The 57671-nt window shown below is 32.7% G+C and carries 44 protein-coding genes, 2 tRNA genes and 7 pseudogenes (2 of these 53 only partly in view); 25 read left to right on the top strand and 28 right to left on the bottom strand.

Annotation, left to right across the window (positions count from 1 at the left end; genetic code table 11):
- The 5 genes from AACL09_RS04450 to AACL09_RS04430 all read right to left on the bottom strand — a co-directional run.
- A protein-coding gene (locus AACL09_RS04450; RefSeq protein ID WP_339047281.1) for a glycine--tRNA ligase subunit alpha crosses the window boundary here: on the bottom strand, positions 1-531 show its 5' portion. The gene continues 321 nt to the left of window position 1, outside the view; 531 of the gene's 852 nt are visible here — the first part of the coding sequence; it begins with the start codon at positions 529-531; its stop codon lies beyond the left edge, outside the window.
- 46 nt (positions 532-577) lie between these two features.
- The gene (locus tag AACL09_RS04445; RefSeq protein ID WP_339047280.1) at positions 578-1315 is read right to left on the bottom strand and encodes a phosphatidylglycerophosphatase; all 738 of its coding nucleotides are present in this window, start codon (positions 1313-1315) and stop codon (positions 578-580) included.
- 111 nt (positions 1316-1426) lie between these two features.
- Entirely contained in the window at positions 1427-3169 is a 1743-nt protein-coding gene (locus tag AACL09_RS04440; RefSeq protein WP_339047278.1) for an ABC transporter ATP-binding protein, read from the bottom strand.
- A gap of 16 nt (positions 3170-3185) precedes the next feature.
- The gene (locus AACL09_RS04435) at positions 3186-4649 is read right to left on the bottom strand and encodes an amino acid carrier protein (RefSeq protein WP_339047276.1); all 1464 of its coding nucleotides are present in this window, start codon (positions 4647-4649) and stop codon (positions 3186-3188) included.
- Entirely contained in the window at positions 4646-6004 is a 1359-nt protein-coding gene (locus AACL09_RS04430; RefSeq protein ID WP_339049023.1) for an amino acid carrier protein, read from the bottom strand. Before AACL09_RS04430 ends, AACL09_RS04435 begins: the two co-directional genes overlap by 4 nt.
- A 214-nt stretch (positions 6005-6218) precedes the next feature.
- Between AACL09_RS04430 and AACL09_RS04425 the strand changes: the two genes are divergently transcribed.
- From AACL09_RS04425 to AACL09_RS04410, 4 genes are all read left to right on the top strand, one after another.
- A tRNA-Asp gene (locus AACL09_RS04425) sits at positions 6219-6292 on the top strand.
- Positions 6293-6518: 226 nt separating this feature from the next.
- Positions 6519-8213 carry a hypothetical protein gene (locus AACL09_RS04420; RefSeq protein ID WP_339047273.1) on the top strand — a complete coding sequence of 565 codons (1695 nt, stop codon included), beginning with the start codon at positions 6519-6521 and terminating at the stop codon, positions 8211-8213.
- Positions 8214-8344: 131 nt separating this feature from the next.
- Positions 8345-9619 (top strand): proline--tRNA ligase, encoded by a 1275-nt coding sequence (gene proS, locus AACL09_RS04415; RefSeq protein ID WP_339047271.1) that lies wholly within the window; start codon positions 8345-8347, stop codon positions 9617-9619.
- The gene (locus AACL09_RS04410) at positions 9619-10014 is read left to right on the top strand and encodes a holo-[acyl-carrier-protein] synthase (protein ID WP_339047269.1); all 396 of its coding nucleotides are present in this window, start codon (positions 9619-9621) and stop codon (positions 10012-10014) included. The genes proS and AACL09_RS04410 overlap by 1 nt, the downstream gene beginning before the upstream one ends.
- Positions 10015-10090: 76 nt before the next feature.
- On the opposite strand, the gene AACL09_RS04405 is transcribed toward AACL09_RS04410, so the two are convergent.
- Entirely contained in the window at positions 10091-11092 is a 1002-nt protein-coding gene (locus AACL09_RS04405; RefSeq protein ID WP_339047267.1) for a nitronate monooxygenase, read from the bottom strand.
- A 2-nt stretch (positions 11093-11094) separates the two neighbouring features.
- Positions 11095-11622 (bottom strand): cytochrome b, encoded by a 528-nt coding sequence (locus tag AACL09_RS04400; protein ID WP_339047265.1) that lies wholly within the window; start codon positions 11620-11622, stop codon positions 11095-11097.
- A 169-nt stretch (positions 11623-11791) separates the two neighbouring features.
- Here AACL09_RS04400 and AACL09_RS04395 point away from each other — a divergent pair.
- Positions 11792-11868: transfer RNA gene (locus AACL09_RS04395), tRNA-Val, on the top strand.
- Between the two features lie 10 nt (positions 11869-11878).
- Here AACL09_RS04395 and metK read toward each other — a convergent pair.
- Positions 11879-13030, bottom strand: a pseudogene (gene metK / locus AACL09_RS04390) (methionine adenosyltransferase); the annotation flags it as partial.
- Between the two features lie 74 nt (positions 13031-13104).
- Here metK and AACL09_RS04385 point away from each other — a divergent pair.
- The gene (locus AACL09_RS04385; RefSeq protein WP_339047263.1) at positions 13105-13857 is read left to right on the top strand and encodes a hypothetical protein; all 753 of its coding nucleotides are present in this window, start codon (positions 13105-13107) and stop codon (positions 13855-13857) included.
- On the opposite strand, the gene AACL09_RS04380 is transcribed toward AACL09_RS04385, so the two are convergent.
- The 5 genes from AACL09_RS04380 to AACL09_RS04360 all read right to left on the bottom strand — a co-directional run bounded on the left by AACL09_RS04380 (position 13838) and on the right by AACL09_RS04360 (position 19255).
- Positions 13838-14617 carry a phosphoribosylformylglycinamidine synthase subunit PurQ gene (locus AACL09_RS04380; RefSeq protein WP_339047261.1) on the bottom strand — a complete coding sequence of 260 codons (780 nt, stop codon included), beginning with the start codon at positions 14615-14617 and terminating at the stop codon, positions 13838-13840. The genes AACL09_RS04385 and AACL09_RS04380 overlap by 20 nt on opposite strands.
- Before the next feature lie 5 nt (positions 14618-14622).
- Positions 14623-15858 (bottom strand): PstA family ABC transporter permease, encoded by a 1236-nt coding sequence (locus AACL09_RS04375; protein WP_339047259.1) that lies wholly within the window; start codon positions 15856-15858, stop codon positions 14623-14625.
- 140 nt (positions 15859-15998) lie between these two features.
- Positions 15999-16940, bottom strand: a complete 942-nt coding sequence (gene ispH / locus AACL09_RS04370; protein WP_339047257.1) for a 4-hydroxy-3-methylbut-2-enyl diphosphate reductase — start codon at positions 16938-16940, stop codon at positions 15999-16001.
- A gap of 94 nt (positions 16941-17034) precedes the next feature.
- A complete protein-coding gene (locus AACL09_RS04365) occupies positions 17035-17676 on the bottom strand; it encodes an SCO family protein (protein WP_339047255.1) in 642 nt (213 codons plus the stop codon).
- 160 nt (positions 17677-17836) lie between these two features.
- A complete protein-coding gene (locus AACL09_RS04360) occupies positions 17837-19255 on the bottom strand; it encodes a secretion system protein (RefSeq protein WP_339047253.1) in 1419 nt (472 codons plus the stop codon).
- A gap of 266 nt (positions 19256-19521) precedes the next feature.
- On the opposite strand from AACL09_RS04360, the gene AACL09_RS04355 reads away from it, so the two are divergent.
- Positions 19522-20439 (top strand): hypothetical protein, encoded by a 918-nt coding sequence (locus AACL09_RS04355; RefSeq protein WP_339047251.1) that lies wholly within the window; start codon positions 19522-19524, stop codon positions 20437-20439.
- Between the two features lie 45 nt (positions 20440-20484).
- Here AACL09_RS04355 and recJ read toward each other — a convergent pair whose 3' ends face one another.
- The gene (gene recJ / locus AACL09_RS04350) at positions 20485-22230 is read right to left on the bottom strand and encodes a single-stranded-DNA-specific exonuclease RecJ (RefSeq protein WP_339049021.1); all 1746 of its coding nucleotides are present in this window, start codon (positions 22228-22230) and stop codon (positions 20485-20487) included.
- 163 nt (positions 22231-22393) lie between these two features.
- Between recJ and gatB the strand changes: the two genes are divergently transcribed.
- On the top strand, positions 22394-23830 hold the full coding sequence (gene gatB, locus AACL09_RS04345; protein ID WP_339047249.1) for an Asp-tRNA(Asn)/Glu-tRNA(Gln) amidotransferase subunit GatB: 1437 nt from the start codon (positions 22394-22396) through the stop codon (positions 23828-23830).
- 395 nt (positions 23831-24225) lie between these two features.
- Here the strand turns inward: gatB and AACL09_RS04340 are convergent, their stop codons facing one another.
- Positions 24226-24384 (bottom strand): hypothetical protein, encoded by a 159-nt coding sequence (locus AACL09_RS04340; protein ID WP_339047247.1) that lies wholly within the window; start codon positions 24382-24384, stop codon positions 24226-24228.
- A 1428-nt stretch (positions 24385-25812) separates the two neighbouring features.
- On the opposite strand from AACL09_RS04340, the gene AACL09_RS06460 reads away from it, so the two are divergent.
- The gene (locus AACL09_RS06460) at positions 25813-25890 is read left to right on the top strand and encodes a hypothetical protein (RefSeq protein ID WP_410519830.1); all 78 of its coding nucleotides are present in this window, start codon (positions 25813-25815) and stop codon (positions 25888-25890) included.
- A 63-nt stretch (positions 25891-25953) separates the two neighbouring features.
- On the top strand, positions 25954-26136 hold the full coding sequence (locus AACL09_RS04335) for a hypothetical protein (protein ID WP_339047245.1): 183 nt from the start codon (positions 25954-25956) through the stop codon (positions 26134-26136).
- A gap of 95 nt (positions 26137-26231) precedes the next feature.
- On the opposite strand, the gene AACL09_RS04330 is transcribed toward AACL09_RS04335, so the two are convergent.
- The gene (locus AACL09_RS04330) at positions 26232-28658 is read right to left on the bottom strand and encodes a valine--tRNA ligase (RefSeq protein WP_339047243.1); all 2427 of its coding nucleotides are present in this window, start codon (positions 28656-28658) and stop codon (positions 26232-26234) included.
- A gap of 130 nt (positions 28659-28788) precedes the next feature.
- On the opposite strand from AACL09_RS04330, the gene AACL09_RS04325 reads away from it, so the two are divergent.
- The 3 genes from AACL09_RS04325 (at position 28789) to AACL09_RS04315 (ending at position 36845) form a co-directional block, all read left to right on the top strand.
- Positions 28789-31053 carry an ankyrin repeat domain-containing protein gene (locus AACL09_RS04325; RefSeq protein ID WP_339047241.1) on the top strand — a complete coding sequence of 755 codons (2265 nt, stop codon included), beginning with the start codon at positions 28789-28791 and terminating at the stop codon, positions 31051-31053.
- 567 nt (positions 31054-31620) lie between these two features.
- Positions 31621-35361: a hypothetical protein gene (locus AACL09_RS04320; RefSeq protein ID WP_339047239.1), complete on the top strand. Its 3741-nt coding sequence runs from the start codon at positions 31621-31623 to the stop codon at positions 35359-35361.
- A gap of 23 nt (positions 35362-35384) precedes the next feature.
- The gene (locus tag AACL09_RS04315) at positions 35385-36845 is read left to right on the top strand and encodes a hypothetical protein (protein WP_339047237.1); all 1461 of its coding nucleotides are present in this window, start codon (positions 35385-35387) and stop codon (positions 36843-36845) included.
- 606 nt (positions 36846-37451) lie between these two features.
- Here the strand turns inward: AACL09_RS04315 and AACL09_RS04310 are convergent.
- The 4 genes from AACL09_RS04310 to era are packed head-to-tail and all read right to left on the bottom strand — an operon-like array spanning position 37452 to position 39872.
- Complete coding sequence (locus AACL09_RS04310) at positions 37452-37895, bottom strand: hypothetical protein (RefSeq protein WP_339047235.1); 444 nt, start codon at positions 37893-37895, stop codon at positions 37452-37454.
- A complete protein-coding gene (locus AACL09_RS04305; RefSeq protein ID WP_339047233.1) occupies positions 37859-38125 on the bottom strand; it encodes an ankyrin repeat domain-containing protein in 267 nt (88 codons plus the stop codon). Before AACL09_RS04305 ends, AACL09_RS04310 begins: the two co-directional genes overlap by 37 nt.
- Before the next feature lie 45 nt (positions 38126-38170).
- Entirely contained in the window at positions 38171-38986 is an 816-nt protein-coding gene (locus tag AACL09_RS04300; protein WP_339047231.1) for a 3'-5' exonuclease, read from the bottom strand.
- The gene (era, locus tag AACL09_RS04295) at positions 38979-39872 is read right to left on the bottom strand and encodes a GTPase Era (RefSeq protein WP_339047229.1); all 894 of its coding nucleotides are present in this window, start codon (positions 39870-39872) and stop codon (positions 38979-38981) included. Before era ends, AACL09_RS04300 begins: the two co-directional genes overlap by 8 nt.
- A gap of 58 nt (positions 39873-39930) precedes the next feature.
- Between era and recR the strand changes: the two genes are divergently transcribed.
- The 8 genes and pseudogenes from recR to AACL09_RS04255 all read left to right on the top strand — a co-directional run bounded on the left by recR (position 39931) and on the right by AACL09_RS04255 (position 48010).
- Positions 39931-40530 carry a recombination mediator RecR gene (gene recR / locus AACL09_RS04290; RefSeq protein ID WP_339049019.1) on the top strand — a complete coding sequence of 200 codons (600 nt, stop codon included), beginning with the start codon at positions 39931-39933 and terminating at the stop codon, positions 40528-40530.
- Between the two features lie 170 nt (positions 40531-40700).
- Positions 40701-41385, top strand: a pseudogene (locus tag AACL09_RS04285) (IS5/IS1182 family transposase).
- A 71-nt stretch (positions 41386-41456) separates the two neighbouring features.
- Positions 41457-42002: a nitroreductase family protein gene (locus AACL09_RS04280; protein WP_339047227.1), complete on the top strand. Its 546-nt coding sequence runs from the start codon at positions 41457-41459 to the stop codon at positions 42000-42002.
- Between the two features lie 5 nt (positions 42003-42007).
- Positions 42008-42829 carry a diaminopimelate epimerase gene (gene dapF, locus AACL09_RS04275; protein WP_339047225.1) on the top strand — a complete coding sequence of 274 codons (822 nt, stop codon included), beginning with the start codon at positions 42008-42010 and terminating at the stop codon, positions 42827-42829.
- A gap of 32 nt (positions 42830-42861) precedes the next feature.
- The gene (locus AACL09_RS04270) at positions 42862-43452 is read left to right on the top strand and encodes a COQ9 family protein (RefSeq protein WP_410519833.1); all 591 of its coding nucleotides are present in this window, start codon (positions 42862-42864) and stop codon (positions 43450-43452) included.
- A gap of 208 nt (positions 43453-43660) precedes the next feature.
- The gene (locus AACL09_RS04265; RefSeq protein WP_339047221.1) at positions 43661-45538 is read left to right on the top strand and encodes a hypothetical protein; all 1878 of its coding nucleotides are present in this window, start codon (positions 43661-43663) and stop codon (positions 45536-45538) included.
- 58 nt (positions 45539-45596) lie between these two features.
- A complete protein-coding gene (holA, locus tag AACL09_RS04260) occupies positions 45597-46592 on the top strand; it encodes a DNA polymerase III subunit delta (RefSeq protein ID WP_339047220.1) in 996 nt (331 codons plus the stop codon).
- A gap of 44 nt (positions 46593-46636) precedes the next feature.
- A complete protein-coding gene (locus AACL09_RS04255) occupies positions 46637-48010 on the top strand; it encodes a malonyl-CoA decarboxylase (RefSeq protein ID WP_339047218.1) in 1374 nt (457 codons plus the stop codon).
- Between the two features lie 113 nt (positions 48011-48123).
- Here AACL09_RS04255 and AACL09_RS06455 read toward each other — a convergent pair whose 3' ends face one another.
- Positions 48124-48246, bottom strand: a complete 123-nt coding sequence (locus AACL09_RS06455) for a hypothetical protein (protein WP_410519795.1) — start codon at positions 48244-48246, stop codon at positions 48124-48126.
- Between the two features lie 217 nt (positions 48247-48463).
- On the opposite strand from AACL09_RS06455, the pseudogene AACL09_RS04245 reads away from it, so the two are divergent.
- Positions 48464-48816: pseudogene (locus AACL09_RS04245) on the top strand (IS481 family transposase); the annotation flags it as partial.
- A 104-nt stretch (positions 48817-48920) separates the two neighbouring features.
- Here the strand turns inward: AACL09_RS04245 and AACL09_RS04240 are convergent.
- From AACL09_RS04240 to AACL09_RS06450, 3 pseudogenes are all read right to left on the bottom strand, one after another.
- A pseudogene (locus tag AACL09_RS04240) lies at positions 48921-50034 on the bottom strand (IS256 family transposase).
- 553 nt (positions 50035-50587) lie between these two features.
- A pseudogene (locus AACL09_RS04235) lies at positions 50588-51029 on the bottom strand (transposase family protein); the annotation flags it as partial.
- 517 nt (positions 51030-51546) lie between these two features.
- Positions 51547-51681: pseudogene (locus AACL09_RS06450) on the bottom strand (transposase family protein); the annotation flags it as partial.
- A 786-nt stretch (positions 51682-52467) separates the two neighbouring features.
- Between AACL09_RS06450 and AACL09_RS04225 the strand changes: the two are divergent.
- From AACL09_RS04225 to AACL09_RS04215, 3 genes are all read left to right on the top strand, one after another.
- Positions 52468-53931 (top strand): proton-conducting transporter membrane subunit, encoded by a 1464-nt coding sequence (locus AACL09_RS04225; RefSeq protein WP_339047216.1) that lies wholly within the window; start codon positions 52468-52470, stop codon positions 53929-53931.
- A 140-nt stretch (positions 53932-54071) separates the two neighbouring features.
- Positions 54072-55088 (top strand): ankyrin repeat domain-containing protein, encoded by a 1017-nt coding sequence (locus tag AACL09_RS04220; RefSeq protein ID WP_339047214.1) that lies wholly within the window; start codon positions 54072-54074, stop codon positions 55086-55088.
- Positions 55089-55438: 350 nt separating this feature from the next.
- A complete protein-coding gene (locus AACL09_RS04215) occupies positions 55439-55606 on the top strand; it encodes a hypothetical protein (RefSeq protein WP_339047212.1) in 168 nt (55 codons plus the stop codon).
- Positions 55607-56057: 451 nt separating this feature from the next.
- Here AACL09_RS04215 and AACL09_RS06445 read toward each other — a convergent pair whose 3' ends face one another.
- The 4 genes and pseudogenes from AACL09_RS06445 to AACL09_RS04200 form a co-directional block, all read right to left on the bottom strand.
- Positions 56058-56261, bottom strand: coding sequence for a transposase (locus AACL09_RS06445; RefSeq protein WP_410519794.1), 204 nt, complete (start codon positions 56259-56261; stop codon positions 56058-56060).
- A gap of 330 nt (positions 56262-56591) precedes the next feature.
- The gene (locus tag AACL09_RS06440; RefSeq protein ID WP_410519793.1) at positions 56592-56768 is read right to left on the bottom strand and encodes a hypothetical protein; all 177 of its coding nucleotides are present in this window, start codon (positions 56766-56768) and stop codon (positions 56592-56594) included.
- Positions 56769-57062: 294 nt separating this feature from the next.
- A pseudogene (locus AACL09_RS04205) lies at positions 57063-57196 on the bottom strand (helix-turn-helix domain-containing protein); the annotation flags it as partial.
- A 399-nt stretch (positions 57197-57595) separates the two neighbouring features.
- Positions 57596-57671, bottom strand: the 3' portion of a protein-coding gene (locus AACL09_RS04200; protein WP_339047210.1) for a hypothetical protein. Its footprint extends 68 nt past the window's final position; only the last 76 of its 144 coding nucleotides appear in the window; its start codon lies beyond the right edge, outside the window; the stop codon is at positions 57596-57598.

Genomic DNA, 57671 nt, shown 5'->3' with positions numbered 1-57671 from the left:
AATATCATAAACGTTATCTACTTTTTGTATGTGCATTGCTAAGCGTTCTAAGCCATAAGCAATTTCTCCAGCAATAGAACTGCTGTCTATTCCTCCAATTTGCTGGATGTATGTAAATTGTGTTATTTCCATTCCATTACACGTTACTTCCCAACCAAGGCCACATGCACCAATGCTTGGATTTTCCCAATCATCTTCGATAAATTTAATATCGTAACTTTTAGTTGATATTCCAAGTTCTAACAAACTCTTTAAGTACAGATCTTGTAGATCATTCACTGAAGGTTTTATTATTACTTGGTATTGATGGTGTTGATATAGACGATTTGGATTTTGTCCATAACGACCATCGGCAGGTCTAATAACTGGTTGTACATACGCTATCTTTGCTGATTTATCACCAATTACAGACATAACTGTTGCAGGATGTAAAGTTCCAGCACCTATTTCTGTAGTATAAGGACAAATGATTAGACAACCATACTTTTGCCAATAACCCCCCAAGGCGTTAATAATATTTTGAAAATCCACTATTATATGTCTTTAAAACATGTATTTTATACATACACAATTAATATCAAACAAGCTTTTTTGATATATCATAAAGATCAACACTTAAAGCTTTAATATTATTGAAAATATAGCGATTAAAAATATTAGCGTCATGTATAGTCAAGTCAAAAAATATACATGCTACTAAGTATATGAGTACTATTGTATAAAGCATGTAAATGGCTCCTTCTGCTGTAATTGATAATACATTATTATAGTGAAGTTGTATTGTAATAATTGGCCATGGTTTCATCATGACGATAATATTGAAAAATAGGTAAGGAATCATAAAAAATATGAGAAAATAAGTAAAAGAATTTATCCATTTGGGGCATATGAACATTTTTTTACACATTTGATCATAAAGACCAGCCATACTATGAAATATTGCCAGCGTTGCTGGCATTGTAAGAGCTACCACAAGCAGTTGTGCTAATACTATATGGATAATGATGTTTTCATTACTGTTTGCACCTGGCTCATTTACTTGGAAAACAAAGATTGCAATAGTTTGAATGATAAAGAAGGCAATTGAAAGTTTTAAAAAGAATACTGCAGCTACAAGCGCAATACCGGTAATATCATATGATAGAAGAAAAGACCCATATGAGAGATAAAGTAATATATAAGACACAATTAACGCTAAAAAAGAGGCCCAATGTTCTTGCCAAATTGGCAGATACCCCATGCCAAAAAAAGTACTTATTATCTTAGCAGGAAAGACCTTTCCTACTACTTTACCGATGAATCTTAAACTCTTCATTTACTTAGCATAATATAACTTTCTACATTGTATTTAACATAAAGTAATACACTTGACTATTATTCATTTTCAATATTTTTTTACAACTTGTAATGAAAGTAAAAACGAAAATTAACTATAACGAAACTGCAATTTTGCTAACTTAGAATACAATCCATCTTGCTCCATAAGTAACTTATGCGTTCCTACTTCTTCTATTTTACCATCATTGATTACAATAATTCTATCAGCTCTAAGTATTGTGGAAAGACGATGAGCTATAACTAAAGTAGTTCTATTAGTCATCAGCTTGTCTAATGCTTTTTGAATTAAATGCTCGCTTTCTGAATCAAGCGCAGAGGTTGCTTCATCTAGTATAAGCACCTGTGGATTTTTCAGTATTGCTCTAGCTATTACTATACGCTGCTTTTGTCCTTCAGATAATCTCAATCCCTTATTGCCAACAAATGACTCAAACTTCTTAGGTAGTTTATCAATAAATTCTAATGCATAGGCACTTACTGCCGCTTGTCTTACCTCTTCGTAAGTAGCGTCTGGATTACCGTAAAGTATATTCTCCATGATTGAGCACGAAAATATTGTATGATCCTGTGGCACTAGGCCAAATAAGGAACGCAAACTCTCCATTGTAAGTGATCTTATATCAGTACCATCAATTGTGATATTACCTTCATTTGGATCATAAAAACGCAACAGAAGTTTCAAAATGGTGCTTTTCCCACTGCCAGATGGTCCCACAAGTGCAACAGTTTCTCCTTTATTGATAGTAAATGATATATTACTCAAAGCAGGTTGTTGTTTAGATGAATAACAAAAGGTAACGTTACTGAAAGCTATACATTTTGAAACTGCTGTTACCTTAGTAGCAAGAGCAGAAGAAATAATACTACTTTTTGTAGACATAAGTTCAAAAATACGCTCAGCAACACCAAATGCTCTATGTATGTCATTGATATTATCACCTATACTATTTACTGAACTTGTGGCAAGTACTGAATAGAATATAAAAGATGATAAAGCTCCAGAAGTCATGTTGTTTTGCAACACTTCATGAATTCCAAGCCAAAATACTAATCCTACTGAACCTATAACAAAAGTGATGATCAAAGCAACCAGCAATGCACGAAAGCATGTAAGTTTTATAGATAAATTAAATATTTCATTCACATATTTGAAAAAATTTCTTTTTTGATTTTCCTCACTAACGAACGACTTTATTGTTACTATGCCCAAGTAAGTTTCCTCACTGAAGGAGGCCATATTACTGATATTATCACGTACCAGACGTGATAGCGTACGTGTTTTTCTACCAAGAAGTGTAAGAATAAGTAGAATAAATGGTATTATAAGTATAGTATATACAGTAAGTTTAAAACTAGTGTAGAATAACATTACAGCACTGCCAAATAGCGTAATAAAATTTCGTACTATTGTTAGCATACTACCAGAAAGTATAGGCTGAAGTGCAACTGTGTCAGTTGTTAAAGCAGAAGTTATATCTGAAGTACTGATATCTTCAAAAAAACTCGGTGGCAGATTTATAATGTGACTATAAAGGTCATATCTAATCTTTGCTAGAACCTTTTCACTTCCGTATCCTGCTAAGTATAATCTAAAAAAAGAGGAAAGCCCTATAACTAATACTATAATACATAAAAAAAACACAGTATTATTAATCAGCATCAAACCAGTACGTGTAGAGTATAAATCGATAAGATTTTGTATACCGTGCCCAAGCGTAAGTATTGCTAAAGATGATGTTATTGCTATAACGTAGGCTAATACGAAATACGTAATGTATGGCTTAATATATTGAAACAACATCCTAAAGGTTGTGTCTTTACTATTTTTCATTGCAAATTAGTACACACTATTTAGCAGTTTGATTTTTTAATTTTGACAGATACAGTTTAACTTCATCACTAATTTTATTACTTAAAAACAAAAGCGCTACCATGTTAATGATGGCAGAGCAAATAAACAGCGCATCTCCTATACCTGCTATATTCATTATATTTTTTGAAATTCCAGAGAAAAAAGCTGTCACAAGTACAATAATGCGATAAAAAATTAGGCTCTTTGCGTTAAATAAGTACAGCCAACTCATCTCACAACAATATACAAAGACAACAACAGAAGAAAATGCAAACAGTGGTGCGGCTATTGTAAGAAGTATAGGAAACCACCAAGATACAGTCTCAAAAGCTTTACGAGTCATAAGTATCCCATCCCCTGCATACTGATATGCACCTGTTATGACAATTATAAGCCCTGTTAAACAGCAGATTAACATTGTATCAAAACATGGCTCTATCATTGCAACAAAACCTGCTCTTACAGGTTCTTCATCTTTTGTTGCTGCGTGTGTAATAGCTGCAGATCCCATACCAGCTTCACTGGCGAATATCGCACGACGAATACCAGCGACAAAGGCTCCAACAGCTCCTCCACCTACAGATTTAGCATTAAGCATGCCATGAAACATAAGTAGAAACGCATCACCTAATTTGTCAATATTAAATATGATTATTACAACACAACTAAAAATGTATATTATTGACATTGCAGGTACAAGTGAAGATGCAACTTTTGCGATTCTCTCTATGCCACCTATGATTACAAGACCGAGTAAAGCAGTGATAATTAAAGAAAATAACCATATGTTGTTATCTATAAAATCAAAATTCCCTAAAATAATTGCGATCATTTGATTTGTTTGAAACGCTACGCTACCTAGCGGTCCTGATAATATTAAAAGACATGCATAAATTGAAGCAAGAACTATTCCCAGTTTTTTGAAACCTATCTCTTCTAAGCCGTATCTCATATACTTAAAAGGGCCACTAAAAAGTTGATCATAGTTTTTAGTACGATATTTAAATGCTAAAGTTACCTCTGAAAATTTAAGTGACATACCAAAAAAACCAGCAATCATCATCCATGGCACTGCACCTGGTCCTCCAAGAGATATAGCTATAGCAACCCCTGCAACTGTACCTAAGCCCACAGTGCTTGAAAGCGCAGATGCAAATGCCTGTAAGTGACTTATGTCTCCCTCATGATGATCTTCATCGTATTTTCCTACAAGAATTGCAAATGCGTGTTTAAATAGCCTAATATTAATAAACTTAAAACGCAGAGTAAAAAATAATGCACCCAAGGATAATATTAACACTATAAATGGGATTCCAAATATTTTAAAAAATAGTGCCGTATTGATGAAATCATTTATCTTAGCTAAAATTGTATCATAGCTAAAATGTAATTCACAGGCATGTAGATTTTTAGCAAATAAACAAAGAATTGTGATAAATAAGTTGAAGATTTTGTTCATAACAGCCCTTTCTGAATATAAGAATTTAATTGATTGCCTACTTTTTTACTTAGCAAGTAAATTGTAATTGCATTAGGAATGGTAAGACACATAAACAGAGTATCCCCTAAAGAAGAAATCAACTTAACATTTTGCGATAAACCACTGATATATATCAGAATCAATATTAAAATGTGGCATAGAGTTATACTTTTTCTACTATTAAATACATAAACCCAGGCAACCTCACAATAATATGAATATGCTATTATGGTTGAAAATGCAAATGATAGTGTGATAAAAGGAAAAACTACATATCCCCAAAATGGTGATATTGATGAAAAAATTGATTTGATTAACACTATGCCCTCTATGTTGTTATTCTGTGCAGTGAAACCAGTAACCAAAATAACAATGCCAGTTAAAAATGAAATTATTATTGTATCGATACATGGTCCAATCATTGCTACACATCCTGCTCGTACTGGCTCACTTTCTTGTGTAGCATAATGAGCAATTGCTGCTGTTGCAGTGCCAGCTTCGTTGGCAAATACTGATCTTCTTACTCCAGCGATTAGGCTGCCAATGGCACCACCACCTATAGCTGTCTTACCAAAAAGACCAGATACTATTGAATATAAGGCACTGCCCAGTGCACCTCTATACATAAAAATAATTAATATGCACCCTATGATATATAAGACAGTCATAACAGGTGCTAGACTTGTTGCAACTTTAGCAATGCGTTTAACTCCACCCATGATAACGAGCCATACAAGTAAAGATAATATCAAAGGAACAACAAAGCTTTTATCGTATTGAAAGAGGTTATTAAACAATGCTGTTACTTGATTAGCCTGAAAAGGTATACCACCGCAAGTCATTGCAATAATTAAAAGAATAGCATAAGTAAGTGCTATTGCTGTTCCCAGTTTTGGTAAGCCAATTTCTGCTAATCCATGTTTCATATATTGAAAGGGCCCACCAGCTCTTTCTTCATTTGTGCGATATTTTAATCCCAATGTTACTTCAGCAAATTTCACTGACATACCAAATAATCCTGTTATGATCATCCAAAAAATAGCTCCAGGTCGACCAATACTTATCGCTATTGCTACACCTGATATTGTACCAAGACCAACAGTAGCAGATATTGCAGTGAAAAATGCTTGAAAGTGCGTGATTTGCCCACTACTATGTTTTTCATTCTTACCAAGTAACACAAGCAGACCATGTTTAAATAAGCTGAGGTTTACAAACTTAAATCTAACAGTACAAAATACTCCTATTGATATTACCCATAGAATTATAAATGGAATGTGAAATATTTTGATATATAAAAGGGATTGAAAAAGGCTATTGATCTTTAAAGCTATAGAACTAAATTCATTTGAAATAGAAATGATGTTTAGTGTTTCTAAGCTAATAGGATTAATCAAAATTTTGCTTATAAAAATTAAAATTATATTAAAAAATTGAAGTTTGTAAATATTTCTGAATTTTTTAAAAAAAAGCTCTACAATATTTTAATACTAACATTAAGAATGAATTGACAAATTTTTATATATTTGTTACTAAAACTGAAATGCAGGGGGTGTAGCTCAGTTGGTTAGAGCGCAGGCCTGTCAAGCCTGAGGTCGCGAGTTCGAGCCTCGTCACTCCCGCATAAACATATTATCTTACCAGATATATTAAAATAAAAGAGCATCTGTTGCTGACAATGTAAAAGGCAAGATTTAGTACATAATTCTGTATTTCACACTATATAGCATGTAAAATTACATACCAACTTTAATAATATTCCATCTTTTATACAATGAAATTAACCAATAATTAATAATTTCCTTTACATAATTAATTAATATTTAAATTAATTATATGGGGAAATAAATGACTGAAATTAATCTAAAGCCAGCTAATTTTATTAACGATAATATTGATAGTGAAATTAAAAAAATTGTTAAAGAGGCTAATAATAGAGAGCAAGATTTAGAAAATATTAAAAATCTATTGCAAGAACCTCAGTATAAAGAATCTTATCCAAACATAAGACCTTTTTTTGAAAATCAAAAAGGATTTGATGCATTAAAAGATGTTCTGCTGTTTGAAAAGAATCGAGTACTAGGCAAAACAACACAAGAAAATATTAACGTTGTAAGCTCAATGAAAGTTCTAAAAAATATATTTGTAAGCAATAATAATCAGGCGTCTGAAATTCAAAAGAACACAAATGATGTTGATCAATCAATTCAACTGATAAAGAAACAATCGGAAGAGTTAAAAGAGAAATTTAAAGAAAGGCTTAAGAAGGAGTCAAAGGCAAGTCCAGTAATAAGATTGCTAAGATTTTTATTTAAAAAAGTAATAAATAAGATATTTGAAGAAATAAAGAATGAACAACTGGGTAAACCAAAAGAGGAACTGGATAGTTTAAAAGGTCAATTTCATAAAATAATTGATTCTTTTAATAATGAATTGAATAGTTTAATGGGTGCATATGGAAAAGGTATCGAAAGTAGTAGCACTGCTTATATTACTCCTGACCCTGATTACGCTACTATAGAAAAAATATTTCCTAAGCAAGAACAACAAAACGCTCAGCAAAAATTATCTCAATCTTATGATGAATCGGATTATGTATCTGCAGAAAAAGTTCGTCAGCTAAAAAGGCAACAAAAATCTTCAGCTGAGGGATTAAAAGTTGAATATCAGGTAGTGCATAATGCTCCTCAGCATCTTCAAATACATGATTTACCTAAACCACAAAGAGCGCAAATTAGTGAAAAACCTAAAATTGCAACAAAACCTTCTAAAGAAGTTATTGAAAGAGCTTTAAGTAATGCTGCTAATCAGAAGAAAGTTGCACCACCAGTACCACCAAGAGGAGAGTCTTCTTTCAAGAAAGTTGAAGAGTTGAGAAATAAACTTGATGTTAGAAGAGACGGACTACAACCTGCAGGTAGCGTTAAAGGTATAGCGCAAATGTTTGAAGCCAAAGCTCAAGAGGAAAAAAAACCAGTTCAAAATATTATCAAGCAAATGCGCATTAAAGAAGAAGTAAAATCTGCGGGATTGGGTAGCACTCAAGAGTTAGCAAAGGAATTTGATACCAAAGAACCTAAAAAATTAATTATACCAGAAGAATTTAAAAGAAAACTTGAAAAGATAACAACTCCTTCACCATCTCCATCACCAATGTCTAGTAAAAAACCTTTTGCTATGTTTAAAAATAGTGATGTTAAAAATAAAGCATCTAAAGCACAAGAAACAAAGCAATCTATCTTTTATGGCACTGTAAGTAGTGATGTTCCAACTCCTCCACCAATGCCTACAGAGGATGATTTAAAGAAGGTAAAACTTACTTCTGGAAAAGAACGAGATATAACTTCTCAAGTTAATCCTAAAAAGGATACTGCAACAGAGAGCAAAACTACTGAAGAAAAAAATACAAGTTTTGATCAAGTTTTAAAAGAGTTGTATAATTTAAAAGAGAAAAAAGCAAGCATTGAAGAAAATAAGCCACAAACTAAACTTACAAATCCAAACATAGAACATGCAAAAAACACACCTGCTATTGGTGGATAATTAGGGGAAGTTGCTATTTATTAAAATAGCAACTTTCTTTTTGACTATATGTTTTTATTATTTTTGGCTAATAAAAAGTAGAATAATTTTAAGAGAAGCAGTATAAAAGTAATAATTTTAAAATACTGCTTATGCGCCTGTCGCAATATCACCTACCAACGCTAAAAGAAAGTCCGAGAGATGTAAAAATAACCTCACATAAATATTCTCTGCGTGCAGGTTTAGTCAAACAGGTAGCATCTGGTATTTATACTTGGCTCCCCTTAGGTCTTAGAGTGCTTGATAAAATTAAATCTATAGTAAAAGAGGAAATGAACAAATCTGGAGCGTTAGAGATACTTATGCCTTGTGTTCAACCAGCTAGCTTTTGGCAAGAATCCGGCCGCTATGATGGCTATGGAGATGAAATGCTACGTATAAAAGATAGACATGGAAGTAGCATGCTCTTTGGACCAACTCATGAAGAGGTTGCAACTGACATGATACGTGAGCTTATAAAAAGCTATAAAAATTTACCTCTTCTTCTTTATCAAATGCAATGGAAGTTTCGTGATGAAATAAGACCAAGGTTCGGCGTCATGCGTAGCAGAGAATTTTTAATGAAAGATGCTTATAGTTTTGATCAAAGTCAAGAAGATGCAGAAAAATCATATGATCTAATGTATAAAACATATATTAAAATCTTCAAGCGCATGGATCTTACACCAATTGCTGTTAAAGCTGAAACGGGACCAATAGGAGGGAATTTAAGTCATGAATTTCATATACTCTCTGAAACTGGTGAAGACACAATATATTATGATAGTCGCTTTTCTCAATTATTGGAGAGTGAAGATGTGCAAGAGTTAAAAAATATATATGCAGTTTCTGAAGGTATGTATGACCCAACAAAGTGCCCAATATCTTTTAAAAATTTAAGCAAAAGTAAGGGAATAGAAGTTGGGCACATTTTTTATTTTGGTGATAAATATTCAAGCCCTATGAATGCAAAAATTAGTTTAGAAAGTGGTGAAAACGTACCAATACACATGGGTTCGTATGGTATAGGGATATCAAGGCTGGTTGGAGCGATAATTGAAGCTTATCACGACGAAAATGGCATCAAATGGCCGGAAGCTGTGGCTCCTTTTAAAATAGGACTGATCAACTTACAAATAAAAGATAACTCATGCGCTCAAACTGCAAACTATATATATAGTAATTTATTGGCTGATGAAGTATTATATGACGAAACTGAGGATAGTGCTGGGATTAAGTTTACAAGAATGGATTTAATAGGCTTGCCATGGCAGATCATTATTGGCAAAAAATTTATAAATGATGGCTTAATTGAAGTGAAAAAAAGAGCAAGAGAGGCAAAATTTATGTCTGTTGATGCCGTAATTGAGCATTTTAGCAGCATGTGATGCTAATTGGTAATGGTATAGATATTGTTTATATCCCCCGTATAGAAAACATCTGGAAGAAGTATAAAGAAAAATTTTTAACTAGAGTATATAGTGAGCAGGAGATAATAGATAGCTATAAATATAGTGATTATCGGATGCAAGTGAAGCACTTTGCAAAACGTTTTGCTGCAAAAGAAGCATTTGTTAAAGCATTAGGAACTGGTTTCTATGGAATAAACATGAAGGATATCGAGATAAGTAATGACAAAAACGGCAAGCCCAATATCACTGTCAAAAATAATGCCCCTAATCTTCTATCAAAAAACAATATTATACAAGTATCACTTAGTGATGATGGTGATTATGCTATTGCTTATGTTATCATACTAGAAAGTAAAGAAGTAACAGCTTAGTGTCAAATAAAATTACTTCCTCAAATATATGAAGAAGATAGACTTACATTCTTGCTAGATAAATCTAAGAGTATTTCTAAAATTTTGAGCCAATATGTTCATTCATTTGCCTCAAAAGGATATCTATTACTTCTTTTACAGGCCTTTCTTTATCCACCATACCGACACTTTGTCCAGCCATAAGAGAACCACTTTCAATATCTCCATCAATTACAGCCCTTTTTAAAGCCCCAGCCCAGAATTTTTCGATTTCTAATTGCCCATCTTCTTTTGATATTTCGCCTTTCTGATATTGGTTAATTACTTCTTTTTGCAGCTCTGCAAATTCTTTACTAGCCTTATTGGCAATTGCTCTAACTGGAATTACAGAAAAATCAGAACTTAATTGTACAGAAGACACAGCATCTCTTGATGATGCTTTTATCAGCACCTCTTTGAAATTTTTATGCGCTATTGATTCGTTAGTACATGCAAATAAAGTGCCTATTTGGCAACCGCTTGCTCCCATTTTAAGATAACTAACTATTGCTTCTCCTCTACCTATGCCGCCAGCAATAAATATTGGTATATTTTCATTTTTAAAATGTGGCAATATTTCTTGCGCAAGTACAGAAGTGCTAACTGGACCAATATGACCACCAGCTTCCATTCCCTCAATTATGAGTGCATCTGCTCCAATTCTCACTAATCTTTTAGCAATAATCAAAGCAGGAGCAAAACAAATAACTTTGATATTCTTACTTTTTATTGCCTTTATGCTTTGCTGACTTGGTAAGCCACCTGCTAAAACTATATGACTTACTTTTCTTTCAATGCAAACTTCTATTAATTCATTTAGCTTCGGATGTATTGTGATTAAATTAATACCAAATGGTCTATCAGTTAATTTTTGTGTTGCCTCAATTTCTGAACTTAATTGCTCTGTGTTCATAGCCCCGCATGCAATAACACCAAATGCTCCTGCATTTGAAATTGCCGAAACTAAATTTCTTTCTGAAACCCAGCTCATTGCCCCGCCCATTATGGCAAATTCACTCCCCAAAAATTCCGTACCCTTTTTCCATAAAGAATCTAACATAATTATACTATGCGCCTTAGTATATTCTGTTTGTCTATGATTAAGTGTTTTATGGTACCAAGAAGGTGTAGTGCTATAAAACCTATAAGTAAACATGCTGATATAAAATGTAGTTGATTGCTAAGTTCAGCTATCATTTTGTTTTCTGCAATTACAAGCGGAACATTAAAATTAAAAAAATATTTTATGCTTCTACCTGAAGCTGATGACATTATATAGCCAGATAAAGGGATAAGCATCATAAGAACATATAAAGCAAAGTGCACTGTTTTTGTTGTCAGAACAGTTACTTGAGAATAATTCTGAGGTAGAGGTGGCACATATAAAAATAAACGTAAGATAATACGTAGTATTACTAGTATAAAAATACTCACTCCTGTTGCCTTATGGATACCATAAATGGAAAATTTTATTAGATTATCTACTGGTAGGCTTTTCATATAAAAACCGGAAACAAGCATACCTACAATTGTAGCTGCCATCAGCCAATGCACTATTCTTAAAATCAAATGATACTTTTCATCTTTCATATTATAATAAATTTAGTTTAAGCTAAGCTTATATACTTAGAGAACATTTTTCAATTTAAATTAATTCAATAATTTTATGTTGCATTGGTATATGGGTACATTTAAATTGAAAGATTTAGTAATATTTGAAGAATTGGGTTATATATAATTTACCCATATTTTATTAAAGGGGTGATTAGCTCAGTTGGTTAGAGTGTTTGCTTGACGTGCAAAAGGTCGCTGGTTCGAGCCCAGTATCACCCACCAAAATATCAATAAATTCTCTACGTAAAAGTTGCGATAAATCTGTTTTCTCCCATGGGAAATAATGACTTTCACATTTGCGTCCAAAGTGTCCATAACAAGCTGTGGGCTTATAAATCGGACGGTTTAGTTGTAGATGATTGCATATTCCTCCTGGTGAAAGATCTACGTTCTTAGCAATAAATTCTGTTATTTTAAATTCATCTATAGTACTAGTGCCAAACGTATCAATATAAAACGACAGTGGCTGCACAACACCAATTGCATAAGATAATTGCACAAGACAGCGCTGAGCTAGGTTAGATTTTACTATATTTTTTGCTAGATAGCGTGCCATATAAGCTGCTGATCTATCTACCTTGGTTGAATCTTTACCAGAGAATGCTCCTCCCCCATGAGGTATATGTCCCCCGTAACTATCAACCATAATTTTGCGTCCCGTCAGTCCACAATCACTAATCGGACCACCTATAACAAATCTGCCAGTTGGGTTAACAAAAAAACACTCATCAGGGCACATCCATCCTTGAGGTAAGGTAGAAATTACATAAGGATAGATTATTTCTTTAATCAACTTTTGATCTAGATCTTCTCTATGCTGAATTGAAACTACTATGTTTTTAGCGCAAATAGGTACATCGTTTTGATAACAGAGAGTAACTTGTGATTTTGCATCAGGGCCAAATCCCCAAATCTCTCCCTTTCCTACTGCACTTATAATGTTTTTAAGAATTGAATGTGCATAGTAAATCGGTGCAGGCATTAAGTCTTCTGTTTCGCTTGTTGCGTAACCATACATGATGCCCTGGTCACCAGCGCCTTTATTTTTACTTACACCTATTGCGATATCTTGAGACTGCTCATGCAACAAAATCTGCACTTTTACATCTTGCCAATTAAAATCACCATTTTCGTAGCCAATATTTTTAATTGTGTAACGAACAACCTCCTCAATTCTACTTTTTCCTATATCTGGAGCGAACACTTCACCAGCTATTACTATGTTATCTTTTGTTACTAAAGTCTCAATAGCAGTGCGAGAGAAAGGATCAGCCAAAATATATTCATCAACAATTGCATCTGATATTTGGTCTGCTATTTTATCAGGATGTCCAGCTGCAACCGATTCACTTGTAATAATATTTGCTTTTGGAGATAAAAACATAATTAATTATACTTAAAACAATTTATATTATATTTCAGAAGAAATACATCTATATTATTAAAGTAGTGCCATTTTTGTCAATAATACAAAAACTAATTAAACAAGCTACAATTTTAGGGGAAAGCGAAAAGATTGCTGAGTTTATGTATTACACATATCGCTTTCAGATATTTAGGAATATATTAAATTTAGCCCTATCTTTAATTAAAGTGGGTAGGCTTTCATTTAAAGTATTGCCAAAGCGATTTTCAGAAAAGACTGAAGGGTTATGTGAGACTTTACAACTAGGAAATAGTCCTAAATCAAAGCAGTATATTATTACAATAAAAGAGCTGAGTCCATATGTTATAATTCATGAAATTTCTCATATGGTTGAAAAGGAGATGAACTTAGATTTACAGAAAGAGTTTCTGCCTATAGTGCATCAAGATGTGCAGCAAAACTTAAAGAACTCTAATGCTTTGGTCCAAAAAATAATAAATCATATTATCTTTACAGAAATAAAGGCTTATCCAGATTCTCAAAGAGCATCTGAGTTATTTGCACGTTATTTTGAACTTTTTGCCTGGACGCAAGAGGTATACCCAAAGGATAGAGAATATTTAATTCGCACATCTGACTTAAATAGAGTTTTTTCAAATACAAACAGATGGAAAGAGAAGTTTTTAGACCCAAAACTAATTAGTGCAACAGATAAGGAAGTAAATGCATATAGCAACACGCAGCTAACTGTAAGGCCAGATCAGGTACAGAGTAAATGGTCAAATAAGGTTGCAAGCAATAATTATAAAAATATTAAATCTAAATTTAATGATGAAAATACCTAACAGCGTTTTCAAAGATTAACATTCCATCACCATACTTAGGTAAAGCAATATTATTACGAAGATACTTCTCTTTCATTAAAGGCCAATTTTCTTGCTGAGTAAAAAATATTGCCCTTTCAGGATGAGGCATAAGTGCGAGTATCTTACCACTTTTATCTGACACAGCTGCTATATCGTAAATAGAGCCATTAGGATTATATGGCTGTGTATCACTTTCAATATATCGTAGCGCAATGGAATTATCGTTTATCAGCTTACTTAAAACATCTTGTTCCATATAAAATTTGCCTTCACCGTGAGCAATTGGGATGTGTAACTTATTTAATCCTTGCAGCCAAGGAGAGTTGAATTTTTTATTTACTTGGACATTTACCCAGCAGCACTTGTAACAACCAGTATCGTTGTGAGTAAGTGCAATATTTGCAAAATCTGGAATTAATCTTGCCAGCACTTGACAACCGTTACAAATTCCTATTACAAGCTTATCTTGTGATAAAAATTCTTGGAATTCATCCCACAAATTATTCAATATTCGAAGTGCAAGTGCATTACCAGCGCCGGTATTATCACCATAAGAAAAACCACCAGGAATAGCCAAGACATGGTATAATTTAAGCTGTTTTGGGTTATCAATAATTTCATTAACATGAATTACATCTACTTTTACATTGCATTTTAACTTTAAACCGGCTTCCATGAATGCAAAAGCAGTTTCTTCTTCGCAATTTAAGCCATATCCGCATAAAACTATAACATTCATATCTATCAAAAAGTAAAAGAATCAAATTTTTTCTTAAAATAATGTGCAACTAAATTTAATATCAGCAGTATTAAGAGTAAGCAAATTATTGCAACGGCTGCAAGTTCCATAAACGCTGCCTTAGGGTTGCTTGACCATATATATATCTGTACTGGCAAAGTAGTAGATGGATCAAAAAAGCCTAAAGGAACATCAGCAATAAACGCCACCATACCAATCATAAGCAAAGGAGAGGACTCTCCCAAAATTCTTGCTACTGCAAGTATAGTAGCTTGAATGATTCTTGGCAAAGCAATTGGCAAAGAGTGATGCAAAATTACTTGCATATGTGATGCACCAAGAGCAAAAGCTGCATCTTTTATAGTGGTGGGCACGGAAGCAAAAGCATGTTTTGTTGCAATAACTAAATTAGGTAGCATCATGAGAGAAAGTGTCATGCCACCAACAAGCGGAGAAGAACGTGGCAAACCAAATATATTTAGATATATTGTGAATCCTACAATGCCAAATATTATTGCCGGAACAGCTGCAAGATTGTTAATACTTATCTCAACAATACTTGTAAAAATATTACCTTTAGGCATAAACTCATTTATTCCTATACCTGCCATAACCCCTATAGGTATTGCAAACAATAAACATGCTGCCACTGTCAGCAAAGATCCAAGAAGAGACCCTAAAATACCAGCAGTTTCAGGTTCTTGTGAATCAGATTTTAAAAATAAGGACTTATTAAAAAATTTCTCTATTCTTTTTTCCGCTTTTAACTTACTGAAGATTTGATAATACTCATTATCTACATATTGCCTCTTATTAATCGCATTTATAGTGCTTGAAGCAGTAAACCATATTTCATATTTACCAGCTTTGGTACTTTGTTTTAGAAAATGAGCTAGCTCTACATGTGCACTGTAGCTTAAGATTTCTTTCTTTGCATCAAATGGATGCAATATTTCTTGCAAGGAACTATTAATTAGATTTGTACATTCTTCACGCAACTTAATTGAATCGTGAGTGGGCAGCAGTTCATTATTTATGCTAATAGGTATAAGAATTTTTGTTACTGTCAGTGCGTTATAGCCGTTAATTAAAATGCTAAATAAAATACACAAAAGAAAACCAAGTGATGTAAGTAGTATGGCTAAAGAGCCAAAGCGTAACAATTTATCTTTACGATTTTTACGCTTTATTCTAGCATGAATACGCCTGGACTTTAATAATCTAATGAACTTTTTTCTCATTTTATAATATTAAAAAATCCTAAAATTGTATAGAAAGACATTCCTATAAAGAAAGTAAAGATACTTAAATTTAAAGTTTGATTATAGTTTTATATTAAGTAAATAAAAATATTGAGAAGACTTATATTTTTAATTATATGCTAACCTTGTACAACTAATTCAGCATCTTTAAGTTCCGATGGTAGTTTAAATTCAATATTTTCAACAATACCAGGTAGAACTGAAACTTTTATAGTCATATAGCTCTTTAGGTAAGAAATTAATTCTTCAATTAAAATTTCTGGGGCTGAAGCTCCAGCCGTAATGCCTAATTTGTTAACGCCATCAAACCAACTATTATCTATATCACGATAACTATTAATTAAATATGATTTTGACCTGCATATATCAAGCAAGCGATTTGAATTTGAACTGTTTTGACTGCCTATCACTAAAACTAAATCAACCACTTGTGCCAACTTTTTTACGGCATTTTGTCTATTTTGCGTAGCATAACAGATATCACTTAAATTTGGACCAGAAATATTGGGAAATCTTGTTTGCAAGGCCGTTATTATCTCACGTGTATCATCAATACTGAGTGTTGTTTGTGTTACGTAAGATAGTTTATCTGGGTCTTCTATTTCCAATTTATAAACATCTTGTACATTTTGTACTAATATTACCGATTTTTTTACTCTGCCTTTAGTACCTTCAATTTCAGGATGTCCCTTGTGGCCAATAAGTATTAACTGTCTACCATTTTGCTCACTTTTTTGCGCTTCTCTATGTACTTTGCTAACTAAAGGGCAAGTTGCATCTATCACAAAAATATTTTTGCTTTTTGCTTCATCTTCGACAGACTTAGCAACTCCGTGAGCGCTAAATACCAGTGCTGCACCATCTGGTACCTCTTTAACTTCATTGACAAACGTGACCCCTTTGTGTTTAAAATCTTCCACTACATATTTATTATGCACTATCTCGTGCAGTGCATATATCCTACGGTCACTGCCATATCTTTCTAAAGCGAGTGTTAATATATCAATTGCTCTTTTAACTCCAGCACAGAAACCTCTTGGTTGTGCTAAAATAACTTCCATATCGCCTTCATTTTTTTACAATTATTTGATGTTACCAAAATATTCAGCAGTGTGGTACATTTAATTTTTTATGAATTACACTGATTTATGTGCATTACAAAACGTATAGTTTATGCGATGAATTGAACTCACCTTCTAATGTGTTTTTTATAAATGTTAATAGATTGTCAACCTGATTTTCATTAGAGTGTAAATCTGGCGTGAAGTGAGTTACATATTTGCCGTCTGGCCCAATTAAATACATTATTCCAGAATGATCAATATCCTCACCATCATCATTAATATATACTTTGTACCTACTTGCAACTTCAGATAATTCTTCTTCACTACCTGTTAGCATTTGTATACGGTGATCAAACTGCTGATGATAGTCTTTTAGTTTATCAACAGTATCTCGTTTAGGATCAATGGTAATGAAGATTATTTGTAATTTTTCAGCATCTTCTTTAAGCCTTGCTAAAGCTTCAGAGGCAATACCGAGTTCCATTGGACATATAGATTTGCAAGAAGAAAAACCAAATAAAACCAACATGTATTTACCATTAAAGTCACTGCTTTTAATTAATTGATTATCTTGATTTTTTAGTGAGAATTCACCACCTATAGTTATTTCTTCATTTGTAGCTTTTATTTTTTTTAGCATAGAGAAAACTTCTCTTTTTTCAAAATAAGAGTACCCAAAAAATACGATTGCTATTAACGTTATTAGATGAAAAAAAAACTTTATAGCTTTCATTACCTTAGCTTTAAATTATAATTATTATAACTATTGCGCTTGCTGTTGAAAAGTATTTAAGTATTAAAAAATATTGTGCTTAGCTAAAGAAGCAGACTGAATCTAGCACTAAAACTCCCTGCAATACCCCATAGTAGCTGTAAAATTATTTTTCCTTGTATTATAAACCAAGTAATCCAAACGATGGTATTATAGTAGCTTTAAGGAAAATCACAGTTTCTACAGTTTTAGCACTTTTGCTCATTTTTTTTAATCTGGTACTTTTTTTTATGTGTCTATGCTCAATCAGACCACCTATTACCATTATTTCACCGCTTTTGATCTTTAACATTGAGTCGATTTCTCTAACTTCAACAATTGGTATGTTGCTACTTACATTAAGCCTACCTTTTTGTATAGCATATTCTGTACCAGGATCTTTTACATAACCATTGACCCTAGAAAGAATAGGGTGCACATTCATAAATATTTCTTTATCTACAATATCTATACTCGGTTGAATGGTAAGTATTATGCCTACTGGCACGCTATTCATTGTGCTCAAAAGAGAAAAATCACCAGCATCAGCATGCTTTTTAATGTCAGCAGTAAAATAAACATGATTTTGAGTAAAAGACATAATTGCTTGTTGATTATTTAGTGCATGTAGTCTTGGACTTGAAATTACTTTTGATGCACCAAATTTACTTAAGGCCCTTACAACATCTTCTAAATCAGAGTAACTTGTAGTTAAAACTTTAGCTTGTTGATCAGACCTATTTATATAGCTCAAATTTTCCCAATCAATACCAGATTGATACATATCATCCAAAGTTACCTCCACTACTTTTGCCTCTATCATAACTTGAGACGAAGTCAGCTCTCTTACTTTGCTTATGTATTCTTTCACTGCTTTATGGATATCCTCCCTGGCATTTAAGGTAATGATACCTGCTTCTCTGTTGGTTGAATAAAACTCATCATCATTTGTGCCATTTATGTCAATTAAGGCGCTTAAATTTCTCTCTAAAGAAAACCACAGATCTCCATCATACTTAGATTTAATTTTATTGTCTGATCCACTAACAATGGTGCTATCTTCACTTATGTTCCTAATAATCTTGTTATTAATTACAAAATTGCTTTCGTTAGAGCGTTGAATGTTTATAAAATCTATATAATAATTGCGAGTATATGGTAGATCTTGCTCAATTCTAAATACATCATTATGTTTTCTGTAGCGTATTTTAGCACTTTTTGCTATAGTTTGCAGCACTTCATCTATGGGCTTATCTTTAAGCTTTAAAACTATGCTTCCAGAAATTTTAGGATCTATATCGAGATTGATATCAGCTAATCTACCAATCTCTGTCAGTAAATCTATAACTGGTGTGGAACTATCAATGTTTATGGAAATAAGTTTATCACTTTCATCAGGCATCGGAAAGTGTAGAGGCATATTAATAGCTTGAGGTATTTCTGGCTCAAATTTTTTTTTCTTTATTTCTTCAATTTCGTTTGCATAATCTACTGCTCTTTCTCTCACATACTGGGTATTGTATTTGTAACTAGAAGCACAAGCAGTTACGCTAAGTAGCATTATCAGACAATATAGTATTCTCACCAGTTAAGTATTATTAGATATATTACTATTTCAATAGACGTACATGTTTAAAAAAGTATTAGGCTCCTTATAAAAAACCAAAGTTTTAATGTGTTTCTTTATGAAGAAGGTAAAAATCCCTCACCTTATCTCGGGTAAAGTGGATATTAAATTATATTTTTAACATCGATTTTGATTTGCTATTATTGTTAAATTACTTTATAGTTAACTTTTTAATAATAAATTAAAATATGCACATTAACATGTCTAAAGAGAATAGCAAAAGGCTTTTATCTCTTACTAAATACCTTACAGATCATGGTAAAAATTATTTAACACACTCTGATAAATCAAGTGCTGCAAAAAAATTAGTTAGCGCTTTTTTGCTTGTTCCTGTCATTATTCCTACTGGGCTGACTATTTCATTATGCGCTTGCGCCTATTTTTTTACAAATGCTGTCAGTTCCAAGCCTGATGATTCAAAGCTATCTAAATTAATAAAAGGTTTATTAAAATTACCGATATATGTTATTGCTGCCGCAATTTTAATTCCATGTATTATATTAAACTTAGCGATTTCGTTAGTGCCACTTCTCATTGTCTTAGCTATCAATAAAAATATCACAAATGATAAGAAAAATGGTGCAACAATTGAAGCAGAGAGTGATGATGGATACAATAAGCTTATTGAAGAAGAAGTTGCAAAATTAAATGACGATGAGCACAATCCATTAGCAGAAGAACAAGAAGATAATCAAGCATTAATAAGTAATCATGGGCACTCACAGACTGTACGAGTAATATCTCAAAATACAGGTAGTGAGGAAAATGTGGACCAAACTACTGTAATAAATGGCATAAATAATAGAGATGTAAAAGATGGTAGAGCAATAGTACGAGTCGTTGGTAATGACAGCAATGTTACCATGAAAGGCATTATTACAGCAGATATGCATGGTCATTCGGAAGCTACTGCATCAGCATTTACTTTTGGGTGTCAGGTTGTTGAAGATGGTATAGATTTGCAGTTTGGTTACAAAGGGCGTATTGGAGTTACTCAAGTAGAAGCAACAGAAAAGTTAATGCAAGATGGATCAGTACGGACTATGTTATCTGGTAATGGTGGAATACTAGCAATAGAACAACCTCATTCTGCTAATGTAGCAATAGAAGAAGTATAAAATTTGAATAGATATAATATAAGGAAATAACTTTGTAGTGATGCTTTAATTATTTAAAGCATCTTCAATAAGAAATTGGACATTTTCATTACCACGCCAGTAATTAACGGCAATCTTGCCAAGGATAGTTACCAGGCTATTTTGCATTAAGGCTTTTTCAAGTTCTGTTCCCACAGCACGAAAAGCCATAGCTCTAATAGTCTTATCAGTGTCCGCAATAAAACACCTTATATGACTTTCTCCTATAATTTCTGGTTTTACTATTTTTGCTCCTGAAATAATAAAACGCGGTTCTGGATTACCGGGGCCAAATGGCTCTAAGCATTGCAACTGCTTCCATAGCGTGATGTTTATTGAGCTAACTGTTATTACTCCGTCTGCTTTTATAGTTTTATTGCCTGTAGAATTTATAAATTTACTTTGGAAAAAAGTATGCAGCTTATCGATTTTATCTTTTTCTATTGAAAAACCACCTGCCATATGGTGGCCACCACCTTCGGTAATTAAGCCTTCAAGTTTTGCTGAAAATATAACCGCACCTATATCAATGCCAGGAATTGACCTTGCGCTTGCTTTACCCATTTCATGATCTGTAGATACTACTATAGTTGGCAGGTAAAATTGGTCCTTAAGCCTTCCAGCTATAATCCCTATTATACCTATATGCCAATTACCAATTACCATTATAAAATTTGCCCCAGAATTTACCAGTGTCTCAGCTTGCATCAATGCTTCTTTTGTAGCTTCATTTTCTAACGTTTTCCTCTCGTCATTCAAAATTTTAAGTTTTAGAGATAAGTCATAAGCTTCATCACTGTTATCCGTTGATAAAAGATGTGCTCCAAGATGCGACTGCCCTATTCTACCACCGGCATTGATATGTGGACCAATTATAAATCCTAGCTGGTAAGCGCTTGGGCGCTCAGTAATTTCTAAGATATCAGATAATATGCGTAAACCTGTGTTTTTTCTCATAGACATTATCTTAAGGCCTTGATGAACCAAAGCTCTGTTTAGCTCTATAATTGGCATTACATCGCAAACTGTACCAAGCGCAGCTAAATCCAGCAGTTGCATTAAATCTGGTTCTGCAATTTTAGAAAAGAAGCCTTTATTACGTAATGTTTTGTTGAGAGCAACAATGAATAAAAAAGCAACTCCAACTGCAGCAAGATAATTGTATGGAGAGTCCTCATCAATGCGATTGGGATTTATAACCGCTACAGCATCCGGTAATTTTTCAGTACCCAAATGATGATCAATAACTATAATATCAAGCCCTGCATTTTTGGCAGCAATAATTGGCTCGTGAGCAACTGTACCACAATCAACAGTAATACAAAGGTGTGTACCATTTTTTCTTAATTTTAGCAAAGCATCGGTATTTGGACCATATCCCTCTTCAATGCGGTCAGGGATATAGATTGCAACATTTATACCTATTGCTGCCAGATATCTTTTTATTAGAGCAGATGAAGTTGCCCCATCAACATCATAGTCGCCAAATATAACAATGTTTTCATTATTATATATTGCAATTTCAATTCTATTTATTGCTTTATCCATATCTAGTAGATGAAATGGATCCGGCAGAGATGATCTAAGAAATGGATGGAGGAAATCATTGGCAGTATCTAGTGTTACACCACGTGCAGCCATAACTCTAGCTAGGATTTCAGGTAGGTTGAACTTCTGCATAAGCGCTGTGGTATCACGTGTGCTTACCTCATGCACTTCCCACAATGCATTTTTTACGCTGCGTTTTTGTTTTATATCTGAGTTTGATAACACGTTTACATGCAAATATTCATTTTGTATTAGACGTTTTAAACGGTCAATTTTTTTATGAGAAAGTACAAAGATTTCTACCAAAACTGCTATAAATTTGAAAAAGAGTGTTTTATTTATCAAAATTTGGCTTATTATAAATAACTTACTCAGATGTAAGTTATTTATGAATACTATTGAGGGAAAAGATTGTAAATGGGAGATGGTTATTGGGCTTGAAGTACATGCTCAAGTCTCTTCAAATGCTAAATTATTTTCCAGTTCATCAACTGAATTTGGGGCAGAACCTAACTCTCAAGTAACATTAGTAGATGCTGCAATGCCAGGAACTATGCCAGTGCTTAATTATTACTGCATAGAACAGGCTATTCGTAGTGGTCTTGCTTTATCTGGAGAAATAAATTTAAACTCTTTTTTTGATAGGAAAAACTATTTTTATCCTGATCTGCCGCAAGGGTATCAGATAACTCAATTTTATGAGCCAATAGTTAAAAATGGTAAAATATTTTTAACTGAAAGTAATAAAGAGATTAGAATTGCAAGGATTCACTTAGAGCAAGATGCGGGAAAGAGCATTCATGAAGATAAAACATATATAGATTTAAACCGTGCCGGTGTTGCACTTATGGAAATAGTCTCTGAGCCAGATATTAGATGTCCTAAAGAAGCTGCGGAATATATAAAAAAATTAAGATTGATTTTGCGTTACGCTGGCACTTGCGATGGAGATATGGAAAAGGGATCGCTGCGCTGCGATGCAAACGTTTCTGTTCGCCCTTTAGGTAGCGAAAAACTTGGCACACGTTGTGAAATCAAGAATCTAAACTCAATACGTTATGTTATGCAGGCAATTGAATATGAAGCACACAGACAAATCAAAATTCTAGAGAGTGGAGGCAAGGTAAATCAAGATACTATGTTATTTGATACCAGCTTAGGTGAAACAAAAGTCATGCGTAGTAAGGAGAATGCTCTTGATTATCGTTATTTTCCTGAGCCTGATTTACTACCGGTTACAATCACTCAAAAGACTATTGATTCTATCAAGTTTACTCTACCTGAGTTTCCCGATGATAAGAAAAAACGTTACATTGAAAAGTTAGGTATTAGTAAATATGATGCGGAAGTGATTACCTCTGACAAAGAGGTAGCAGATTACTTTGAAGAATTAATAAAGAAGCACAACCCTAAAACTGCTGTAACTTGGCTTACAGTTGAGCTGTTTGGTCGCCTTAACAAATCTGGGATTAGTATAACGCAATCTCTAGTTAAGGTACACAATCTCTCTAATCTTTTAGACTTTATTGCTAATAACATCATTTCAAGTAAAATTGCTAAGCAGGTGTTTGATCTTATGTTTGAATCTGGTAAGTCTGCAGCTTCAATCATTGAGGAACAGGGATTAAAGCAAATTGCAGATGAAAACACAATAACACTAATCGTTAGCGATATACTAAAATCTCATAAAGATAAAGTGCTAGAATATAAAAACGGTAAGGAAAAGCTGTTTGGCTTTTTTATTGGTGAGATTATGAAAGAGACAAAAGGCAAAGCAAACCCAGAACTTGTTAATCTAATACTTAAGAGAGAATTACAGTCTTAATATAAGACATATAAAATCAATAGAAAAGTACAACGACGCCCGCTATATAATAAGCTATAGTAATTCTGACTGTTACCAAAATTGCTTAAAGAGGTGGCTTTGGCCACCTCTTATAATATATAGCTAATCCAAGAAAGATTTCCCTAATTCTTGAAACACAAAATTGATAGCAACGTTAATGTTTGGCCAAAAAGTTGGTAATGTTTTACTCACAGCGTGTTTTATGGCAAATCAAAAATGTTCTAAGACCCGGCGAATATGGAGGTAAAAACAGCGCTCTACATCCATCAATTAATTTTCTTGTTTTTAAGGATTTTGCATTATCAAATTTGTCCTGGTTTTAATACTGGAACAAGAATATTCTCGACTCAAAAATTTCACTGTTACAGTAACTTTCAAATATCATTGGCGCTACAATCCTTCCCTGATTCATGCCTCAATAATACTGATCCTTTTCTTCTTAAATGCAGATTTTTCAGCAAACAATCTCTTGCCTTTTGCAGCCCATCCATATGCATAAAATTCGTTATCATCAATTCATCTATGAATATCACATCTTCTTCTTTTACTTTAGCTATACAAAATTTTTACCCCATCTCTTTCCTGATACAGAAATTTATATGTTTAACCAACTTTTTTGAAGTAATTATATACTGTGCTTTTACACATGTTACCAAATTTTTCGATTATTTGGTCAACTGTAATATCCTGATTCTTATATAAAAATTTGTTAAAATTGTCTATATTTTTGATTTATTTCCTTTTTAAAAGCTAATTTCTCTCTCATCTTGCACCATCGGTATATCGTCGATATCTCTTTTGCTTGCTCATCTTTCTTTCATCTACCACTTTTAAAACTCGTTCTCTCAAATCTTCACTTTTGGCACTTTAACCCCCTTTTTTTACCTAATATACCTTTTTATCACAAAACCTAACTTGTATCATATGTTAGCTATACCATGGGAATTCCCATTTTTCTTCCAGCTCAAATTTTCAGCTATTTCTCTATTTGAAGCTTTTCTTCAAATCATTCATTTTGCTGGATACATATTTTAGTTTATCTGATGCATTATACACAATTTGAGATCATTCAATACTCCCAACCAAAACCCTCGCTTTCAGCCAAATAAAAACCTCTTTTTTTGATCTATGCCAAATTTGCTTACTTTAAAAAATCATACAAATTATTGGCACTCATTGGTAATAATTTATCGGTAATATTGCTGCTGCTGATATCTTATGATCGTAAATTTCTTCGATATGCGATTTTATGTAGTTAGGTGCTCGCCTTAAGGTTTAGCATTTTAGTGTTTTTAGTAATTTTATAGATTACAAACATCTATAGTACTTTCCAAAGTAAAGGATAAAGGTATAATGAACAATTTTAGAAGAGGGAAAATGGCATACAGTGTAGATTTAAGAGATTATCTTTAGTTGAAAAAGAAAGGCTGAGGTTGCGGAGCTGTTGGAATAGCAATACTATACAGATGGCTGGAAAAGCAATCTGCCGGATAAAACCAGCAAAAGCTAGTGGTTTCATACGAAAAATAGATCCCTAGAAGAATATGTAAAAAAGCATCCAGCTGGCAGAGATGAAATTGGTTCGGAATAAGCGCAATTTGGTACAACAGCTAAAAATCACATTAAAAAAAATTTATCAAGAGATGAAAAAGATTTATCGAAAAAATTGCCAAAATAGACCAATCGTATATATAGATGAAAGATTATATAGAGAATATGGACAAGAGGAGAGAAAATACATGCACTGGCAAAAGACGAGAACATAATAGGATGGAAGAAGATTTGTTGCACCTCTGACCTTTACTGAAGGTTGTGATAAAGAAGTATTTAATACATGGTTAGAACACTACCGGAGCTGCCTGTTAATACAACTGTAGTTATCGATAATGCAATAAAATCGCTAAAACAAGAGAATTAATTGAAAAGGCAATTTACTCTATCTTCCTCCATATTCTCCTGATTTGAACCCCATTGAACATTGCTCGCATACCATCAAAAGTTACCTCAAATGCATCAACATTTCTTCTTGTTGTTGGTAACGCTATTATTGAGGTTTATCATTCAGTTTAGGAAAGACTATATATTCACAAGAATATCTAAACGTGTACGGCTATATAGAAGAAGGTTACAAAGATGACAATAATATTTATTTAGAATTTGTAGATCCTTTGCATCAAAGAACTGCTTACAAAGCAAAGCCTTCTCGTGATGATATTCTACTATTCTCTAGTAAGGATGAAAATGGTAATTTATTATACCTTAAATTAAAGAAAAGCAGGTGTTAAATTTTTATTCAAATAACATTTTGGTACTTTGTGCCAAAATGTTATTTATACATAAATCAAAGGAAATTTTAAGAGCATTTTAAACTTAAATTCAATTACACGGAAGTAAGCTCTATACTTACAATAAACTTTTCTGTTTCCAATCCTGAACATAGATTGTCACTCCATTCGATAATTTCAGCATTGCAAACTGCCTTTAGGTCTTTTTCGGCTGATTGCGTAATTATACAATTTTCATCTTTAGCTTTTATACTTATTTTTTTTACTGAGCATTTAACTGAAATATTACTATCAGCTTTTAGTTTTCTCACTGCATTTAATATCTCTACACAATTTTTTCCTGTTGTTTCAGCTTTTTCATCATATATAGAATCTTCTATTTTAGGCCAATTTCCTAAATTATGTATAGAATTATAACTGTATAACTTATGATATATCTCTTCTGTAATATAAGGAAAAAAAGGCGCAAAAAGACGTAGTACTATGTTTAATACGTAAGCTAAACTTTGCTTAGCACTTAAATTTTCTTCTCTACTTGCATCTTCTCCATATGCTCGTTTTTTGACGAACTCTAAATAGTTATCGCAAAAATCATCCCAAAAAAATCTTTGAGTAACATCTAGAGCTTCACAATACTGAAAATGCTCAAATTTTTCAGTAACTTTTTTTGTAGTTTTATATAGACGTGAAATTATCCATTTGTCCATTGTTTGCGTTATAGAGCTTACATCTAACTCTTGGTGTTTTTGCATAAAATTTGAGACAAATTTACTTGCGTTCCAGATTTTAGTAGTTAGACGTTTTCCAGTTTTAAATATATCTTCAGAAAACGTTGTATCAACACCAAGTCTTGAATTTGCTGCCCAGTAACGCACTACATCTGCACCATAAATGTTAAGTATTGAATCGGGCGTAATTACATTTCCTTTTGATTTACTCATTTTTTTCTTATCATGCGCTAAACACCAACCACTGATCATAATATTTCTCCATGGTATACTATTTGCGTGATAATGTGACTTAACTATAGTATAAAAAGCCCATGTTCTAATTATTTCATGGCTTTGCGGTCTTAAATCTGCGGGAAATAATATGTTATCTACTGTAAATTCTTCATTAAAAGCTAAAGCATTAAGTTGTGGTGTTAAAGCGCTTGTTGCCCAAGTATCCATTACATCTTTTTCAGCTATAACTTCCTCTCTGCTATAACCTCTTGGCAAATCTTTCAGTGGATCAATAGGTAAATCTTTTACTTCCGGCAGAATTGTTTTACCTTCCTCACCTTTTTTTTGAGAATACCATACTGGCAATTGAACTCCAAAATAACGTTGCCTTGAGATACACCAGTCCCAATTTAAACCTTCTATCCATATTTCCATGCGTTTTTGCATAGACTCTGGGTGCCAATTACACTCTCTAACTTTAGCAAGTAATTCATTCTTATACTCAAGAACCTTGATGAACCATTGATAAGTAAGTAGTATTTCAAGCTCAGCTCCAGACCTTTCAGCACATTTAACTGAATGAGTAATTTCTTCACTTTTTACTAAAAACTCTTCTGCAGCTAAAATTTCAACTATTTTTTCTCTAGCTTTCTTAATTGACAGCCCATCTATTTCACGCGTAGTATCACTGATCTTACCAGATTTGCTAATAATAGTTTTTGTTGGTAAGTTATGTTTTCTCCACCAATATACATCAGTTTCATCGCCAAAAGTACAGCACATCACAAGGCCTGTGCCTTTTTCTATCTTGACTTTATCATCAGCTAAAATTGGTACTTTATTTTGAAATAAGGGGGTGATAGCATATTTGCTGATTAAGTGAGAGTATCTACTATCTTCAGGATGACAAAAAATCGCAACGCAAGCAGGCAAAAGTTCTGGCCTTGTCGTTGCAATATTGATTTTTTGATTGTCTTCTGTAAAAAAAGATATGGTGTGCATTAAAGAAGGGAAGGTCTTATCCTCAACTTCTGCTTGTGCAATTGCCGTCCGATCTATGGTATCCCAAAGAATTGGCCCTAATTTTCTATATATATACCCCTTATTATACAAATCAATAAATGACATCTGTGAAAGTTTCACGGCCTTTTTGCCAATTGTATGATACTCAAGCTCCCAATCATAACTGATACCTGTAGCTTGAAATAATTTTTTAAATTCTTGTCTTGATTTAGAAGATACTTCCTTGCATATCTCAATAAATTCTGATCTTTCCATCTCTGCTGCACGGACTTTACTGATTTGTTCAACCAATCTTTCAGTTGGTAGGCCATTATCATCAAAACCAATAGGGTAAAAAACATCTTTCCCTATCATGCGCTGATATCTTGCGATAAAATCTGTGTGGCAATAACTAAAGATGTGTCCAATATGCAATTTGCCTGATATTGTTGGTGGTGGGGTGTCTATAGCGAAACTGTTATCTTTGCTACCACACCATTTATATATCTGACTTTCTTCCCATAGTATATTGTATTTTAATTCTGTCTCTTGAAAGTTATATTTCTCTGTAAGCATAAAATCTTAATTTTTAACTTTAATGTTAACATACACTCTTCACGTTAAAAAGATAAAATTATATTTTTAAAATGCTTGATTTGGCATATTTATATACTATAGTTAGAATCAAAGTACATGGAGATGACTCATGGCTGACGATAAAACAGATATAATAATCCCACAAGAGATCAATGAAGGCTATAAGTACGCAAAACGTATTATAGAGGACAACCACTATTCAATAAATTGGAGCCAAGTATTAGAAGTGCTTAATGAGCATATTAAACAAAACTCTTCAGAAGCACCCCTAGCCACAGAAAGGTATATAGATTATTTAATGTATGCTGCTTGTTTTCATAATGATCTCGATTTAGTTGCATGGTTCATTAACAATGGTGCTAACGTTAATTTTCAGGAGCCTGAATCAGGAAATACACTACTACATCTGGCCGCACTTAATGGTAGTATGAAATTGATTGAATTATTAATAGTGAATGGAGCACGCTTAGATCACGATTTATATGATATTAAAGCTAATTCTCAAGGTAACACCTATATACATTTAGCTGCTAAAAGAGGGAATGATCAGCTCATATCTTATGTTATAAACAAAATTACATTTGATTCAGTAGGGTTAGATAATCTTAACGATCTTTTAAATTATAAAAATAAAAAAGGAAATACAGCATTATACTTAGCTACTAAAAATGGTCGTGTGAAATGTGTAGAGCTAATGTTGGGTATGTATTATTGGAGAGAAAAAGAATCTTTTGTTCATAGGTATTTTTCGATGGCACATGGTCTCTCCTTATTTCTATTTTTCATGGCCATTGCTATGGCAAGCAAAGTACTTTATGATAACAACTATGAGAATATTGAAGCTACTGTTGCTATTACGTTACTATGTCTGGTGATGGCATGTATCTCATGTTTTACATATTGTAGAATAACATGTCAAAAAGAAGATGATGATTATTCTCTTTTAACAAAAGACAATGAAATGGTATTGCACTTAGCAATTGAAAATATACAACGAGAAAATGATCAAGATCAATACTATCAATGTGCTCAATTGTTAATTGAAGCGATGCCTAATTCTCAAGTTAATATTCAAAATAAAGAGGAAAATACAGCATTGCACTTAGCTGCTAAGAAAGGTCTTATAAAGACCGTTAAGCTCTTATTAGAGAAAAAAGCAAATGCTGAAATAATGACAAATAGTAAAAAAACAGCATTGCACTTAGCTATTGAAAATTCTCATTATGATTGTGCTCTGCTTTTAGCAGAGGATATAAATGTGACTAAAAGAAGCTGGAGACTTAAGCTACATAAGTTTTCAATTACTATTAAAAATAAATACGATTATTATATTAAATCGTATATAGTATGTTTAAAAGAAAAGGTTCAAGAAAAAGCTCAAGAAAGTTTTCAAGTCAAAAAATCCTGGGAAGAAGAAGTATTACTTTTGGCTATTGAACGTCAATCTAAAGGTAATTCTGATAATGAGAGATGGGTCTTAAAAAGAGAATTGATTGGTCAACTTTTAGAAATGATTGATGGGTCAAAAATTGATAAAGTGCATAATCATGTTAAAGATTATTCACAAAGAAGAGATGTACATGATGGTGATTTTGTTTTAAAAAAATTTAATAATTTCTTTCGTAAAAATGAAAAATATAGAGACAAAAATTGTTCTAAACTAAAAAAGCAAGAATCCTGGAATAAGGATTATGCTCTATACTGTTCTAATTTTTCGCTAGCTATTTTAGCAGTTTTCTTTCTAGTGGAACGAAGTTTTAATTTTAGTGAAAACGATATTTTTATCAGTATTCAAGATGTAGGAACGATTATATCTAAGATTATTGCTATAATTTCATTTTTTTTAGCAGTAAAATTATATTTTATACATAAAGAACTTGACAATCTTAGTGATTATCAAGATAAAATTAAAGAAATTAATAATCTATTGATTAAAAAAAAAGAGGCAAATACTAACTCACATATCAAAGTGCAAGATAGTAATCCCTATAAACCTGATCATAGCAATAGATGTCAAAATTCTAATCAGTTAGTATTATACTCTGATGCGGAAGAAGTATGTTCAGCACAACAGCAAAGAAAAAATTCATATACATTTTCAAAATCTGAATTATCTGCACGTAGGCCAAGAAGAGTAGTTAGTGATTGCCAGTCAGAATTAACTCCTCTTTTGCCTCTTCCTTTGCCGGTAAAAACATATAGGTCATTTCCTAACAAGTTAGATAAATTAAAACAAGCCTATCAATCGATAAAACAACCATTTATTTTAGATATAAAATCTATAAAAGAACTAAAGTACAAAAAAACTTTAAACAGAGAATTGATAAAAAATCCATCATTTAATAAGTCTACAGAAAGAGAAACGTTCTTATAAGAAGAGTAAGAAAAATTTATCAACTACAACCAGCTTTAGCTGGTGGTAACGCTTATAAAGCAAGTTTTAAAACTCAGAGATGTTTATTATGAACTTCTTGCTCTGCAATATATTTCTGTACATCTGTAGAATTTACATTACCAACAGTAACAGCAAATAGCCCATAGATCCAATATCTTTTTTTTAATTGTTCGAATTCTTGGAATAGCTTTTTGATATACTGTTGGATAGTGGGCGGCATAGAATATGTAAGTTACAATATCTACGTAATTTGTAACACATGTTTCTCTGATAATCTTCCTACTGCCATTTCACCTGTAAATATCTGTATTTAGTACAAAATACTACTTTAAATCAAACATACTATATGTTTGTAATCTATAAAATTACTAAAAACACTAAAAGCTAAACCTTAAGGCGAGGGTCACCTACATAAAATAAATTTATCTTTTAGATATTGAGTGGGAACATTTAGTAACCACATCTACTTTAACTAGAAAAAGACTTGTCAACTTAAAATTAACATATTATATCAGTTGTATTAGTTGTGCAAAGGGGGATAGAAAGATGCGTTTTAACTTAATTAAAGGTGATTTATTATCTAGGCTGGCTTGTAATGGTATAGATGACTATTCTACCGTTAAAGTAAATGTCAGTTACATAGAAGCAATTGATTTACCTACAACATCTTATACTTTTACCAATAACAATGATTTTGTCATATTTGGTTGGAATTATGGTCTTAAAAAAAGGATATTAACCTCTTCTAACAACAAAGGATTATATTTAAAATTAGAAAAAACGAATAATGAAGAGAAGCTTGCCTTAGTTAATAGTCAGGATCAGTATTATTATTACTATTATCATAATGATAGTATCAATATAGCTATCAGTAGCTCTATACCTAATAAATTAGTGGGGAATGGGTATGTTATGACATACAACATTACAGGGTGTCATGGGGATTATTCACGGTTTGAAGATAGCAAAGTTTTAATAGACCCAAAAGATATAATGGGTGATAGAGATATAAATTTTATTTTGGATGATTTAAGAGATTTTCCTGATAAAAAACTTGAAATAGAGGTTGGAAAAAGTTTTTTAAGAGAGCCTCCGCTAAATAATTATAAGAGTGTTAATATATGGAGTAATTCTTATGGCTATACCGGAATACTCAATAATGTTATCTTTGCCTATAACAATAATAATCAAGAACTACAGCTGTTTTCTCAAGCTTTAAATGAAACAAAAGTCTTTAACGATAGCCTCTTCAACTATTTTTTTATAGAAAAGTCAGGCGGTAGTTATGTAGGGTGCTTATCAGATGAAAGTGGCCAATGTAAGAACTTTTATACTATTATCCCGGGATCATCTACATACGATAACTCTGATTTACATCCGTATTACTACTACATGGAAAACATGTATGACTCCTTCCATGATATGAAAGTTAATGTGAATTTTAAAGACTTTGAGGAATTAAAACAAAGAATTGGGAGTTTGGAAGAATCAATTGGAGGATTGGAGGAATTAACAGAAGGATACGATTTAGATATTGGAGAAAGTTTTGCAAAAAATAGAAATTTGAGAAGAAGAATCAGAGGTTTAGAAGGTGATATCAATGTACTACGATCAAGCATAGATCAGATCAAAGGTGGAGTAACTAAAGGAGAGAAAGGTGAGCAGGGATTGCCTGGGCTACCTAGTATACCTAGTAGAAATGGACTAGAGGGAGTACCTGGCTTACCTGGTGCACCTGGGGAGAAAGGATTGGATGGATTTCAAGGACCTGAAGGTCCTAGGGGTGAACCTGGAATAGATGGAATTCCTGGCACACCTGGGAAAAATGGGCTAGATGGACACCCTGGAGGACAAAAAGGTGATAAGGGAGAGGCTGGTGGTCAAAAAGGAGAGCGAGGAATACCAGGAGTAAGTATACAAGGTAGCCCAGGGTTATCTGGAGCACCAGGAATAGATGGCAAGGGAATAAAGGGTGACAAAGGTGACACCGGACCTATAGGACCAGAAGGTAAAGTTGGTACGCCAGGGCTTAAAGGTGATCAAGGTAATGCAGGTACAAGAGGAGAGAAAGGAGATAGAGGTTGGAAAGGCGAAAAAGGTGAGCTTGGATTGATCGGTAAGCAGGGTGACACTGGAAAACAAGGTCTAAAAGGAGATAGTGGTACATCAGGAAAAGATGGGTCATCAGGTACAAAGGGTAACAAAGGTGATGTCGGACCTATAGGTCCACAAGGATCAGAAGGGAAAAGAGGCTGGAAGGGTGAAAAAGGTGAGCCTGGGCTGGTTGGTAAGCAAGGTGACACCGGGCCTACAGGTACAAAAGGACCAGAAGGTAAAGCTGGACTGCCAGGAAAAGATGGAAAAAACGGAAACCCAGGCATGCCTGGACCAACAGGAGCATCAGGCCCACGAGGACTAGATGGTAAAATTGGAGAAACAGGCCTTAAGGGAGAGTCAGGAAAAGATGCAAGCGCTGAGGAAGTTGTGAATAAGCTAACTACTGATAAGCTTTTTATACTAAAAAATCTTATGCTCAATGCAACTGATTCCAATGGAAAAACATTAGTAGAAAAACTTGCAAATAGCTCTGACCTGCAAACTAAAATCGCGCAAAATCTACTCAATAATAAGGCTACTATATATAAGATACTTGAGTATCGTGATGAAGGTGACAACTTACTACTAGAACAGCAAATTATGGGCAGTCTTGTTGACGATAAGGATTTTCATAGGGAAGTAGCTAATAGTTTATTTTATGATAAAAACCAAGAATTAGTAGATTCTTTGGCTAACGCTACTGGTCAAGATGGTAAAACATTAATAGAGAAACTTGCAAGTGATGCAGAATTAATGCAGAGCGTTGCAAAAGAATTAAGTCAAAATCCAGGAAAAATTCAAGGCCCAAAAGGAGATAAGGGCGAGTCTGGATTGCCGGGAGAGAAAGGTAATAAAGGAGATATGGGTATAACAGGTGTTAAAGGTCGTGTTGGATCGCATGGATTAAAAGGTGAGCCGGGAGAAAAAGGTAATACTGGATTACATGGAATGGATGGTAAACTAGGAGAAAAGGGTGATCGAGGTGAAAGTGGATTGCAAGGTTTGAGAGGTGACAAGGGAGATAAAGGCGAACTTGGAGTACAAGGAAGCAAAGGAGAAATAGGACTATCTGGAATTGATGGACAACCTGGAATAAAAGGTGAACAAGGTTTAAAAGGAGAGATTGGGATACCAGGGGTAGATGGGTTACCTGGAGAGAAAGGTAATAAAGGAGATATGGGTATAACAGGTGTTAAAGGTCGTGCTGGACCGCATGGATTAAAAGGTGAGCTTGGAGAACAGGGTCTAAAAGGAGAAAGGGGTGATGTTGGTTTACCTGGAGCGGATGGTGTGAATGCTGCAGTAGCTGATCAATTCTTCAATGAAATGAATCAAACCAAAATTGAAATGCAAAATGTTCAAAAAGAAGTAGAAACAAATAAAAATGCCTCTGAAAGCTTTGCTAAAGAAGCACAAGACGCCAAAAACAAAACTGAATTATTACATGACAATGTGGTAGAATTGAAAAATATAACTCAGGATATAGCTCAAGATGCTGAAAATGCTACTAGAAATGCATTGAAGTCAGAAAAAAATGCAGAAGCTTATAGTCAAAGTACTCAAAAAGATTTTAATAGTATAAGGGATATTTTTTGTAAAATGGAACCTACTGATCAAGTTTGTAGCACATCTAGACGTAAAAGAGAGGTCAAAAAAGATTATTATATATCTAGTGGAGCAAGCAAGCCAACTTCATTCATATTTAACGTAATAAATTTCTTCTACCCTACTGTAGGACAAGATAAATATAGGCTAGAAAATAAGATGCAGGAGCTTGAGCAAGCAGCAAAAGCAGTAGATGCTGCAGAGATTGTTGAGGAATTCGAAAAGGTATTACAAAAAACTGCTAAAAATTGTGGTACACAAAAGAAAAACCTAAATTTTAACCCAATAAAGCTGCAATCAACCATTATAGATAAGCAACTGTTAAATGATGAGAGAAAGCTACTAGAAACTTTGCTAGCAGCAGCAAAGGAAGCTTGCAAGAATTGTCCCGATAAGTCTTCAAGCCTTTTTGAAAGTCGCATGAGAAAAGGATTAGCAGATAGGTTGCAGCAGAGAAATGCTATAGATATTAAAAAAGTATCAATAGACAATGAACAACCAAGGAGTTTTGTTGATAATGCAATTGTTGCCAATCTAAGTAAGGTATATGCTGTTGATGGAATGCCTGCAAGGCATTTAAATTAAAAGTATAATGTAAAGAGGGGGGCATGAGCACATCTAAAAAAATTACAATAGGTCCGTTTAATGAAGATTATAGAAAATTAATTATGCTGCCAACTGCAAGTTATTTATTAGAGCAAAATCGTAGTAATGAATACACTATTCATGCACTAAATGGAAATGTACAAATAAAGGATAAGGATAAATTAAAATTAAAATGGGAGAATGATAAGATAGTTTTGCATGATGGATCTTCAGCTTTAAAATTAAACGGGCAGGATTTTACTGTAGAGCAAGATGCAATAATAAGTAAAAATAAAGATGATATCATAGAAGCTCTTAAATCAGGAGGAATAGTAGACGTTACAGTTGAGAGTCTAAGTAAGAATATAGGAAGTAATTCTACAAAATTCGGTATTGGTTTATCATTTTATAATAAAATGAATGGTAATTTACCCAAAGGTGAATTTACTGGATTATTGAATTTCATCAACTTTAGTGACGAAGATGATCAGATACTGCAAGAAGTTGTAAAAAAAACTGATGGGCTCTATTTTACAACAAAAGAGGAGGGCACATGTTGTTCTGAAATTACTTGCATTTCAGATAAAAATGGAACTTGTGTATCAATGTACGGTAAGGATGAACATTACCAATTTAAACTTACAGCTGTTGACACTTTAGTAGCAGTAGATAGTCTCATAAAAGATAAACAAGATTTATCTGCTAAACTTAGTAAAGTAGCAGGTAGCACTAAAAAACTAGCTCATAGTTATGCATCGCTAAAGGAATTTAGCGCAGAGGTAGTGAAAGGGGATGAGATAAGCTTTGGTAAATATGCAGCTAATATAAAATTAGAAGATAAAGATATAGCTGGTGCTTTTTCAAAGGTGGGATATTACTTTTTTGATAATGCAATTTACATTTATGATCACTTTGCAAAGGATAAAGATAGTTTTAGTCTACCAGAACATTTTCATTTTTTAAAAGTAGTAAAAGATGAAAAGGATCATTATAAATTGGCTTTCTGCAATAGTAGTGGCCATGAATATTATTCAATGCCAGATGATTATAAGTTAATAAATATTGAACATATTAAAGGTATCAAAAATATAGATTTTGCAAAATATCATGTCAAAAATGGTTCTTTTCCATCATTTATTGCTAAACCAAATGTTAAAAATTATGCAGGATCTAAACAACATAAGATAGATATATATGAAATTGAAAATGAGAATATAAAAGTTGGATCGTTAATAGATGAGTTTGGTTATTACGATAGCCAAAACAAATTCCATTATACTAATAATCAAATAGGAGTTAAGGACCATTATTATGACCTTCCTTCATTTACTATTGCTGCAGGAGATAATAAGTGTGAGTCAAACACAATAAAAGAAGGTAGTAACATCTTAAACGCTAATCATTTAAATCCTGTGGACTGCAACTTAGTTGAATACATTGCAAATCATATAAATGACTATGCTACGTCACATTCTTTTATGTAGTTAGATGAGTGGGCTAATATCTTTGTTTAGTATTGGATTACAAATGTAGCTTTTACAGTATATTTGATTTAAAGTATCATTTTAGTATTCTATACTAAACTTATAACTCAACATGAGAGAGTATTCAACAAACTGTGTCAAAAACTCAACTGAATTTTTAATCTATTAGGAAAGAAAACATCAAAAAGCCAAATTTGCTTACTTTGAAAAATCATACAAATTATTGGGTAAATATGACCGACTGCGCCATTCGTTGGTAACAATTTGTCAGTGATATTGCTGCTGATATCTTATAATTTCTTCGATATGCGATTTTATAACTCTTGCAAACATACTAAGAATTTTTGCTTCAAGTTCAGTGTCTTTTTTTTGTGACTCAAGTCTCTATCTTCAAATGAGTCTGTATCTGTATTTTGAACTTTTCTACGATTCCATTCTCATTTATTTTCTTTCTAAACTTGCTTCTATTGATCAGACTTTGCCAGTCTCGGATGGACGATAATATATTAACTCTTTATTAATCCACTGTTTTTATTCGATGTTTTTTCGTTCATTCCATGTTTTATATTAATATTTTTCTTGTTTGACATGGTTTGTTGAACGTTCTCAAAAGAACTTATACGTTTTCTGATCACCTTTATCAATAGCTTTAGATAATTCATTTTTAACAAAAAACTGATCAATCTCTTTACCAAATTTCACTGCTAAATTAACGGTATTCATACTTTTATTAGCAATACCAAGATCAAATATTGCGTCAGCATTTATATTACATTTATCATTTTTTTTATAACTTGCATATGATTCAAACTGATTATAGAATCTTGCCTCTCTTCCATGTTTGAGCAATAAAGATGCAATCTTATTAGTGTTATCTAATTTTTCTTTATAATTGGGATCATCTGATTTTTTTTGTTCGATTTTCCTGAAAAATATAAATGTAATATCTAAAGGAGTATATTTTTCATTTTCTTTTGCGTTGACATCAGCACCACATTCAATCAATAAATTAGCTAAGTCATAATTATAAAACGCACAAGCAAAATGCAATGGTTACGATTACCTACTTTCTCAATATCTGCGCCAGCATATATTAATAACTTAGCTATATCAAAATGCTTCTCTAGCATAGCAAAAATCAAAGGAGTGTTTTCATCATTGATATCTCTCTGATCAATGTATTCATTAAGGTTATCGATGTTACGGAGTAGAAGCTTACTAACTTCATCTAAAGAATTTTGCTTAATAGCCGTGAATAGATCTGTATTATTTATGCTCATCTTATCCCCCAAATTATTAAATTGATGATGTACTAGTCTAAATTTTTACAAAGCAAAATTTGCCATTTTCTTCCACTCTTCCTTAAATTTAAGTAAGTGATCTTTTTGACTATTCTCTAGATGCAAAAGTAAATCATCGAGATTTTTATTATAACTTTCAGTTGTAATCCTGCCTTGATGTTGCATTAGCTTGAGGTAAATTAGATAGGTGTTAATCACGTCAGTTTCACAATAATCCCTAATTTCTTGGATTTTGCCACTATCGTATAAACTTGTAACTTGCCCACCATCAGTACCAATTTTTCCCGGAAGCCCAAGTATTGAACATACCTCATTCATCTTAATTCTAGCTGAAGCACCAAAATCAGAAAGCGCTTCAAGTAAATCGCAGTGCCAATCAACGCTATAGCGCTGCATATAATTGCTCCACTTATCACCTGATTTATAAAAATACTCTGCCTGCACCCCATATTTCATCGCTCTATACTTAAGTACCGGTAAGTCAAAAGTGCGGCCATTAAAAGAAATCAGCCTTGGTTTGGTTTTAGAGATGTATTCAAAAAAACCTTGGACTAATTCCTTTTCATTGGAATCTAGTTTCCCTCCAGATCTTATCTCTCTCAATACAAAAGTTTCATAGCCACCACTGCGGATAATATCAGCAAACAGGAAACTAATAACTACCACCTTATGAAAAGGCTGGCGCAAAAAAGGATTCTTTCCATCTGTTATTCCTAAGTGATACTGAGTCAATGCCTCCCGCTTTTGCTGTACATCACCATCTATTCTACCTATAAGACCATCACAAGCACTAATATCAGGGATGGTTTCAATATCAAAAACTACTAAAGAATTAAGCATGATCTACATACTCCTTCGGACGATCTTGCCAAGATTTCCGTATTTTAACAAATAAAAAAAGATGTATTTTAACTTCAAACATATCTTCAAGTTCTGTGCGTGCGGCAATATTTATCTTTTTTATATTTTCTCCATTTGTACCAATAATAATTTTTTTATGACTCTCTCTAAGCACATATATAACTTGTCTTACAATTAAACTTTTATCTTCCTTTTCCTGCATTTGTTCTGTCATCACTGCTAGAGAGTATGGCAGTTCCTTATTTAAATTTAAAAATAGTTTCTCGCGTGTCACTTCAGCAGCTATAAAACTAGTTGACGTATCAGTTATGCAGTCCTCAGGATAAAGCCATGGACCTTCAGGAGCAACAGTAGACAAATATGCTAACATCTCTTCCACACCATCGTTTTTTAATGCTGAGATCATAAACATTTGATCAAACCCTCCATAAGCTGCAGTAAAATGTTCATATGCTCTTTTAATTTCTGGTTTTGTAGCCAGATCAATTTTATTGATTACTAAAATGCATCTAATATTTAATTGCTTTGTTCTTGCAATAACTTTTATCATCTGGTCACTACCATAAGAGAAATTTCTAAAATCAAGTAAGAGCAAAACGGCATCTGTGCTTTTTATTGCAGACCATGCAGAGCTTACTATAAATTTTTCGAGTTTAGTTTTAGCAGCAAAAATGCCAGGAACGTCAATGAAGATAAATTGTGTTTCTTTATATATGGCAACTGCTCTGATCTTAGTACGTGTTGTTTGTGCCTTAGGAGTAATAATAGAAACTTTAGCTCCGACAATGTTGTTGATTAAAGTAGACTTACCAACATTCGGCAGACCAGCTATTGCAATTGTTAAACACTTTTGTTTGATAGTCATTTTACTAATTTTTAATATTATGTCAATATGACGGCAAAAGCTTAAAACTGCAATGAATATAGATATAAAAAACTTAATTGAGATGTTTTCTAAATTACCAAACCTTGGCCCTGCTTCATCACGAAGACTCATTCTTCATCTAATTAGAAACAAAGAAAAAATCATGCTACCACTTGCGCATTCAATTCGAGAACTTGCAGAACAAGTTATAGAATGTGAGATATGTGGCAACCTTGAGACAAAGTCACCTTGCTCTATCTGTTTAGATCAAAGACGTAACACTAAGCTATTATGTGTTGTTGAAGACTTAGGAGATCTATGGGCTTTTGAAAAAGGCAAAATATACAGTGGTTTATATCACATTCTTGGTGGAACTTTATCGGCGATAAATGGTATAGGTCCGAAAGAGCTAAATCTGCAAAAGATTATAAGTAGAGTAAAAGAATCTAGCGTTGAGGAAGTAATCATCGCCACTAACTCAACGCTCGATGGACAAGTTACCGCTCACTACATAGTAGATTTACTGAAAGGCTTAAATGTGAAAGTATCACGTCTAGCTTGCGGCATACCAATTGGTGGGGAAATCGACTACCTTGATGAAGGAACACTAAATGCAGCTCTTTGCTCAAGGCAAGAGATAAACTCAGCAAAGGTATAATCTACATACATCTAAATAAAATGTTACTCAAATCTTGGTCTTTCTGCCGATGGGCCTTCTTCTACTTCAATTTTAGACATTTCTGCTTCTGATTCAGTTTCCTGATGTTCTAAGAACCTGTACGCGATCTAGGAAGAATGATAAGATGGATAATAATATATATAAAAAATATGTTATGCGAGATTCATACCCAAAGTCGTGAGAAATTCGAAAAGATTAAACCAACTTTGGAAAGCGCACGAAAAAGCCAAGAAAGCAGAATTTATACGAGTTATTTTGCGGCGTGCTGTACGTTTTAAAGAGTAGTGGCGAATGTTGCCTAAACAAAATGGCGCAATTACTATGATTATTTTAAGAGATGGAATAGGTATAGATAAAGAAAGCGTTTTGGAGCGTATCTTAAAAAAATTAGTTGGGTTTCAACAATGGTCGGAATACCAATTCTGCATAATTGATGCCCAGAGCGTGAAAAACACCGATACTGCTGAAGAAAAAGGTTATGTAAGAAAATTTCAGGAATATATAGCGGTGGATAGTCAGCGCATGCAATTTATATCACAACAACTAATATCGTAGATCTGCTGTAAAAATGGTTTGGAATGCTAAAAAAACCTTTCAGAAGTTCAAAATATACTGGTTGATATACAGGGGAAAAATTTGCAACTCAAATAAAAGCGATTATTGGTGCAACTGTTGAAGTAATCAAACGAAATGAGCTACATTCCTTTGTTGTATTACCAAAAAGATGGGTTGTCGATTTGCTTGGTTAGAGAAGATTATGGAAGAATTGTGAGAGGAAACTCAACACTAGCTTACAAATTTTCTTTTGTTGCTCTTTTGCTAAAAAGATTATGAACAGGCTCTAATAGATTTAATTTAAATTAATACAACTATACTAAAGTAGTGTTATAATTTTTATTTTTATAGTGGATTTACTAGATTTAATAACTCAAAGGTACAGTGGACGTTCTTATGATGGAACAAGAGTTGTCACTCAAGAGCAAATTGATATGCTAATTGAGGCAGCAAGATGGGCTCCATCGTGTTATGGTGATGAACCTTGGAGATATGTAATTTGCAATAAACAAAAAAACCTGAACTCATGGTATACTTTATTTAATTGTCTGACTCAGAAAAATCAAAAATGGGTAAAGGACTGCACTTTGCTTATAATTTGCTGTAGTGCTAATAATTTTCGTGATTTAAGTAGAGGAAGTAATAATTGGAGTAGCTATGATACTGGTGCTGCAACTTATGGGATGATGCTTGGAGCAACTAGTATGGGACTCATGGCTCATCAGATGGCTGGATTTGATAAAGGTAAAGTAATTGCAGAGTTTGGCATACCAGAAGATTTTGATGTTACATCTGTTATGGCAGTTGGTTATGCGAAAGAAGGTGAAGGACCGTCAGAGAGAAAAAGAAGACCGATAAAGGAAATGTTTTTTTATGATAAATGGGATAAATCTTAAAAAAGATGGAGACTAAAATACCATTTATCAAAATGCACGGTACTGGCAATGATTTTGTCATAATTGATGCTCGTTATAATAATTATCCCAATTTAGATTACAAAAAGATAGCTAATCGCAAGAGAGGAATCGGCTGTGATCAAGTGATAATCATAAATCACTCAACTAAAGCTGATTGCATGATGAACATTCTCAATGCTGATGGCAGTAGTGCAGAAATGTGCGGTAACGCTGCTCGGTGTGTAGTAGAGCTTATGATAGCAGAAAAAGGTAATAACTGTGCAACTATTGAACTTATAGATCATAGGATCATAAGTGGAGAGCGCTTAGATAATAAGCAAGTAAGAGTGAGCATGGGTAAGCCTTTGTTAGAATGGAATAAAATTCCACTTTCCACTCTATGCGATACTTTAAATCTACCTATAGAACTTGGCCCTCTTGCAAATCCAGTAGGGGTTAGCATGGGCAATCCACATGCTGTGTTCTTTGTTGGTGATATATCGAGCATACCGTTTGAGGAACTGGCACCTAAGCTTGAAAAACATAACTTATTTCCAAATGGTGCAAATATTAGCATTGCTCAAATAACAAAAAAACAAATTAATATGAAGGTTTGGGAAAGAGGTGTTGGCATTACTGATTCATGTGGAAGTGCAGCATGTGCAGCTTTAGTTGCAGCAGTGCGTCGTGGATATATTGACGTTAATAAAGAGGTAATAATTAGATTACTAGGTGGAGATCTATTTGTAGAATTAAGTGAAGGTTATGAAGTATTTATGAGAGGTGAGGTTGCTTATGTTTTTTATGGTGAATTAATTCTTAAATGAAGATTATTCAATATAGAGTTGAAATGAATGATATAGAACAAATAGTAGATAATTTAATAAAAGCTATACCTTTTGAAGGGGTGAGTGATAGTACTCTGCTGAAAGTGTGCAATGATTTGCAGCTGGCTGCAAGTTTTTGTAAGTTTCAAAATGGAATATACAGTGCACTGGAGCATATATCAGATAATTTTAACAAAATGATGATAAAAAAACTAAGCAACATTGATCTAAATGCTCTAAAGGTACGTGAAAAGATTAAACTTGCGATAAAAATATACCTAGAAAATTATGCAAAATTGCAAAATTATAGGGAGTTTATAAAGAATGTTATATCATTTTCTTTGCAGAATCCGTGCTTTGCTACAAAAACGCTTTACAACAGAGTAGATAATATTTGGCATGGAATCTGTGACATCTCAACTGATTTTAATTATTATACAAAGAGATTGACTCTAGCATCAGTATATTCTAGTACAGTACTTTACTTTATTGACGATTATTCACAAGATTTTGTTGATACCTTATCCTTTTTAGATAGGCGCATAAACAATATAATAGCCTTTCACGAGCTTAAGAAAAAAATTAAATTACCTGTTTTAAAACCCTTTGATATCAAGTTGTAAATTAAGAATATAAAAATCGCATTAAATAATTCATATATATTTCTAAAAAAACCTTTTTTTAACATTTATCATATAAACGTTAGTTTAAAGTGTATTAAAAATTGATTTTTGTCACATAGAACTGGTCTACATAAATACTTATGCTAATATTGATCTATCGTTTTTTCTACTTTAAATAGACAAAATTCTATCATGGGGGATACAAAATATGATTTTTAATAATAAACATGAACAGAAATATTTAGACCCAGAAGAGCCAAAAAGTAATACGTTTATAAGACTCAATAAATACATAGCACAAACACAATTAGAAGCTGCAGTATTGGGGATAAATAAATCATCTGTATCAGTGTTTAGTAAAGATGGCAACATTAATCAGCTTACAATTAATGGCAGTACATTACTAGAAGAAGTTTTCATTCTTTGGTTCAATGGTATGTATGGTTTTATAAATAATCTCATTAGTTTTATTGAATATATCAATCTTTTGATTAATCAAAATGCTCGTTTCACTGATGAACTTAACATTCAAATTCAGCAAGATATTTCTAAAGAGATTAGTGATTTTATCGAACCAATAGGCGATAACAAATATACTGTAGTAGGATATCAAAAGGAAAACGTTATTTTTACTAGTATACGTAATGCTAGATTGAAGATGGGTAAATTTTTAGAAAGTGAATTTTGTCGTAATAACCGTTTATTTAATAGTCATTTCAATATTAATGGTAACAAAGGGTATGCACAAAAATATAATAATGGCATGAGAAATTATGTGATTTACCGTGGTTGTATAACTATGAGAGCAAGTTGGAGTGTTATGTCATCTGATGATGATAATCCTCAGATCACAAAAAAAGAGAGTATAAACATCTATATAAAGGATAATGGAGCTATACATATAAGCAAGCAAGATAGTTCAAGATATAGAAATGGCGAAATAAATTTTAATGGATGTCACGTATTAATAGGTGATATCCCGTTAAGAGATGCTCTAGATAAAGAGCGTTGGTTGTATTCTAATAATCAAATTTTCTGTGATAGTGGGTATTGTGAAACAAGTTCTGAAGGAAAAACCTCTATGTTTGATTCAAATAATAGTGACTTAGTAAATCTAGATATTTACAAAGTTAATCAAGAAAACAATGAAAACTTATTAGTAAATACAAGTATAAAGCAAAGCCAATACGTTGGTTCGTCAGATGGTTGGTCGGTTAATACAGGTGATTTTAGCTTAGTTATGAATCTTATAGATGAAGTATCGAATAATATTGCAGAGATAGGGAAAGAGAAAAAAGTGGAAGAAGAGGACAACAAAATGGAAGAAGAAAATAAAATGTATTTTAGAAAGTTAAATTCTAATAGATTATATACTCAATTCAGTAAAGAAAAAAGGTGTACTTATGAGCAGCAAACAACAATAGCCTGTGGTATAAGTGTTGATAACAGTCAAACAAGTTTTGAACACAGTGATCAAAATAATAATGTAACTGCAAGTAACACAGGTAGTTTAAATAATCAGTATTGCGAAGATATAGATATTAAAGTCTTAGCTACCATTGGTAATGCTTCCAATTCTCAGGATAAAGTTGCTGAATGGTTAAGTAATCAACCTAATAATAACGTCCGTTCGAGAAAAGATTCATCCAACACTACTACGTCTAACACAACACCAAGTCCTGGTGAACCAGATAGAAGTAGTGTAAACGATTTAAGCTGGGATGACAATACATTAGATTTAAATGATACGGAATTAGATTACGACCCTCCACGTGGGACTCGGTCTTTTAATAGCAAACACAGAAGTAGTAGTGTTCCTACAAGATTAGGTACATTACGTGAGGTTCTAGATAATAGTCAAAACTGTAATTTTAATGAATCTTTTGCAAGACCTACAATTACAGTAACATGCCCAAAGGCAGAACGCGATATCTCTTCAGAGTTAGATACACTATGTGAGGTTCCAAACAATAATCCAAACTATAATCTTAATGAATCATGCATTTATTCTATAGTACAAGATCAAAATGAAAAAATTACCAAGTTTGGAATATACTGTGTGCCACAAATTAGATGTTTATGTTAACAATAAGTTGACAATTCTAAACACATAAGAAAACTAAAATTGTCTTATATTTTACTACATGAAAATAACACCTTTTAAAATTAAGGAGTTTTTAAAAAATCCAGGTTCAGCTCAAGGACTTTTAATCCATGGTAACGACCCAGGACAAATAGATTTTTATAGTAGAAACATTATAGATACACTCAATAAAAACGAAGAATTTACTATCTGTAAAATAGAGTTTTGTGACGTTAATAAATCTCCAGGGTTATTATTTACAGAACTTGTAAATATAACGATATTTAACAAAAAAAAGCTTGTCTTACTTATAAATGTTACTGATAAAATATCTGAAGAGCTAAAGAAAATATTAAATAATCATATTGGAAATAACTATGTCCTAATGATAGCAAAGGCAACATTGGCTCAACGCAGTTATTTTGAAAATGCCAAAAATCTTGCGGTTATCGGTTGCTATAAAGACAGCAATAATAACTTACATGATATAATTCTAGCTTATCTGAAACAAAATAACATAAGCTATACAGATGAAACAATTGCTGAACTGCAACGCTGTTTAAGTAATAGCTTTTCTTTTTACTTAGAGCTTGAAAAACTAATAACGTATTTAGGTGACAAAAAACATGTTAAAATAAGCGATATTAAGAAGTGTTTTGGTTCTAAAACCTACGATGTGGCTGTAGACGATCTGTGCTCTGCAATAGTTGAAAAAAATATCAATGATTTTATAAAATACTCTAACATACTTATGGCTTATGGTAATTTTTCGTCTATTGCTCTTTTAAGAATTATATCAAGATATTTCATGCGCCTTAGCACTGTACTTAATGCCATAAAAAGTGGCATAGATGAGCAAGAAGCAATTAAGATGCTTGATCCACCTTTGTTTTTTAAGCAGCTACCAGTCTTTAAAAAACATGTGCGAAATATAGATCATTTAAGGGTTAAGGTAATACTACAAGGATTGTTAGAGTTGGAAATAATCTCTAAGCAAACTGATGTGGATAGCAAATTAATCTTTCAACACAACATAATGTCAATGTTGCTTGCTTAAAGTTAAAACGGTAACATAACTATAATGTATAAGTTTTTAAAGTTATGACTGATCAGCATTTTACAAAAATCAAGCGCAATGCTATAGCAAGTATTCTAAGAGCTTTAGGAGAAGCCACCGAAACAGTACGCTCATGGGTAGGAAGTATCAGTGAAGATCTAACTGGTAATAAGGATATTGAAGCATTAAAAATGAAGATGCAAGAGTGTTTAAATCCCAAAGGCGGAGAGGTGACTGCAAGAAGGAATACAGTTTCCCTTGGCAATTTATATTTAAATTTATCAGAGGTAGGAAAAGTAAGGTTTTTAAAGATACTAGTGGAAGAGTTTAGCGCAAACAAGAAAGAAATTAACGATAAGATAACTGCATATCAAACAAATTCTGATCCTAAGTCTAGCTATAAATTAGAGCAAGAACTCATAACTTCTCTTGAATCACCACGCCTTAAGATATTAAAGCAATTTATTTCTTTAGAAAATGGATTGAAATTCATTGTTGATATGAGATCTGATGCACTTAAATTAAAGAGTGAACATAAGATACTTTCTACGCTTGAAAAAGATTTAAAAAATATACTATCTTCTTGGTTTGATGTAGAATTACTTGATTTTTGCCAAATAACTTGGGATTCCTCTGCATCACTACTTGAGAAATTAATAAAATATGAAGCGGTACATAAAATTACTTCTTGGGATGACCTAAAGAACAGGCTAGGTCTTTGTTTTGCGTTTTTTCATTATAAAATACCAAATGAACCATTAATATTTGTTGAGATTGCTTTAACTGATGAAATTGCAAATAATATCCAGTCTTTACTGGATGAATCAATACCTGCAACTGATCCTAAAAGTATGAATACTGCAATGTTTTATTCCATTTCTAATACACAAGCTGGCCTGTCAGGAATAAATCTTGGAAATTTTTTGATTAAAAGAGTGGTAGAAAGATTATCACAAGAATTTAAAAACATTAAAACGTATGCCACACTATCACCGATGCCAAGCTTTACTAAGTGGCTCAGTAATGTGCCTAAACCTGAGCAGTTAGCTCAAAAGTTAAAAATAGATAAACCTATATCTGAGGTATTAGAATACATTAATTTACCTCAAATTCAAAATTGCCCAGATGATATAAAACAGATTATACTTAAATTATGTGCACACTACCTCTTAAAGGTTAAAAATGAAAAGAGTAATAGTGCTTTTGATCCTGTAGCACACTTTCATTTAAGTAATGGTGCTTCTATAAAAAGATTAAATTGGCTGGCAGATACTTCGGAAAAGGGTATAAATCAATCATTTGGCATTATGGTTAATTATCTATATGAATTATCAAAAATAGACCATAATCATGAAAACTATATGATTAATAAAATTATGTCATCCACAAAAGATGTATCGAGTTTATTAAGTAAATAATTCGAATTATATTTTTTGTGATTCAAATTGTGAATAGGAGGAAAATTCTATATATTTCCCCCTATTCCTAAAAACCTTTTCCTTTTCTACCAATCTTACATCTATAGTATTTCCTAAAATAAACGATAAACTTCAATAATAGCGTTACCAACAAGAAGAAGAAAGTTGTCATGTTGCTGTATTTTAGATCTGAGCCAGCTTTTAATAGTACGCCAGTAATGCTCAATTGGATTCAAATCTGAAGAATATGGAGGAAGATAGAGTAAATTGCCTTTTCAATTAATTTTCTTGTTTTAGCAGTTTTATTGCTTTATATGTATTAAATAAAACTTGAACTGACACTTAGAACAAAAAAATAACAAAAAATAAGAGAAATGAATACAATACAAAAAAAATACCAAAACTAGGATTTTAGCAAAACAACTAGGAAATGTGTCACAAGCGTGCAAAGTGATGGGATACTCAAATTTTATCGCTTCAAGGAGTTATACGAAAATGGAGATGAGATAAGTAAGAAAGTTTGCAAACAGAGTCTCTGAAGATGTAGAAAGATCTGTATAGCAACAGAATTTCCAGCATATAAAAAATGAGCTGAGAAAAAAATAATATCTGAAGGTGGATAGTTGAGACTTTTAAGAAAAGACTTAAAGCACTAGAAGCAAAAAGATGGAATAATTCTAACAGCTTTAGAAAAAGTGAAAGAACAAAGATAGTGAAATTGATACTCAGGTTATCTGGGTGCTCAAGATACCTATTATGTAGGTAATATCAAAGGTATAGGACGAATCTACCAGCAATCGATACTTATTCTCGTTTGCTAAGTCGATAAGACAGCAATTACCTCTTGCTAAATGATAGCCATTCTTTGATATTGCGCGGGAGTGTTCAACAAACTGTGTCAAACCATATTTTAATTCAACTGAATTTTCAATCTATTAGGAAAGAAAATATCAAGTTGAGAGATAGTTAAAGCCCAATTTGGTATAGTCCAATTTTGCTCTACCTTTTTTATAGCACAATATACCTGCTTGTACAAAGCATTTGTACTGGTAAATTGGTTTTAGTAAATTTTCTGATTTGTCGGTGTAACCCCTCAATAGGATTGGTTGTATAAATTAGCTTCCTAACAGGGCCAGAATATTTGAAATAACCAGATAAATTCTCCCAATTATTCTGCCAAGATTTTACAACTAAATTCTCTCCATTTTTCTTCCAACTCAAGTAAATAATTTTCAGCAATTTCTCTACTTGTAGCACGATATATTTTTTTCAGATCATTCATTTTACATCTTTACTAGATACATATTTCAGTGAATTTCTTACTTGATGCACTACACATTTCTACATTAGGAAATACTCTGTTTATGGCTGTAGGAAGGCTTTTTAGTCCATCTACACAGGCAACGATTCCACACTTTGAGATCATTTAATACACTAAGCCAGAACTCACTATCAGCCAGATAAAAGCCCAATACTTCTTTTCTGCCATTTTGATCTATACCTAGTATGTTATACATACATTTACTTACGCATCCTCTTTGACTTTAAAAAACATATGAATACTATTGGATATACAGATTGCAGTTACGCCATTCGTTGGTAGTAATTTGTCATTGATATTTCTGCTGCCGATATCTTGTGGTCATAAATTTCTTCAACATGTGATGCTATGTCTCTATAGCCCATACCACTGGCAAATGTGCTTAGCTTCAAGTTCAGGATGCAAGTTTGTTTGTCTTTTTTTGATTATTTGTGGTTCAATTCTCTATCCCTTGGTGTTAGCAGTTCAAACGATCCTGAGTAAAGTTTTCGAGTTTTTTCCATTCCTGCGATTCTTTTCTTCATCTTCAGACGATAAATGATTTTCTTTCTAAACTTGCTTCTATCAGCTTTTTTATTAATGGTGTTAGTGCTCCTCCTTTGCCAGTTAGTGGCTTGCCTTCTCGTATAGATGACAGAATATTCTCTTCCAATTCTTTATAGTCTACTAATCCAATATAGTTATTTGCTGTTTTTTGACTCATGTGTAAAACCTCCATTTTTTATACTATTTAAATATATTTATTCTCGGTTTGACACAGTTTGTTGAACACTCCCTAACCTGAGTATCAATTTCACTATCTTTGTTCTTTCACTTTTTCTAAAGCTGTTAGAATTATTCCATCTTTTTGCTTCTAGTGCTTTAAGTCTTTTCTTAAAAGTCTCAACTATCCACCTTCAGATATTATTTTTTTCTCAGCTCATTTTTTATATGCTGGAAATTCTGTTGCTATACAGATCTTTCTATGTCTTCCGAAACTCTGTTTGCAAACTTTCTTACTTATCTTATCTCCATTTTCGTATAACTCCTTGAAGCGATAAAATTTGAATATCCCATACGCTTGTGACACATTTCCTAGTTGTTTTGCTAAAATCCTAGTTTTAGTATTTTTTTTGCATTGTATTCATTTCTCTTATTTTTTGTTATTTTTTTGTTCTAAGTGTCAGTTCAAGTTTTATTTAATACAAGTAGTTGATAACATGTAAATTTTCGATTCTTTAAAAATCCTAAAGTCATGTCGTTTACCGTGAGCAAAATACAATTTTCTTACTTTCTTTTGCTATAACTACTTGTGTCTTTATCGTATGTTTCTTTTTCTTTCCAGAATAAAATCTCTTCTGCTTTTTTTTGGTCTCTCTATGGGAGTTTCTGTTTCGTCTACTACCAGAATCTCATATGCACATCTGACTTTAATAGCTCTTTTTTTCCAGGTAATGCAAAATCTGGGTGCTCTATTATTCCACCCACTTTACTGTTTTATATCTCCCATAGTTTTGTGCAATATGGAAATATGTACGACGCAAATATTCTAGTACCATTAACAAACATGCATTGTTTATTTGGTTTTCCTCCTCTTGTCTTTTTCTTAGCCTCTTCCTCTATTAAAATTTCTATCATTCTTTTGAATGTACTACACTTTACTCCTGTTAACCGACGAAACTCCTCATCTCCCAATCTGCTTATTTTTTCAAATCTTATTATACCTACTGTACCATCTTCAGCATGCTATAACCTTTTATATAGTTATGCAAGAGGTCTATTCTGATATTAACTATTTAAATTCTTCTGTCAGTTAATTCATCATTGTCAGATTAAGTCTTGTCTAGTACAGATTATGTTAAACCTCATTTTTCTAAAAATTACGGTAAACATAATTTTAAATATCTTTGAATCTTATTTTCCACTCTCATCCTAAACGACGCAAGCTATGATCCTTTTGCTCCGGGGTTTTTTACGGTATTTTTTATACTTTCTGCAATTTTTGCCAACCCTAGAATCAGCATATTTTATGCTATCTACTGGCAGAACTGTTTTCGTATCTTAAACACGATGAGATTTTGAAACCTTGTCCGTTTTCTTCATTTCGGTTTTTATGTTTTCTTTTTTCCAATTCCTTCTCTTTTTGCTATCTTTTGGCTGCTGTGTCTGTCACATCTACCAAAATATTTTTTCTGGTTTTGTGATCTTGATTTTTTTCGCTAACCCATTTTTTTTAGCAAATATTTGAATTGTGTAAATTAAACAAATAGCCCAAAAATGGATGCATTATATACGTTCGGTAGTATATTAACACACATAAAATTTTGTCTTCTAGCGTTTTAATGTGATTCCGTCGCCTGTTTTTTAACTTTTTCCCACTAACTATTTCGACTATTTTTTCGCATTCTGCTATCAGCAAATTGACGGAATATATATTTGCCACTTTTTCATAACTTCTGCCAAAACTGCTATTTTATATCTTTCTCTCTCTTTTTATACCTGTTTCCTCATTTTCGCAGGGGGTCTCTAGTCAAACAATGTTGAATTTCTTATATCGAAGTCATGAATTTTGTCTTTAGGAGCTTTTTTAAGCAAAGAATAGGAGAATTGAATACAGTTATGAATCTTATAAGGCACAGCAAATTTCAAGAAAATAACAGCCTGTGCGAGAATCCCAGATATTTACAATATTCCTACATAAATATAAACTTTTTGTTCGCGCTTCACAAATATCAACATGAAAATATCGTATTTTTTGAAGTTCTGGCTTAGTATTCTTTTTAGGTAAAGATTGTGTCTTTTTAAGCAACGATACTGCGAGATAAGGTAGTTGTTTAAAAAACAATCATCTAAAGGTTTTTGACGGTCATTCCTCTCTCTCAGATAATTAGGGCCCATAGTTCTATAGAAGTTTCCATTTTAAGACCGTTTTAGGATTCAGGTTATATTGTTTACTTAACTGCGTGATTGTAAGCGCTGTAATTCTGTTCGCACAGCGTACGTTGTCTTGTGTGTAATATCTGTCCCACAATATCTCCTTTTCTACTAAGGAATAACTTACACTATTACTTGTTGGGACTATAACAGCTAGTACATATAAAGCAATTGAGCTTTTGTTATTTAATCTTACTATTTACTTTGATATAAATTTAAATTTATGCAGTTTTTTATAGACTTGAAGTATACTTTACTGGCAGCTGTTTTTTTGCCATTTTTCAGCGGGCTACTCATTTATCTATGTAACAAAAAATTAATTAGAAATATAATTATAATTACATCATCTTTCCTCTTATTTATATCAACAATATATATCTATTACCTATCTATTCACTACCAAAATTTAAGTTTTACATTGCTTGATTTTGGGAAGGCACATATCAGTTTTAAAGTAGAGCCAATAGGTATGACATTTAGCTTAATTGCTTCTTTACTGTGGGTGCTCACTAGCATTTATGCAGTTTGTTATATGCAAAAAAGCTATTCTGGTGGCTCTAACCTTTTTTTTTGCTGCTTCTCTATAGCTATAGGGTGCACGATATCTATCGCCTTTGCTGGAGATTTATTAACTACCTTTGTTTTTTATGAGCTACTTACTATAAGTACTTATCCTTTAATTGTATATAATCTAAGCAACGAGGCGATAACTTCTGGACGTTATTACATAGGATTATTGTTTGGTTCCTCAATGATTTTACTGCTTCCAGGCATAATGTTACTGCAAAACCTTACTGATTCTTTAGACTTTACAGCAGGTGGTTTGTTACAGAATAATATTGTATCTCCAACTTTTACAGTTGTTCTTTTGTTCTTATTAATCTATGGCATAGGAAAAGCAGCACTGATGCCTATGCATTTTTGGTTACCTAAGGCAATGGTTGCTCCAACACCAGTTAGCGCACTACTTCATGCGGTAGCTGTTGTTAAGTCTGGAATATTTATCATTATAAAAATTGTTTTCTATATTTTTGGCATAGAAAATCTGCAAAATTTCGTAAAGCAGAATTGGTTTTTAGGCAGCTGGCTAACATATGCTGCTGGTTTTACAATTATAGTTGCCTCTTTAATTGCGCTTAAACAAAACAATCTCAAAAAATTACTAGCCTATTCCACAATATCGCAACTATCATATATCATATTGTCAGTATTAATTTTTACTCATTTTGCGATTAAGGCAGCAGTATTTCAACTGGCATGTCATGCATTTGCCAAAATTACTTTGTTTTTTGTGGCAGGTTCAATAGCAACAGTATCAGGTAAAAAGTATTTACATGAAATGCATGGTATAGGACGTAGTATGCCAATTACTATGTCTGCTTTCACTGTAGGCGCATTTGCAATGATAGGCCTTCCACCTACTTCAGCTTTTTGGGGTAAATTTTTCATTATTAGGTCTGCCTTTACCGCAGATAATTTATTTGTTATTATAGTCTTAATATTTAGTACTCTACTGAATACTGCATACTTTATTCCAATAATATATAATGCTTTTTTTATAAAGCCATCAGACAGTTTTAAAGAAGCACCAATGCCACTTCTTGTGCCCCTCGTTATTACATCAATGCTGACCTTGATTATCTTCTTTTTTCCAAGTTTGATATTAAATTTATTAGATGAGCTATAGGCAACTTTAAATAATAGGGTTTTATAGTTGGGACGTATGATATACCCAGTAGATTTATGAGTACCATGTAATAAATAATATTTATAAATATGTCAGATTTAGTATATTATTAAAGATACTTGTATGTGGGGAGGACAATCATGAGTATAGAAGATAAGCTTTTTAGTGCAGTAAAAGATGGACATAAATCAAAAGTAGAGTCTTTATTGAGTAATTTTAGTGCATGTATCTATGCAAAGGATGAGTTAAATAACACATTGTTGCACACAGCTGTTTTGCATGGGCATTATGATATGATAGGGTTATTAATGAGTAAGATGACTATCACTCAAGCTAATTCAAAAAATCACATTTGGTGGACGCCATTGCACTTAGCAGTCTCATTAAATAATTCTATTATGGTTAGCATCTTATTGGAACTTTGCTTAAGGTTTGATATAGCAGATATTGATGGTAATCTTCCAATTCATCTAGCAGCTGAGAGGGATTATGTGGAAATCATTGAGCTCTTATGTGGTGATAAGAACACTATTGATAAGAAAAATAAACATGGATTAACTCCCTTGCATCTTGCAGTACAAAAAGGGCATAAAAAAGCTGTTAGTGCTTTAATATGTGGTGGAGCTGATCTTGATATGCAAGATGGTAGTGAAAAGGGAGATACTGCTTTAATTATGGCAGTTAAAAAGGATCATGCATCAATGGTAAAGCTACTGTTACATCACGGAGCTGACTATAATAAAACGAATAATACTGGGGAGATTTTTGGTGCGTTTGCAACGTCGGAAGAAATGATTAGTATAGTAAGTAAATACGATGAATTTACAGATTTATCTAAATCTCCTATTTCTGAGTTTTTATCACGTAAGCGTAAAACACTTTCAGATATATCAAATACAAGCTCATCTAGTTCTAGTAGTAGAGCAGCGCGTATATGTAAGCGTAGAAGCGCTATTGATGAGATCTTAGACTCACCTATGTCTTGCATAACTGACTACTCAATTTATGAGAATGAAAAATTTTCAAGCATATCAAGTACAAGCTCATCTGAATTTAGTGGTAAGGTTTACATACATAAGCATGATCAACTACAACCAGCTTTAGCTGGTGGTAACGTTTATAAAGCAAGTTTTAAAACTCAGAGATGTTTATTATGAAACTTTCAATATACTTCTGTACATCTGCAGCATTCACATTGCCAACTGTAACAGCAAATTGCCCATAGATCCAATATCTTTTTTTTAATTGTTCGAATTCTTGTTTTTGATATACTGTTGGATAGTGGGTGACATAGAATATGTAAGGTGTAATATTACCACTTACAACATCTATGTAATTTATGTTTCTCTTCTCTACTGCTATTTCACCTGTAAATATCTATAAAATAGATCTAATACTAAAGCTCAAGGCGAGCACCTAACTACATAAAAATTAAATTTACATTACTCTGCATCTGATTCCTTTGGAGAAACCAAGTTGTAAAAACTAGAAAGAAGTAAAAAAATATATGGTAAAAAAATTTACTGTAGAATTGTTAATAGAAGAAGAACAAAATATTTTAAAAGAAATGTTGTTGTATGCAATAGAGCAAAAACAAAGTGATGTAGCATTATTGCTTATATGTAATGACGCTGATTATGAAGGATGTAAGGTAAACTCACCAAAAGTGTACTAGACATCACTTAATCTGACAGTGACGAATTAACTGACAGAAGAATTTAAATATACTATCAGAATCCTGATTTAATGTTTTTCGGGAGTATTCAACAAACTGTGTCAAAAACTCAACTGAATTTTTAATCTATTAGGAAAGAAAATATCAAGTTGAGAGATGGTTAAAGCCCAATTTGGTATAGTCCAATTTTGCTCTATCTTTTTTATAGCACAGTATAATTGCTTGTACAAGGCATTTGTACTGGTAAATTGGTTTTTTCCTGATTTGCCTGTGCAGTCCCTCTATGGGATTGGTAGTGTAAACTATCCGCCTAACAGGATCTGAGTACTTAAAATAGCCAGTTTCCCAATTATTTTGCCACTACATTCCCATTTTTCTTCCAGCTCAAATTTTTAGCGATTTCTCTATTTGAAGCTTTTCTTCAAATCATTCATTTTGCTGGATACATATTTTAGTTTATCTGATGCATTATACACAATTGCACTTCTGCGTTGGGAAATACGTTGTTTATGGAAAGCTTTTTAGTCCATCTACACAGGCAACGATTCCACACTTTGAGATCATTTAATACACTAAGCCAGAACTCACTATCAGCCAGATAAAAGCCCAATACTTCTTTTCTGCCATTTTGATCTATACCTAGTATGTTATACATACATTTACTTACGCATCCTCTTTGACTTTAAAAAACATATGAATACTATTGGATATACAGATTGCAGTTACGCCATTCGTTGGTAGTAATTTGTCATTGATATTTCTGCTGCCGATATCTTGTGGTCATAAATTTCTTCAACATGTGATGCTATGTCTCTATAGCCCATACCACTGGCAAATGTGCTTAGCTTCAAGTTCAGGATGCAAGTTTGTTTGTCTTTTTTTGATTATTTGTGGTTCAATTCTCTATCCCTTGGTGTTAGCAGTTCAAACGATCCTGAGTAAAGTTTTCGAGTTTTTTCCATTCCTGCGATTCTTTTCTTCATCTTCAGACGATAAATGATTTTCTTTCTAAACTTGCTTCTATCAGCTTTTTTATTAATGGTGTTAGTGCTTCTCCTTTGCCAGTTAGTGGCTTGCCTTCTCGTATAGATGACAGAATATTCTCTTCCAATTCTTTATAGTCTACTAATCCAATATAGTTATTTGCTGTTTTTTGACTCATGTGTAAAACCTCCATTTTTTATACTATTTAAATATATTTATTCTCGGTTTGACACAGTTTGTTGAACACTCCCTAACCTGAGTATCAATTTCACTATCTTTGTTCTTTCACTTTTTCTAAAGCTGTTAGAATTATTCCATCTTTTTGCTTCTAGTGCTTTAAGTCTTTTCTTAAAAGTCTCAACTATCCACCTTCAGATATTATTTTTTTCTCAGCTCATTTTTTATATGCTGGAAATTCTGTTGCTATACAGATCTTTCTATGTCTTCCGAAACTCTGTTTGCAAACTTTCTTACTTATCTTATCTCCATTTTCGTATAACTCCTTGAAGCGATAAAATTTGAGTATCCCATCACTTTGCACGCTTGTGACACATTTCCTAGTTGTTTTGCTAAAATCCTAGTTTTAGTATTTTTTTTGTATTGTATTCATTTCTCTTATTTTTTGTTATTTTTTTGTTCTAAGTGTCAGTTCAAGTTTTATTTAATACATATTAGAGAACCTCTTTCGAAACTCATATAGAAAATTATAAATAGCAGCAATCAAATTGAATCTCAGAGCAAAACTCTGCGATAATTTTGAATCTAACCCAATCACATTCTCTATTACCACTCTTTTGCTCATGGGTTGCCGATTTTCTTTCTTTTGTTCGTTAGTCAATTTTTTGTTTTTCTATGTGGCAGCTCTCATGAATTTTTCTCATCCCTCTGTATCCACTATCCGCTAAAACTTTAACAATTTTTGATTCCTTGAATATTCGAAAATTCTGCCGTTTGCAAATGATTTGCTCTGTTTTTCTACAATTAACTGAGTTTTGAATGTATTTCTTACCTGAATTCGTTGCTTTTTTCAGATCTTTCTATCGGTGTTTCTGTACTATCTATCACTAAAACTTCATATTCC

The organism is Candidatus Mesenet endosymbiont of Phosphuga atrata, from assembly GCF_964020175.1.
Classification (GTDB): Bacteria; Pseudomonadota; Alphaproteobacteria; order Rickettsiales; family Anaplasmataceae; genus Mesenet.
Note: the sequence above shows the minus strand (reverse complement) of the source record. Positions and strands in the feature narration are given on the sequence as shown.

Bases quoted from the DNA above. Each gene is read 5' to 3' on its own strand.
- AACL09_RS04445 (WP_339047280.1), bottom strand. From the start codon at position 1,315: ATGAAGAGTTTAAGATTCATCGGTAAAGTAGTAGGAAAGGTCTTTCCT.
- AACL09_RS04440 (WP_339047278.1), bottom strand. From the start codon at position 3,169: ATGAAAAATAGTAAAGACACAACCTTTAGGATGTTGTTTCAATATATT.
- AACL09_RS04435 (WP_339047276.1), bottom strand. From the start codon at position 4,649: ATGAACAAAATCTTCAACTTATTTATCACAATTCTTTGTTTATTTGCT.
- AACL09_RS04420 (WP_339047273.1), top strand. From the start codon at position 6,519: ATGACTGAAATTAATCTAAAGCCAGCTAATTTTATTAACGATAATATT.
- proS (WP_339047271.1), top strand. From the start codon at position 8,345: ATGCGCCTGTCGCAATATCACCTACCAACGCTAAAAGAAAGTCCGAGA.
- AACL09_RS04410 (WP_339047269.1), top strand. From the start codon at position 9,619: ATGCTAATTGGTAATGGTATAGATATTGTTTATATCCCCCGTATAGAA.
- AACL09_RS04405 (WP_339047267.1), bottom strand. From the start codon at position 11,092: ATGTTAGATTCTTTATGGAAAAAGGGTACGGAATTTTTGGGGAGTGAA.
- AACL09_RS04400 (WP_339047265.1), bottom strand. From the start codon at position 11,622: ATGAAAGATGAAAAGTATCATTTGATTTTAAGAATAGTGCATTGGCTG.
- AACL09_RS04380 (WP_339047261.1), bottom strand. From the start codon at position 14,617: ATGAATGTTATAGTTTTATGCGGATATGGCTTAAATTGCGAAGAAGAA.
- AACL09_RS04375 (WP_339047259.1), bottom strand. From the start codon at position 15,858: ATGAGAAAAAAGTTCATTAGATTATTAAAGTCCAGGCGTATTCATGCT.
- ispH (WP_339047257.1), bottom strand. From the start codon at position 16,940: ATGGAAGTTATTTTAGCACAACCAAGAGGTTTCTGTGCTGGAGTTAAA.
- AACL09_RS04365 (WP_339047255.1), bottom strand. From the start codon at position 17,676: ATGAAAGCTATAAAGTTTTTTTTTCATCTAATAACGTTAATAGCAATC.
- AACL09_RS04360 (WP_339047253.1), bottom strand. From the start codon at position 19,255: ATGCTACTTAGCGTAACTGCTTGTGCTTCTAGTTACAAATACAATACC.
- AACL09_RS04355 (WP_339047251.1), top strand. From the start codon at position 19,522: ATGTCTAAAGAGAATAGCAAAAGGCTTTTATCTCTTACTAAATACCTT.
- gatB (WP_339047249.1), top strand. From the start codon at position 22,394: ATGAATACTATTGAGGGAAAAGATTGTAAATGGGAGATGGTTATTGGG.
- AACL09_RS04330 (WP_339047243.1), bottom strand. From the start codon at position 28,658: ATGCTTACAGAGAAATATAACTTTCAAGAGACAGAATTAAAATACAAT.
- AACL09_RS04325 (WP_339047241.1), top strand. From the start codon at position 28,789: ATGGCTGACGATAAAACAGATATAATAATCCCACAAGAGATCAATGAA.
- AACL09_RS04320 (WP_339047239.1), top strand. From the start codon at position 31,621: ATGCGTTTTAACTTAATTAAAGGTGATTTATTATCTAGGCTGGCTTGT.
- AACL09_RS04315 (WP_339047237.1), top strand. From the start codon at position 35,385: ATGAGCACATCTAAAAAAATTACAATAGGTCCGTTTAATGAAGATTAT.
- AACL09_RS04305 (WP_339047233.1), bottom strand. From the start codon at position 38,125: ATGAGCATAAATAATACAGATCTATTCACGGCTATTAAGCAAAATTCT.
- AACL09_RS04300 (WP_339047231.1), bottom strand. From the start codon at position 38,986: ATGCTTAATTCTTTAGTAGTTTTTGATATTGAAACCATCCCTGATATT.
- era (WP_339047229.1), bottom strand. From the start codon at position 39,872: ATGACTATCAAACAAAAGTGTTTAACAATTGCAATAGCTGGTCTGCCG.
- dapF (WP_339047225.1), top strand. From the start codon at position 42,008: ATGGAGACTAAAATACCATTTATCAAAATGCACGGTACTGGCAATGAT.
- AACL09_RS04265 (WP_339047221.1), top strand. From the start codon at position 43,661: ATGATTTTTAATAATAAACATGAACAGAAATATTTAGACCCAGAAGAG.
- holA (WP_339047220.1), top strand. From the start codon at position 45,597: ATGAAAATAACACCTTTTAAAATTAAGGAGTTTTTAAAAAATCCAGGT.
- AACL09_RS04255 (WP_339047218.1), top strand. From the start codon at position 46,637: ATGACTGATCAGCATTTTACAAAAATCAAGCGCAATGCTATAGCAAGT.
- AACL09_RS04225 (WP_339047216.1), top strand. From the start codon at position 52,468: ATGCAGTTTTTTATAGACTTGAAGTATACTTTACTGGCAGCTGTTTTT.
- AACL09_RS04220 (WP_339047214.1), top strand. From the start codon at position 54,072: ATGAGTATAGAAGATAAGCTTTTTAGTGCAGTAAAAGATGGACATAAA.
- AACL09_RS04215 (WP_339047212.1), top strand. From the start codon at position 55,439: ATGGTAAAAAAATTTACTGTAGAATTGTTAATAGAAGAAGAACAAAAT.
- AACL09_RS06445 (WP_410519794.1), bottom strand. From the start codon at position 56,261: ATGTATAACATACTAGGTATAGATCAAAATGGCAGAAAAGAAGTATTG.
- AACL09_RS06440 (WP_410519793.1), bottom strand. From the start codon at position 56,768: ATGAGTCAAAAAACAGCAAATAACTATATTGGATTAGTAGACTATAAA.